Annotated in this window: 59 protein-coding genes (2 of these 59 only partly in view); 30 read left to right on the forward strand and 29 right to left on the reverse strand. The window is 59.5% G+C overall.

Features of this window, described 5'->3' with window-relative positions; genetic code table 11:
• Both AC3IT9_RS20905 and AC3IT9_RS20910 read left to right on the forward strand, forming a co-directional pair.
• Positions 1-240, forward strand: partial view of a response regulator gene (locus AC3IT9_RS20905; RefSeq protein ID WP_150726325.1) — the end only. The gene continues 420 nt to the left of window position 1, outside the view; 240 of the gene's 660 nt are visible here — the last part of the coding sequence; the start codon falls outside the window, past its left edge; the stop codon is at positions 238-240.
• A gap of 293 nt (positions 241-533) precedes the next feature.
• Positions 534-848, forward strand: a complete 315-nt coding sequence (locus tag AC3IT9_RS20910; RefSeq protein ID WP_224789162.1) for a hypothetical protein — start codon at positions 534-536, stop codon at positions 846-848.
• 64 nt (positions 849-912) lie between these two features.
• Here the strand turns inward: AC3IT9_RS20910 and AC3IT9_RS20915 are convergent, their stop codons facing one another.
• Both AC3IT9_RS20915 and moaB read right to left on the reverse strand, forming a co-directional pair.
• Positions 913-2,139 carry a molybdopterin molybdotransferase MoeA gene (locus AC3IT9_RS20915; protein ID WP_489270929.1) on the reverse strand — a complete coding sequence of 409 codons (1,227 nt, stop codon included), beginning with the start codon at positions 2,137-2,139 and terminating at the stop codon, positions 913-915.
• A complete protein-coding gene (moaB, locus tag AC3IT9_RS20920) occupies positions 2,123-2,662 on the reverse strand; it encodes a molybdenum cofactor biosynthesis protein B (RefSeq protein WP_150755993.1) in 540 nt (179 codons plus the stop codon). The genes AC3IT9_RS20915 and moaB overlap by 17 nt, the downstream gene beginning before the upstream one ends.
• Positions 2,663-2,743: 81 nt before the next feature.
• Here moaB and mobA point away from each other — a divergent pair, with 81 nt between their 5' ends.
• A complete protein-coding gene (gene mobA, locus AC3IT9_RS20925) occupies positions 2,744-3,346 on the forward strand; it encodes a molybdenum cofactor guanylyltransferase MobA (RefSeq protein WP_151215066.1) in 603 nt (200 codons plus the stop codon).
• Between the two features lie 77 nt (positions 3,347-3,423).
• A complete protein-coding gene (locus tag AC3IT9_RS20930) occupies positions 3,424-3,645 on the forward strand; it encodes a YgdI/YgdR family lipoprotein (RefSeq protein WP_007994800.1) in 222 nt (73 codons plus the stop codon).
• Between the two features lie 84 nt (positions 3,646-3,729).
• Here AC3IT9_RS20930 and AC3IT9_RS20935 read toward each other — a convergent pair whose 3' ends face one another.
• From AC3IT9_RS20935 to AC3IT9_RS20950, 4 genes are all read right to left on the reverse strand, one after another.
• Positions 3,730-4,620 carry a pseudouridine synthase gene (locus tag AC3IT9_RS20935; RefSeq protein ID WP_489270930.1) on the reverse strand — a complete coding sequence of 297 codons (891 nt, stop codon included), beginning with the start codon at positions 4,618-4,620 and terminating at the stop codon, positions 3,730-3,732.
• A 121-nt stretch (positions 4,621-4,741) separates the two neighbouring features.
• Complete coding sequence (locus AC3IT9_RS20940; RefSeq protein ID WP_008020364.1) at positions 4,742-5,059, reverse strand: hypothetical protein; 318 nt, start codon at positions 5,057-5,059, stop codon at positions 4,742-4,744.
• Positions 5,060-5,231: 172 nt separating this feature from the next.
• Positions 5,232-5,468, reverse strand: a complete 237-nt coding sequence (locus AC3IT9_RS20945) for a glutaredoxin family protein (RefSeq protein WP_150759472.1) — start codon at positions 5,466-5,468, stop codon at positions 5,232-5,234.
• A 105-nt stretch (positions 5,469-5,573) separates the two neighbouring features.
• Entirely contained in the window at positions 5,574-6,782 is a 1,209-nt protein-coding gene (locus AC3IT9_RS20950; protein ID WP_489270931.1) for an ammonium transporter, read from the reverse strand.
• Positions 6,783-7,110: 328 nt separating this feature from the next.
• Between AC3IT9_RS20950 and AC3IT9_RS20955 the strand changes: the two genes are divergently transcribed.
• The 7 genes from AC3IT9_RS20955 to AC3IT9_RS20985 all read left to right on the forward strand — a co-directional run bounded on the left by AC3IT9_RS20955 (position 7,111) and on the right by AC3IT9_RS20985 (position 14,795).
• On the forward strand, positions 7,111-7,425 hold the full coding sequence (locus AC3IT9_RS20955; protein WP_150726310.1) for an ElaB/YgaM/YqjD family protein: 315 nt from the start codon (positions 7,111-7,113) through the stop codon (positions 7,423-7,425).
• A gap of 1 nt (position 7,426) precedes the next feature.
• The gene (locus tag AC3IT9_RS20960; protein WP_489270932.1) at positions 7,427-7,816 is read left to right on the forward strand and encodes a phage holin family protein; all 390 of its coding nucleotides are present in this window, start codon (positions 7,427-7,429) and stop codon (positions 7,814-7,816) included.
• Positions 7,813-8,157: a hypothetical protein gene (locus tag AC3IT9_RS20965; RefSeq protein ID WP_151215064.1), complete on the forward strand. Its 345-nt coding sequence runs from the start codon at positions 7,813-7,815 to the stop codon at positions 8,155-8,157. Before AC3IT9_RS20960 ends, AC3IT9_RS20965 begins: the two co-directional genes overlap by 4 nt.
• Before the next feature lie 216 nt (positions 8,158-8,373).
• On the forward strand, positions 8,374-9,702 hold the full coding sequence (locus AC3IT9_RS20970) for a deoxyguanosinetriphosphate triphosphohydrolase (protein WP_489270933.1): 1,329 nt from the start codon (positions 8,374-8,376) through the stop codon (positions 9,700-9,702).
• A gap of 178 nt (positions 9,703-9,880) precedes the next feature.
• Positions 9,881-10,288, forward strand: a complete 408-nt coding sequence (locus AC3IT9_RS20975; protein WP_150726306.1) for a response regulator — start codon at positions 9,881-9,883, stop codon at positions 10,286-10,288.
• Positions 10,289-10,518: 230 nt separating this feature from the next.
• Positions 10,519-11,145, forward strand: coding sequence for a response regulator transcription factor (locus AC3IT9_RS20980; protein ID WP_008002663.1), 627 nt, complete (start codon positions 10,519-10,521; stop codon positions 11,143-11,145).
• Between the two features lie 8 nt (positions 11,146-11,153).
• The gene (locus tag AC3IT9_RS20985; protein ID WP_489270934.1) at positions 11,154-14,795 is read left to right on the forward strand and encodes a transporter substrate-binding domain-containing protein; all 3,642 of its coding nucleotides are present in this window, start codon (positions 11,154-11,156) and stop codon (positions 14,793-14,795) included.
• Positions 14,796-14,987: 192 nt separating this feature from the next.
• Here AC3IT9_RS20985 and AC3IT9_RS20990 read toward each other — a convergent pair whose 3' ends face one another.
• Complete coding sequence (locus tag AC3IT9_RS20990) at positions 14,988-15,470, reverse strand: GAF domain-containing protein (protein ID WP_008002666.1); 483 nt, start codon at positions 15,468-15,470, stop codon at positions 14,988-14,990.
• On the reverse strand, positions 15,467-16,357 hold the full coding sequence (locus AC3IT9_RS20995; RefSeq protein WP_150756002.1) for an ATP-binding protein: 891 nt from the start codon (positions 16,355-16,357) through the stop codon (positions 15,467-15,469). Before AC3IT9_RS20995 ends, AC3IT9_RS20990 begins: the two co-directional genes overlap by 4 nt.
• A gap of 123 nt (positions 16,358-16,480) precedes the next feature.
• Here AC3IT9_RS20995 and AC3IT9_RS21000 point away from each other — a divergent pair, with 123 nt between their 5' ends.
• Positions 16,481-18,841, forward strand: a complete 2,361-nt coding sequence (locus AC3IT9_RS21000) for a hybrid sensor histidine kinase/response regulator (RefSeq protein ID WP_489270935.1) — start codon at positions 16,481-16,483, stop codon at positions 18,839-18,841.
• Here AC3IT9_RS21000 and AC3IT9_RS21005 read toward each other — a convergent pair.
• From AC3IT9_RS21005 to msrB, 3 genes are all read right to left on the reverse strand, one after another.
• Positions 18,825-19,286, reverse strand: a complete 462-nt coding sequence (locus AC3IT9_RS21005; protein WP_150726301.1) for a MarR family winged helix-turn-helix transcriptional regulator — start codon at positions 19,284-19,286, stop codon at positions 18,825-18,827. The two genes, AC3IT9_RS21000 and AC3IT9_RS21005, sit on opposite strands and share 17 nt — an antisense overlap.
• Positions 19,283-19,768: a glutathione peroxidase gene (locus AC3IT9_RS21010; protein ID WP_056727098.1), complete on the reverse strand. Its 486-nt coding sequence runs from the start codon at positions 19,766-19,768 to the stop codon at positions 19,283-19,285. The genes AC3IT9_RS21005 and AC3IT9_RS21010 overlap by 4 nt, the downstream gene beginning before the upstream one ends.
• Positions 19,769-19,943: 175 nt before the next feature.
• On the reverse strand, positions 19,944-20,339 hold the full coding sequence (msrB, locus tag AC3IT9_RS21015) for a peptide-methionine (R)-S-oxide reductase MsrB (protein WP_150726300.1): 396 nt from the start codon (positions 20,337-20,339) through the stop codon (positions 19,944-19,946).
• Positions 20,340-20,565: 226 nt separating this feature from the next.
• Here msrB and AC3IT9_RS21020 point away from each other — a divergent pair, with 226 nt between their 5' ends.
• A complete protein-coding gene (locus AC3IT9_RS21020) occupies positions 20,566-21,777 on the forward strand; it encodes a pyridoxal phosphate-dependent aminotransferase (protein ID WP_489270936.1) in 1,212 nt (403 codons plus the stop codon).
• A 315-nt stretch (positions 21,778-22,092) separates the two neighbouring features.
• Positions 22,093-22,983, forward strand: a complete 891-nt coding sequence (gene htpX, locus AC3IT9_RS21025) for a protease HtpX (protein ID WP_007973520.1) — start codon at positions 22,093-22,095, stop codon at positions 22,981-22,983.
• A gap of 179 nt (positions 22,984-23,162) precedes the next feature.
• On the opposite strand, the gene AC3IT9_RS21030 is transcribed toward htpX, so the two are convergent.
• Positions 23,163-23,819: a thiopurine S-methyltransferase gene (locus AC3IT9_RS21030; protein WP_150759482.1), complete on the reverse strand. Its 657-nt coding sequence runs from the start codon at positions 23,817-23,819 to the stop codon at positions 23,163-23,165.
• A gap of 102 nt (positions 23,820-23,921) precedes the next feature.
• On the opposite strand from AC3IT9_RS21030, the gene AC3IT9_RS21035 reads away from it, so the two are divergent.
• The gene (locus tag AC3IT9_RS21035; RefSeq protein ID WP_150726298.1) at positions 23,922-24,689 is read left to right on the forward strand and encodes a DODA-type extradiol aromatic ring-opening family dioxygenase; all 768 of its coding nucleotides are present in this window, start codon (positions 23,922-23,924) and stop codon (positions 24,687-24,689) included.
• A gap of 151 nt (positions 24,690-24,840) precedes the next feature.
• On the opposite strand, the gene AC3IT9_RS21040 is transcribed toward AC3IT9_RS21035, so the two are convergent.
• Positions 24,841-26,514, reverse strand: a complete 1,674-nt coding sequence (locus AC3IT9_RS21040) for a DEAD/DEAH box helicase (RefSeq protein WP_150726297.1) — start codon at positions 26,512-26,514, stop codon at positions 24,841-24,843.
• 422 nt (positions 26,515-26,936) lie between these two features.
• On the opposite strand from AC3IT9_RS21040, the gene AC3IT9_RS21045 reads away from it, so the two are divergent.
• Positions 26,937-27,728 (forward strand): crotonase/enoyl-CoA hydratase family protein, encoded by a 792-nt coding sequence (locus tag AC3IT9_RS21045; protein ID WP_150759483.1) that lies wholly within the window; start codon positions 26,937-26,939, stop codon positions 27,726-27,728.
• A 127-nt stretch (positions 27,729-27,855) separates the two neighbouring features.
• Here the strand turns inward: AC3IT9_RS21045 and AC3IT9_RS21050 are convergent, their stop codons facing one another.
• On the reverse strand, positions 27,856-28,611 hold the full coding sequence (locus tag AC3IT9_RS21050) for a spermidine synthase (RefSeq protein WP_150726295.1): 756 nt from the start codon (positions 28,609-28,611) through the stop codon (positions 27,856-27,858).
• Between the two features lie 150 nt (positions 28,612-28,761).
• On the opposite strand from AC3IT9_RS21050, the gene AC3IT9_RS21055 reads away from it, so the two are divergent.
• Entirely contained in the window at positions 28,762-30,108 is a 1,347-nt protein-coding gene (locus tag AC3IT9_RS21055) for a class II 3-deoxy-7-phosphoheptulonate synthase (protein WP_150759484.1), read from the forward strand.
• Between the two features lie 102 nt (positions 30,109-30,210).
• Here AC3IT9_RS21055 and AC3IT9_RS21060 read toward each other — a convergent pair whose 3' ends face one another.
• Positions 30,211-31,440 (reverse strand): winged helix-turn-helix domain-containing protein, encoded by a 1,230-nt coding sequence (locus AC3IT9_RS21060; RefSeq protein ID WP_150759485.1) that lies wholly within the window; start codon positions 31,438-31,440, stop codon positions 30,211-30,213.
• 64 nt (positions 31,441-31,504) lie between these two features.
• Positions 31,505-31,720, reverse strand: coding sequence for a DUF1127 domain-containing protein (locus AC3IT9_RS21065; RefSeq protein ID WP_008049076.1), 216 nt, complete (start codon positions 31,718-31,720; stop codon positions 31,505-31,507).
• A gap of 95 nt (positions 31,721-31,815) precedes the next feature.
• On the opposite strand from AC3IT9_RS21065, the gene AC3IT9_RS21070 reads away from it, so the two are divergent.
• Entirely contained in the window at positions 31,816-32,670 is an 855-nt protein-coding gene (locus tag AC3IT9_RS21070; RefSeq protein ID WP_150726292.1) for a LysR substrate-binding domain-containing protein, read from the forward strand.
• On the opposite strand, the gene AC3IT9_RS21075 is transcribed toward AC3IT9_RS21070, so the two are convergent.
• Positions 32,660-33,409, reverse strand: coding sequence for a sulfite exporter TauE/SafE family protein (locus AC3IT9_RS21075; protein WP_150759486.1), 750 nt, complete (start codon positions 33,407-33,409; stop codon positions 32,660-32,662). The two genes, AC3IT9_RS21070 and AC3IT9_RS21075, sit on opposite strands and share 11 nt — an antisense overlap.
• 111 nt (positions 33,410-33,520) lie before the next feature.
• On the opposite strand from AC3IT9_RS21075, the gene AC3IT9_RS21080 reads away from it, so the two are divergent.
• From AC3IT9_RS21080 to AC3IT9_RS21095, 4 genes are all read left to right on the forward strand, one after another.
• The gene (locus tag AC3IT9_RS21080) at positions 33,521-34,477 is read left to right on the forward strand and encodes a LysR family transcriptional regulator (RefSeq protein ID WP_489270937.1); all 957 of its coding nucleotides are present in this window, start codon (positions 33,521-33,523) and stop codon (positions 34,475-34,477) included.
• A 67-nt stretch (positions 34,478-34,544) separates the two neighbouring features.
• Positions 34,545-35,006, forward strand: a complete 462-nt coding sequence (locus tag AC3IT9_RS21085) for a MarR family winged helix-turn-helix transcriptional regulator (protein WP_489270939.1) — start codon at positions 34,545-34,547, stop codon at positions 35,004-35,006.
• Between the two features lie 361 nt (positions 35,007-35,367).
• On the forward strand, positions 35,368-35,787 hold the full coding sequence (locus AC3IT9_RS21090; protein WP_046031808.1) for an organic hydroperoxide resistance protein: 420 nt from the start codon (positions 35,368-35,370) through the stop codon (positions 35,785-35,787).
• A 34-nt stretch (positions 35,788-35,821) separates the two neighbouring features.
• Entirely contained in the window at positions 35,822-36,835 is a 1,014-nt protein-coding gene (locus AC3IT9_RS21095) for an alpha/beta hydrolase (RefSeq protein ID WP_489270940.1), read from the forward strand.
• A gap of 174 nt (positions 36,836-37,009) precedes the next feature.
• Here AC3IT9_RS21095 and AC3IT9_RS21100 read toward each other — a convergent pair whose 3' ends face one another.
• Positions 37,010-37,579 (reverse strand): elongation factor P, encoded by a 570-nt coding sequence (locus tag AC3IT9_RS21100; protein ID WP_007943632.1) that lies wholly within the window; start codon positions 37,577-37,579, stop codon positions 37,010-37,012.
• 48 nt (positions 37,580-37,627) lie between these two features.
• Positions 37,628-38,770 (reverse strand): elongation factor P maturation arginine rhamnosyltransferase EarP, encoded by a 1,143-nt coding sequence (gene earP, locus AC3IT9_RS21105; protein WP_150726286.1) that lies wholly within the window; start codon positions 38,768-38,770, stop codon positions 37,628-37,630.
• A gap of 124 nt (positions 38,771-38,894) precedes the next feature.
• Between earP and AC3IT9_RS21110 the strand changes: the two genes are divergently transcribed.
• Together AC3IT9_RS21110 and AC3IT9_RS21115 are read left to right on the forward strand one after the other, a co-directional pair.
• Entirely contained in the window at positions 38,895-39,305 is a 411-nt protein-coding gene (locus AC3IT9_RS21110) for a hypothetical protein (RefSeq protein WP_150759490.1), read from the forward strand.
• Positions 39,306-39,307: 2 nt separating this feature from the next.
• Positions 39,308-39,790 carry a GreA/GreB family elongation factor gene (locus AC3IT9_RS21115; RefSeq protein ID WP_489270942.1) on the forward strand — a complete coding sequence of 161 codons (483 nt, stop codon included), beginning with the start codon at positions 39,308-39,310 and terminating at the stop codon, positions 39,788-39,790.
• A gap of 16 nt (positions 39,791-39,806) precedes the next feature.
• Here AC3IT9_RS21115 and cysB read toward each other — a convergent pair whose 3' ends face one another.
• The 5 genes from cysB to AC3IT9_RS21140 form a co-directional block, all read right to left on the reverse strand.
• Entirely contained in the window at positions 39,807-40,781 is a 975-nt protein-coding gene (gene cysB, locus AC3IT9_RS21120; RefSeq protein ID WP_150726283.1) for an HTH-type transcriptional regulator CysB, read from the reverse strand.
• A gap of 113 nt (positions 40,782-40,894) precedes the next feature.
• Positions 40,895-41,398 (reverse strand): universal stress protein, encoded by a 504-nt coding sequence (locus tag AC3IT9_RS21125; protein ID WP_056727114.1) that lies wholly within the window; start codon positions 41,396-41,398, stop codon positions 40,895-40,897.
• A gap of 95 nt (positions 41,399-41,493) precedes the next feature.
• On the reverse strand, positions 41,494-42,399 hold the full coding sequence (locus tag AC3IT9_RS21130; protein WP_110659447.1) for a 5'-nucleotidase: 906 nt from the start codon (positions 42,397-42,399) through the stop codon (positions 41,494-41,496).
• A 25-nt stretch (positions 42,400-42,424) separates the two neighbouring features.
• Positions 42,425-43,378 carry a putative 2-dehydropantoate 2-reductase gene (locus tag AC3IT9_RS21135; protein WP_150759492.1) on the reverse strand — a complete coding sequence of 318 codons (954 nt, stop codon included), beginning with the start codon at positions 43,376-43,378 and terminating at the stop codon, positions 42,425-42,427.
• On the reverse strand, positions 43,375-43,761 hold the full coding sequence (locus tag AC3IT9_RS21140) for a thioredoxin family protein (RefSeq protein WP_150726281.1): 387 nt from the start codon (positions 43,759-43,761) through the stop codon (positions 43,375-43,377). The genes AC3IT9_RS21135 and AC3IT9_RS21140 overlap by 4 nt, the downstream gene beginning before the upstream one ends.
• Between AC3IT9_RS21140 and AC3IT9_RS21145 the strand changes: the two genes are divergently transcribed.
• Both AC3IT9_RS21145 and AC3IT9_RS21150 read left to right on the forward strand, forming a co-directional pair.
• A complete protein-coding gene (locus tag AC3IT9_RS21145) occupies positions 43,760-44,203 on the forward strand; it encodes a PilZ domain-containing protein (RefSeq protein ID WP_150726280.1) in 444 nt (147 codons plus the stop codon). The genes AC3IT9_RS21140 and AC3IT9_RS21145 overlap by 2 nt on opposite strands.
• Positions 44,204-44,390: 187 nt before the next feature.
• On the forward strand, positions 44,391-45,467 hold the full coding sequence (locus AC3IT9_RS21150) for a 3-deoxy-7-phosphoheptulonate synthase (protein WP_007973561.1): 1,077 nt from the start codon (positions 44,391-44,393) through the stop codon (positions 45,465-45,467).
• Positions 45,468-45,552: 85 nt separating this feature from the next.
• Here the strand turns inward: AC3IT9_RS21150 and AC3IT9_RS21155 are convergent, their stop codons facing one another.
• Positions 45,553-45,840, reverse strand: coding sequence for a GNAT family N-acetyltransferase (locus AC3IT9_RS21155; RefSeq protein WP_007973562.1), 288 nt, complete (start codon positions 45,838-45,840; stop codon positions 45,553-45,555).
• A gap of 638 nt (positions 45,841-46,478) precedes the next feature.
• On the opposite strand from AC3IT9_RS21155, the gene oprI reads away from it, so the two are divergent.
• Entirely contained in the window at positions 46,479-46,730 is a 252-nt protein-coding gene (gene oprI, locus AC3IT9_RS21160; protein WP_003199355.1) for an outer membrane lipoprotei OprI, read from the forward strand.
• 798 nt (positions 46,731-47,528) lie between these two features.
• Here the strand turns inward: oprI and AC3IT9_RS21165 are convergent.
• From AC3IT9_RS21165 to AC3IT9_RS21175, 3 genes are all read right to left on the reverse strand, one after another.
• Positions 47,529-48,503, reverse strand: a complete 975-nt coding sequence (locus tag AC3IT9_RS21165) for a L,D-transpeptidase family protein (protein WP_150759493.1) — start codon at positions 48,501-48,503, stop codon at positions 47,529-47,531.
• A gap of 1,043 nt (positions 48,504-49,546) precedes the next feature.
• A complete protein-coding gene (locus AC3IT9_RS21170; protein ID WP_007991769.1) occupies positions 49,547-49,840 on the reverse strand; it encodes a hypothetical protein in 294 nt (97 codons plus the stop codon).
• A gap of 56 nt (positions 49,841-49,896) precedes the next feature.
• Complete coding sequence (locus AC3IT9_RS21175; RefSeq protein WP_008049055.1) at positions 49,897-50,502, reverse strand: arylesterase; 606 nt, start codon at positions 50,500-50,502, stop codon at positions 49,897-49,899.
• Between the two features lie 10 nt (positions 50,503-50,512).
• On the opposite strand from AC3IT9_RS21175, the gene AC3IT9_RS21180 reads away from it, so the two are divergent.
• The 3 genes from AC3IT9_RS21180 to greB are packed head-to-tail and all read left to right on the forward strand — an operon-like array spanning position 50,513 to position 54,232.
• Positions 50,513-51,196 (forward strand): ABC transporter ATP-binding protein, encoded by a 684-nt coding sequence (locus AC3IT9_RS21180; protein WP_046043370.1) that lies wholly within the window; start codon positions 50,513-50,515, stop codon positions 51,194-51,196.
• Positions 51,196-53,700 carry an ABC transporter permease gene (locus AC3IT9_RS21185; protein ID WP_489270944.1) on the forward strand — a complete coding sequence of 835 codons (2,505 nt, stop codon included), beginning with the start codon at positions 51,196-51,198 and terminating at the stop codon, positions 53,698-53,700. The genes AC3IT9_RS21180 and AC3IT9_RS21185 overlap by 1 nt, the downstream gene beginning before the upstream one ends.
• 34 nt (positions 53,701-53,734) lie before the next feature.
• Positions 53,735-54,232 carry a transcription elongation factor GreB gene (greB, locus tag AC3IT9_RS21190; protein WP_007973570.1) on the forward strand — a complete coding sequence of 166 codons (498 nt, stop codon included), beginning with the start codon at positions 53,735-53,737 and terminating at the stop codon, positions 54,230-54,232.
• Positions 54,233-54,235: 3 nt separating this feature from the next.
• On the opposite strand, the gene AC3IT9_RS21195 is transcribed toward greB, so the two are convergent.
• Positions 54,236-54,515: the 3' portion of a hypothetical protein gene (locus AC3IT9_RS21195; protein ID WP_008001428.1), read on the reverse strand. 29 nt of this gene lie beyond the right edge of the window; the window shows 280 of its 309 coding nt (coding positions 30-309); its start codon lies beyond the right edge, outside the window — the gene reads right to left on this strand; its stop codon occupies positions 54,236-54,238.

Raw genomic sequence — 54,515 nt, forward strand, 5'->3', positions numbered from 1 at the left:
CGAAACCAGAAACACCAGCCAGAACCTGCCGACTCGCACAACCTGACGGCACGTCAGCTGGAAATCCTGCGGTTGATCGTTCGCGGAAAATCCACCCGAGAGATCGCCAACGGCCTGGGGCTGAGCGTCAAGACCGTCGAAACCCACCGGTCGCAGATCATGAAGCGACTGCAGATCTACGATGTGGCCGGCCTGGTGCTGTTTGCCGTGCGTGAACAAATCATCAGCCTTGATGACTAGGCACTTCAGCGGCACGTAACAGCGGCGAATCGTCAGACAGATGCACGAGTAACGCCACTGGCCGCACCGAGAACCACAGGTTGTCCCCCTCCAGGGCAGGCGCGCACGAATAAACATGCTGTCGACGCCAGAAGCCCCCCCGTCAAAAGTCGAAAGAAATCGAATTATTTCCAGTCGGAAGGATTTGATCCCTACACAGCAGGATTTTTCTTACAAAACGTGAGGAATCGGCTCAATTGACCACAAATCTGAATTGGTAGACCTTGGGCTGCAGGACATCACAAGGACGTGCCATGCAATGCCAAAACCTTGCATCACCGGCCATTTCGGTCTTGCCGCTCACAGATAATAAAACTGCAGGCCATCGAGCTGAATGCAGCAACAGCACAAAAACCACGGGAGAAGTCGATATGGAACCTCGCGTCACCGAGCTGGAAACACACCTCAAGCACATACGCAGGGACATGGACGAAGTCCGGGGTGACGTCAAATCCATCAAACACAGGCTTGCCTATTCAGCCGGCGGAACAGCCGTAATCCTCGGCCTCCTTGGCTGGATCGCCAACAGCCGTTTCGAGCAGGTTATTTCATTGCTTCTGGCGCATTGAGTTGCCATCCACACAAGACCCGGTTCAATCAACCGGGTCTTGTGTGACTAAGCCGTTGTAGCTATCAGCTCAGGACTTCGCTCAACGGAATGAAGTAAACGCTTTCGCCCTGAACCAGCGTGCGACCTTCCAGGACTTCTACCAGTCCATCAGCCCAGGCAGCGCTGCGAAGCACACCGGAACTCTGGTTTTTGTAGATCGTCGCCCTGCCGTTTTCCAGCCGTGCGCGCAAATACTCACGCCGGTTGCCGGGCTGGAGCCAGTCAAACCCTGCCGGCACCTGCACCTTCAGCGGCTCAACTTCTTTTACACCCTGACGGCGCAAGAGATAGGGCCTGGTCAACAAGGCAAAGGTCACGAGGGTCGATGCAGGATTGCCCGGCAAGCCAATCACAGGTACACCGCGAAAATGCCCGAACGTCAGCGGTTTACCCGGCTTGATGGCGAGTTTCCACAACGTCAGTTCGCCCTCTTCGCGCAAGGCGATGCCGAGAAAATCAGCCTCCCCTACCGATACGCCACCGGTCGAGAGGATCAGGTCGACATCCTTCAACTCACCCAATCGGGAGCGAGTGGTTTGCAGATTGTCCGGCAGAATTCCCGCGTCGACGACCTCACAACCCAAACGCTGCAGCCAGCTACACAACAACACCCGGTTGCTGTTGTAGATCTGTCCCGGCCCCAGCGTCTGCCCCGGCTCAATCAATTCGTCACCGGTTGACAGCACCGCCACACGCACCTTGCGAACCACCTCCAACTCAGCGCATCCCAAGGAAGCAGCCAATCCTTGCTCGATCGGCCCCAGTTGCGTACCTGCTGGCAGAATCAACTCGCCGACGGTGGTTTCCTGGCCTTGCGGACGGATGTTCCGACCTTGGGTCAAGGCTTCAGTGAAACGTACTCGCTCATCGGCCTGAACCTCGGCGTTCTCCTGCATCTCGACGCAATCGGCACCGGCGGGAACAGGCGCCCCGGTGAAAATGCGCGCACAGGTTCCTGGCTGCAACGGATCGGGTGCCTGGCCGGCAAACACCTTCTGACTGACCACCAACGGCTCTCCCGTCCAGTCAGCCATGCGCAAGGCATAACCGTCCATGGCACTGTTGGGCCAGGGCGGCAGATCAAGCGTCGACACCAGATCTTCAGCCAGTACACGCCCCTGTACCTGCGCCAACGGCAAGCGTTCGCGCTCGACAATCCTCGAAGCCTCGGCCATTTCCAGCAAGCGCGCCAACGCCTGCTCGACAGGCATCAGACTGCCAGCCTTGCCAGGCTTACCCACGGGATTCACAAGGCGCTGCCTGTTTCAAATGAGGCACGAAATTGCACGGGCGATGCCGCGAATCCAGCTGCTCGGCCAATATGCCGTGCCAACCGGTGCGCACGGCATTGGTCGAGCCCGGCAAGCAGCAAACCAGCGTGCCATTGGCCAGACCGGCCAACGCCCGGGACTGAACGGTCGAGGTGCCGATATCGGCAACCGAGATCTGGCGGAACAGCTCACCAAATCCATCGACCTGTTTGTCCAGCAGGCAGCCGACGGCTTCCGGCGTGCTGTCACGCCCGGTAAAACCGGTGCCGCCGGTGATCAGCACCACCTGCACGACATCGTCGGCAATCCAGTTGGCGACTTGCGCGCGAATTTTGTACAGGTCATCTTTGAGCAACACCCGGGCTGCCAGGTAATGACCGGCAGCGGTCAAGCCGTCGACAAAGACCTGACCTGAGGTGTCGGTTTCCAGTGTGCGGGTATCGCTGACAGTCAGCACTGCAATATTGAGCGGTGCGAAAGGTACATCAGCCTTGGCTTTCATAGGCTCGTCCAGTTGTAGGAGAAACAGCCCGGTGTTATATCACAGCGCTCCGTTTTTTCGCCGCCCCCATGGAGGCCTGCCATGACCACGAATTCACAATTGCCACCCTGCTCCATTCTGCTCCTGGCGGGCGGCCGCGGCCAACGTATGGGTGGTCGGGACAAAGGGTTGCTGGACTGGCATGGCGAACCGCTGATTGCGCATCTGCATCGCAAGACCCGTCCGCTGAGCGATGACCTGATCATCTCCTGCAATCGCAACCTTGAGAAGTACGCACCCTACGCCGACCAGTTGGTCCACGATGATGAAGGTGACTTCCCCGGGCCGCTGGCCGGTATTCGCGCAGGCCTGAAAGCGGCTCGCCATAGCCATCTGCTGGTCTTGCCCTGTGACGTTCCGGGCATTGATGCGGCGCTGATCGACAATATGCGCGAGACCGCCAACCTGCATCCGGACAAGCCGCTGATGGTGCGGCATGATGACCACTGGGAACCTTTGTTGTGCGTGATTCCTGTGCTACACAGGGCAGCTTTTGAAAATGCCTGGAACGAAGGTGAGCGCAGCCCTGGCCGGTTGATGCGCAAGCTCGGCGCAACCGCGCTGCAATGCCCCGACAAAGACCCTCGGCTGGCCAACCTCAACACACCGGAACTTTTAAGCGGTCATGACACTGTGTCAGACTGACAATGATCAGGAACTTGCGCGGACGCTACACGTCTCAAGCTCAGCAACCAAAGAATTCTTATTCGGAGACACAACTCATGACTCAACGGACCCTCGCCACTTTCATGCTCGCACTCGGCCTCGCCACCCTCGCCGGTTGCGCATCGCCTACAGTGATCACCTTGAATGACGGTCGCGAAATCCAGGCCGTCGACACGCCACAATTCGACAAGGATTCCGGTTTCTACGAATTCGAACAGCTCGATGGCAAACAGACCCGCATCAACAAAGATCAGGTTCGTACCGTCAAAGAGCTGTAATCCTGGTGCCACCGGATACAGAAAAGCCCGCTTGATGCGGGCTTTTTCATGCCTGGAGAACAGCGCGTCAGGATCGCTTCCTGATCACCATTGCAGGGTGATTTCACTCTCGAACTCTCGCGCCTGACCTGTGACCGGATCGATAAATTTCAGCCCCTGAGCCAGCAGTTTCAAAGGATTCGCGTAGTCATCCTGCGCATCCTTGAGCACCTCGGGGTAAAACGGGTCGTTGCAGATACCTGCGCCCAACGCTGCCATATGTACCCGCAGCTGATGTTTCTTGCCCGTCACCGGGTAAAGACCATAACGCCAGAGATCCCCGTGTTTCTCCCTGACTTCGACCGCAGTCTCCGTGTTGCTGGCTCCCGGGCCCTCCTGCATGCGAAAGAACGGTTCGCCATCGACCAGTCGGCTTTTATGCACCAACGGGAAAGCCAGGCCGGGTAACGCCTTTGCGATGGCCTCGTAGCGCTTTTCGATCTGCCGGGTTGGAAACAACGACTGATAAGCCGAACGGGTCTGCGGATTGGCGGAAAACAGCACCAGCCCCGCGGTGTGCCGGTCTATGCGATGCAATGGCACCAGGTGCGGATTGTCCAGGCGCCGGATCAAGCGCCTGAGCAGCGTCTGTTCGACGTATTCGCCAGCCGGCGTCACCGGCAGGAAATGCGGTTTGTCGGCCACCACCAGATGCTCGTCCGCGTACAGGATCGACTCGATCACCGGGATCGGCTTTTCATCCGGCACTTCGCGAAAATAATGAATCCGCAAACCTTCCCGGTAGACCAGATCGAGGGCAATCGGCATGCCCTGCCCATCGAGGACCCGGCCACGGGCGATTCTGTCCAGCCATTGTTCACGACCGATAGCGCTGAAATGCTCACACAGGCAATCGACAACGGTCTGCCACGGGCCAGGTGGCAAGTAGAGCGTACTGGCCTGGCTGTGTGCCGCGGAAAAAGAAGAAGTGGACATACGAAAGCTCTAACCTCAGTGCAGAGCGGCATTATCCAACAGCAAGGGGAATGAACCTAGGGGGCGTTCTCAATTAGTTTTCCCGGCGTGAAAACTAATTGAAAACGCCCCCTAAGATTCCTCAAGCCGGGATCTGCGTGCGCGCCGCCGCTTCGGTGTACTCCTTGAGCCAGCGCAGTACATCGACCGCCTCCCAGCGAGCGGGGTCGTACAGGGCGTACAACAATCCCTGATAACCCACGACATCGAGTTGCCGGTGATAACCCGCGCGTTGAAACAAGGCTTCGATTTCTGCGAAACAGGTATTGAAATGCGTTTTGTTGAAGGGCGTTTTCCCCTCGGTCACCAGACCATCCAGACGCAACTCAAGGACAGCCTCGCGCACGACGTCTGCGGACATCCGGTTCACGCTGTTCTTCAACTGTTCGACATTGACCACGATTCATCCCTCTCACGCCCGGGCTTGCCTGCTCACTCCCGAAAATCAGGACCGGCAAGGCAGGCACCGCGAATAACTGTATACGCATACAGTATCCGATCAACACCGAATAAGCCAAGGGGATCAATCGCAAAGTTCGACAGGCGGGAGATACCGCCAGCGCAAAAACTGTTTAACCCAGGAACGCCACCACCTGATCAGCACTGAACGGCCAGCCCAGTTCAGCACCGGTATCGACTCGCCGCAACACCGGAATACGCAGGCTGTAAGCGGCGAACCACGTTTCATCGTCGGCGATATCCACCAATTCCACCAGCAGGCCGCGCTCGACGAACTCCATCAACATGGCTTCGGCTACTTCACAGAGATGGCATCCAAGGGTGCCGAACAGCTGACATTCGGGAGGCATGAGCGCTCAACCAGAAAATTAAGTGACCATTCTAGGCCTGCCCCGAAAAACCGTCGAGCCATTGCGGCCCCTGCCCTGATGCCACCGACGACAAGGAGACCCGAGTCAGTCCTGGCTCACGGCGCCAATCTTGTGGATCGACAGGTCCGCGCCGTAATACTCCTCTTCCTGGCTCAGGCGCAATCCATGCAACGCCTTGATCACGCCATACACCACAAACCCGCCAGCCAGAGCCACAGCGATACCCAGCGCAGTGCCGATCAACTGGCTGATCAGGCTGACCCCGCCCAACCCGCCCAAAGCGGTCTGGCCGAAAATGCCGCAGGCGATGCCGCCCCACACGCCGCACAGGCCATGCAACGGCCACACACCCAACACATCGTCGATGCGCCATTTGCCTTGGGCCGCGGTAAAGCACCAGACAAACAGCGCCCCCGCGACGGCTCCGGTGACCAGCGCCCCCACAGGATGCATCAGGTCGGATCCGGCACAGATTGCCACGAGCCCCGCCAAAGGGCCGTTATGCAGAAAGCCGGGGTCGTTGCGCCCGACAATCAGCGCCGCCACCGTACCGCCAACCATGGCCATCAACGAGTTCACCGCCACCAGTCCGCTGACACCTTGCAGGGTTTGTGCGCTCATGACGTTGAAGCCGAACCAGCCGACAATCAGAATCCACGAGCCCAACGCCAGAAACGGGATGCTCGATGGCGCGAACGCGACCAGCCGACCGTCGCGATAGCGGCCATTACGCGGCCCGAGCAACAGCACCGCCGCCAGTGCCAGCCAACCGCCCATGGCATGCACCACCACGGAGCCGGCGAAATCATGGAAACCGGCGCCAAAGCGCTCCAGCAACCAAGCTTGCAAACCCAGGTTGCCGTTCCAGACAATGCCTTCGAAGAACGGATAGATGAACGCGACGATCAACGCGGTTGCACATAGCTGGGGGACAAACCGGGCGCGCTCGGCGATCCCTCCGGAAATGATCGCCGGGATCGCCGCGGCAAAGGTCAGCAGGAAGAAAAACTTCACCAGTCCATAGCCATGGTCGGCATTGAGCACGGCCGCTGGCTGCATGAACGTCACGCCATACGAAATCCAATAGCCTATAAAGAAGTAGGCCAGTGTCGAAACAGCGAAGTCGCTGAGGATTTTCGACAACGCATTGACCTGGTTTTTCTGTCGCACGGTTCCGACTTCGAGAAAGGCAAAACCGGCGTGCATGGCCAGAACCATGACGGCGCCGATCAGAATGAACAGCGTGTTGGAGCTATGGACCAGGGTGTCCACAGCGCTTTGCAGATTTTCCATGGAATGGGCAGACCTTATGGCAGAAAAAAGCACCAAAGCAGTTCGCGATGACTGCCCATGCACCAAGTTGCAGCTTCAAGGCATCAGCGCACTGATCCCGTTGAACCACTTTGGCGCACGGACGCCGCCCAGGAAAAACGCGCCCCGGACGTTTACGCGAGTTTTTGATTGTTGGTCCTACGGTTTTACTGAAATCATGCCCGGCAATAGCGCAATGGTGCGGACCGGCGCACCACGACTCAGCAAAAGTTGTACCAGTCATTTGTACTGAACCTTCGCCGAAGGCTCATACTCGAACGCATCAGAACGCCACTTAAGGAGATCCACCATGGCCCGCCCCCAGGCAAAGACTGCTCAAGAAATCCTGATGAACGACTTTCAGACACTGGTCAATGACACCGAACGCTTGCTGGAGCACACCGCGACCCTGGCCGGCGATCAGGCCGACGAGTTGCGCGAACAGATTCACGACAGTCTCTTGCGTGCCCGTGAAACCCTGAAACTGACCGAAGACTCCCTGCGCGAACACGGCAAGGCTGCTGTCACCGCCACGGAAGACTATGTCCAGGCCAACCCTTGGCAATCCGTCGGGATCGCGGCCGGCGTGGGCTTCCTGATCGGCCTGCTGGCCAGCCGGCGCTGATATGTCGATTGGCGAATCCGGCCCGTCTGAAACGGGAACCAGCTCCTCATCGCGGCGCCTGGGTGCTGCCTTCATTGGGTTGCTGCACAGCCATGTCGAACTGTTCGGCATCGAATTGCAGGAACAAAAAGCCCGCACCGTCAGCCTGTTGCTGTTTGCCGGCCTGGCCCTGGTGTTTGCGTTGCTGCTGTTGGTGGGGTTGTCGACGCTGGTGCTTATCGTGTTCTGGGACACGTATCGCCTGACCGCCATCATCGGGCTCTGTGTGTTCTACTCCCTCGCCGCCATATTCTGTGGAATGCGCTTGAGAGCGGCGATTTTCGATGAGTCCTCGCCCTTCCATGGCACCCTGGAAGAGCTGGCCAACGATCGGGAGCGCCTGCTGCCATGAGCCTGCCTGAACTGCCACAAAACAGCTCGCGCGCGGAAATGCGCAAGGCCCTGATCCGCCTGCGCATGGAAATGCATCGTCAGGAAATCCGCCACGAATCCGCGCAACTGCTGCAACCCTTGCAACGGGTGCGCGGGATAACGCGAAACCTGCAGGACGGTTTCGGCATCAAGCACGCTCCACTCTGGGGCGTGGCCGCCGTCACCTTGCTGGGCTTTCTGACCGGCAAGGGTGCAAAAAACGGGGATGGCCTCAGCAGCCTGACCCGGTTGATCCGCCTTGGCACCACACTGGGACCGCTGATCAAACTGATCATGCAGGGCTCTTCGCGCAAAGACTGATCCGTTTCTTTCTGGCTGCATTCATGCAATGTCGACGGGATGCGCCCCTCTATCGAGGGGCGCATCCTGTGCGCCTACCCGGTCGACAGGCACCCTCCAAAAAAAGTTCTTGCAAGGAGGCCTCGATATCGACGCCGCCGGGATTGCAGTTCCGCTTGCAGGTCATGGCGCGAAACGGGAAGCTAGGCCATCAGTCACCTGACGGAGAGACCCGCCTTGGATTGGCACACCCTGCTTACCCGCGAACGCCTCGGAAAACCTCTGCACAGCCCTGAAGAACTCGGCCGCAGCCCTTTTCACAAAGACCACGACCGCATCATTTTCTCGGGGGCTTTTCGTCGCCTCGGGCGCAAGACCCAGGTCCATCCGGTGTCCAGCAATGATCACATTCATACGCGCCTGACCCATTCACTGGAAGTCAGTTGCGTGGGTCGCTCACTGGGCATGCGGGTCGGCGAAACCATCCGCAGCACCCTGCCCGACTGGTGCGAACCCAGCGACTTGGGGATGGTGGTGCAATCGGCTTGCCTGGCACACGACATCGGCAACCCGCCTTTCGGCCATTCCGGTGAAGACGCGATCCGTCACTGGTTCCAGCAAGCCGCCGGCCGTGGCTGGCTGGATGCAATGAGTGAAGCCGAGCGCAATGACTTCCTGAATTTCGAAGGCAATGCCCAAGGCTTTCGGGTACTCACTCAACTGGAGTATCACCAGTTCGACGGCGGCACCCGACTGACGTATGCAACGCTGGGCACGTACCTGAAGTATCCATGGACGGCCAGGCACGCCGACTCGCTGGGATACAAGAAACACAAGTTCGGGTGTTATCAGAGCGAGCTGCCGCTGCTGGAACAGATCGCCCATAAACTCGGCCTGCCACAACTGGAGGACCAACGCTGGGCGCGGCATCCGCTGGTGTACCTGATGGAGGCCGCCGACGACATCTGCTATGCGCTGATCGACCTGGAAGACGGCCTGGAAATGGAGTTGCTGGAATACGCCGAAGTCGAGTCCCTGCTGCTGGGACTGGTGGGCGATGACTTGCCGGAGACCTACCGCCAGCTCGGTCCCGGCGATTCGCGCCGACGCAAACTGGCGATCCTGCGCGGCAAAGCCATCGAGCACTTGACCAATGCCGCGGCCCGCGCCTTCGTCGAGCAACAGGAGGCGCTGCTGGCCGGTACACTACCCGGCGATCTGGTGGAACACATGCACGGTCCCGCCAAGCGTTGCGTGCTGAATGCCAAGGACATGGCCCGCAAGAAGATCTTCCAGGACAAGCGCAAGACCCTGCACGAGATCGGCGCCTACACCACGCTGGAAATCCTGCTCAACGCCTTTTGCGGTGCAGCACTGGAGCAGCACAACGGTCGGACCCCGTCATTCAAGAGCCGCCGCATCCTTGACCTGCTGGGTAACAATGCACCCGATCCTCACGGCCCGTTGCACACTTCGTTTTTGCGCATGATTGATTTCATCGCCGGCATGACCGACAGCTATGCCAGTGACATGGCCTTGGAAATGACCGGCCGCACCAGCCACTGAGGTGTATCGATTGATCAGCCATTACGGCATTCGTTATGGCTGATCCCCCCTTCAACATCCAACAGCACTCAAGTTTCGTCGAATCGCCCTACAGCACATGGCGAGCAAACTGATCGCTTGCCCGGTACTCTCGCGAAACAATCGCCCTCCCTTCTGTTCGACAGATGAAGTGCTCCCCATGGCCGAAAACGATCTATGCATCCTCGTGGTGGAAGACCACCCCTTCCAACTAATAGCCACTCAATACCTGCTGGAAAGTTATGGCTTCACCCGACTGACTACCACCGACAGCGCCAAAGGCGCCATGCAGCAAATGCTCGAGGCCGATCAACCGTTCGACATCCTTTTATGCGATCAATGCCTGCCCGATCTGACGGGACTCGATCTGGTCCGGTTCGCCAGCCAGCGAGGGCTGATCAGACAGGCAATCATTCTGAGTAGCCTGACGACGTCTGAACTGGATGAACTTGAAAAAACGGCCATTGAACACGGGCTTCCGTTATTGGGTTACTTGATAAAACCATTGAAACAATTTGAATTTAGAGGCTTATTGACCTCGGCATCACTATCGAAAAAACACATATGAAATCCGACAAATACACAGCGAAAAACTTACAAGAAATTTCCTTTTAAAGTACACCAAAACATTAGACCTTTTCAGCTTTCCTAATAAGAAACCTAGTTAACACGTAGTCCCATTCTTCTTTATCTGTAGGATTTCTCCTATATTGCCGCTACAGCTCGGTCAGTTCATGCGTCCGTTCAAGTATCTGAGCTATGGTGCGCGCTTTATTTGAGCTCGCATGGGACTTGATTATGAACTCCGTTTTTATTGTCGACGATCACCCGGTTATCCGCCTTGCCGTTCGAATGTTACTGGAACATGAAGGTTACAAAGTCGTCGGCGAAACTGACAATGGGGTCGACGCCATGCAAATGGTTCGCGAATGCATGCCGGACCTGGTCATTCTCGACATCAGCATTCCAAAACTGGATGGCCTGGAAGTGCTATCCCGATTCAACGCAATGAGTACCCCCCTTAAAACGCTGGTACTGACAGCACAATGCCCGACACTTTTCGGTATTCGTTGCATGCAATCCGGTGCATCGGGCTATGTCTGCAAACAAGAGGACATCAGTGAACTGGTCAGCGCCATAAAAGCGGTATTTGCAGGTTACAACTATTTCCCGAGCGAGGCCTTGAACCCCGTCCGCGGAGATGAAACACGCTGTATCGAACTGGAACTGTTCAAATCGGTAAACGACCGGGAACTGATGGTCTTGCAACTTTTTGCCCAAGGTCGCACAAACAAGGAAATCGCCAAGGGCATGTTTCTGAGCAACAAGACCGTGAGCACCTACAAAAAGCGCCTCATGCAGAAACTCAAAGCCAAATCCCTGGTTGAACTGATCGAGATGGCAAAACGTAACGCGCTAGTGTGAGAACCTCGATGCCCAGCCGTTTGAAGGTCTATCTGATTCAAGTGACCGCAGGTCTATGCGTGAGCACTTCGTTGTTCGGGGCACCGGGCAATGAACACTACACGCTGCTCAGCCGCTCGAAGGCCGGGTCACTGGAGGTTCGGCTGGATGAATCCCAGCGACAATGGCTAAAACATAAAAACCAACTAAGGCTCGGTACGTCGGCCCCGGACTATCCCCCTTTCGACCTGACCACCAGTGGTCAGGACTATGAAGGGTTTACCGCCGACTACGCGGGTCTTCTGGGAAAAGTAACCGGTTTGCCCGTCACGGTTCAGCGTTTCGATTCCCGAGGGGCCGCGATCGCTGCGTTGAAGAACGGCGAAGTCGATCTGCTTGGCACCGCCAATGGATTCGAAGCTGACAATGCCGACATTGCACTGTCCATACCCTATGCCGTCGATCAACCCGTATTGGTGACCCGCGAAGGGGAAACCCGATCCCTCACCAATGGCCTGGCCGGATTGCGCCTGAGCATGGTGTATCACTACTTGCCGCTGGCGGAAGTCAGGGCGTTGTACCCGAAGGCGATCATCACGTCCTATCCGTCCTACCAGAATGCGATCAATGCCGTGGCTTTCGATCAGGCGGACGTGTTTCTCGGTGACACCATTTCAACTCACTACATGATCAACAAGGGGTACTTGAACAACATCCGCATGGCCAACTTCGGCAAACATGAAGCCTATGGTTTCAGCTTCGCCGTTAACAGGAACAACTCCGAGCTGCTCGGCATCATCAACGCGATGATCACGGCCATCCCCTCCAGTGAACGAGAAAACATCGCCAAACGCTGGAGTGCCGGTAGCGACATTCTGCTGACCGATCAAAAGCTGCAACTCACTGACCGGGAAGAACGCTGGCTGACACACCACCCGATTGTGCGCGTCGTCGTCAACGAAGCCTTCGCGCCACTGACGTTTTTCGATAGCAATGGCAACTTTCGCGGGGTCACCGCGGATTTGCTTGAGCTGATCAGACTGCGCACCGGCTTGCGCTTTGACATCCGGCGCAGTCGAAGCGACGACGAAATGATCAAACAGATCAAGGACAACAAGGCCGATGTGATCGCCGCGTTGCTTCCCAGCGCCCAACGTCAAACCCAGCTGAACTTTACCCGCCCCTTTCTGGAAAATTCCTACGTCCTGCTGACCCGCAAAGCCGCCGACAGCCCGACCAACCTCGCGCAGTTACAGGACAAGCGTCTGGCCATTGCCCGCGGCAATCCACTCATGGATTACCTGCGCAAAGAGTTTCCCCGAATCAAGTTGATCGAAACCCCGGACACATTCAGCGCCGTAGAGTCACTCGCCGAAGGCCAGGCCGAGGGCGCGGTGAACTCACTGGTCATTGCCAATTACTTCATTTCCTCGCGGCTGTTCGAGCACACATTGCAAATCAGCACCACCATCGGCACCGAGCAGGCGGCGTTTTCCCTTGCCACCGCTCGGGGCGCCAAAGAGCTGAACGCAATTCTCGACAAGGCTTTATTGAGCATCTCGCCGGAAGAGCTGGGCATCATCAACAGTCGCTGGCGCGGCTATTCGGCGTCCTCGCAAAGTACCTGGCGCAACTATCAAAGGCTGTTCTACCAAATTGTGATCGGTGCCGGTGTGCTATTGCTGATTTCCATTGCGTGGAACGACTACATGCGACGCCAGATCAAGCAGCGCAAGGCCGCCGAGCGTGCGCTGAACGATCAGTTCGAGTTCATGCGATCGCTGGTCAATGGCACGCCCCATCCGATCTACGTACGTGATCGCCAGGGGCTGCTGCAAAGTTGCAACGACAGTTACCTGCAAGCGTTCTGCGCCAGGCGTGAAGATGTCATTGGCAAAAGCGTCATGCAGGGATCGATGAGCAATGTGTTCGAAGCCCGGGAGTACCAGGCTGACTACCAGCGTGTGGTGGCCGAGGGCAGACCGTTGATCGTCGATCGCGAGCTGCACATTGGTGGCCGGCGGCTGACGATCTATCACTGGATTCTTCCCTATCGGGATTCCAGCGCAAAAGTGCAAGGCATTATCGGTGGCTGGATCGATATCAGCGAACGGCGGCAACTGCTCGATGATCTGCGTTGCGCGAAAGAGCACGCCGATAATGCCAACCGGGCCAAAAGCACGTTTCTGGCCACGATGAGCCATGAGATCCGCACACCGATGAATGCAATCATTGGCATGCTTGAACTGGCACTCAAGCGTCTTGATCATCAGCACCCGGAGCGTCCGGCCATCGATGTCGCGTACAACTCGGCGAAAGGGTTGCTGGAACTGATTGGCGACATTCTCGACATTGCCAGAATCGAATCAGGACGCTTGAGCCTGAGCCCGGAGCGCGTTAATCCGGGTGAACTTGTGGCCTCGGTCGTGCGGATTTTCGAAGGCCTGGCCCGACAGAAAGAACTCGAGATGGTGCTGGAGTTTTCATCGGCCAACCCGACTTTCGATGTGCTGCTGGACCCATTGCGCTTCAAGCAAGTGCTGTCCAATCTGATCAGCAATGCCATCAAGTTTACCGAGCAAGGCCAGGTCCGGGTCATTGTCGACCTGCACCCGGCAACGCAGCCTGAGCGTGTGCAAATGCGGGTGCAGGTTCACGACAGTGGCATAGGGATCAGTGAACAGGATCAACAGCGCCTGTTCGAACCCTTCGCTCAGGCCGACAACGCCATCCAATCGGCCAGGGGGGGCGCAGGGCTGGGGCTGGTGATCAGCCGCAACCTCTGCGAGATGATGGGCGGCAGTCTGCAATTGCGCAGCGAGCCGGGCGTCGGCACTCAGGTGGAGGTGTTGCTGCAGCTGGAAACGTTGCCGCTGCAACAGTCAGCCCAGGTGGCCGAGACGCAAATCGTCGTCGCCACAACCCCATTGAATGTTCTGGTAGTCGACGATCACTCGGCCAATCGTTTGCTCACGTGCCAGCAACTGGAGTTTCTTGGACATCGATTTACCGTCGCGGCCGATGGGCAGGAGGGGTTGGCGGCATGGAAAGACCAACCGTTTGATCTGGTGATCGCCGATTGCAACATGCCGGTCATGAACGGTTACGAGCTGGCCCGTGCCATTCGCCAGCATGAACGACAAACCCATCGTCCTCCCTGCACCGTTTTCGGCTTTACCGCCAACGCCCAACCGGAAGAAATACAACGCTGCAAACAGGCCGGAATGGACGACTGCCTATTCAAACCCCTCAGCCTTGGTGCCTTGAGTCAATGGGTGGAAGGCATTGAACCCGCCCATGCAACCCCGGCGTTCAGCCTGCACGGATTGAAACTGATGACCGGAGGCAACCCGATGTTGAACCGGCGATTGCTCAACGAGTTGGTGAGTAGCAACCGCCAGGATCTGCAAACACTGCTGCCACTATCCAGCTCCGGGGATACGCAGGCGTTGCAGGACATTGCCCACAAGATCAAGGGCGCAGCCCGGATAGTGCAGGCCTCCCGCTTGATCGACTGCTGCGAGGCGCTCGAAGCAGCCTGCCATGAGGATTCCGATCGCGAAAAAGTGGCTGGATGCTGCAAATCCATGGAGCGCGCCATACTTGAGCTGGAGGACGCGTTACTACGTCAGATCGAGCATTACGACGAAGGCAAAGTGAAAGAGCCTTAACTTTGCCTGCCCCCTCAGCAGTGTGTTGACCGTCATGGAGAAACCCGCAAGCGCGATGTCTGGATCAGCTACTGGCAGGCCATTGCCCTGGGCGGTGACGTGTCTAGTCCTGAAATAGGTTTACACCTGTTTCACCCTAACGCCCGATGCACCACATCGGGCTTGCTGGCCAACGCCGGCCTGGCGTCTTGATCAGCAGTCGGTCAGGCGCAGGAAAATCGCCGCCAGCTGTTCGATTCCGGCCTGGTCCTGTGCAGTGAAACGGGCGAGCTTCGGACTGTCGAGGTCGAGCACTCCGATCAATCGGCCGTCCTTGACCAGCGGCACCACCAGTTCGCTGTTCGAGGCGCTGTCACAGGCAATGTGACCAGGGAACGCGTGCACATCTTCGACTAGCTGGGTCTGCAAGGTGGCTGCCGCCGTCCCGCATACGCCGCGGCCGAACGGAATTCGCACGCAAGCGATCTGCCCCTGAAACGGGCCCAGCACCAGTTCTTCATTACGGTTGAGGTAGAAACCGGCCCAATTCAAGTCATCGAGTTGATTGAACAGAAACGCCGAGAACTGTGCGGCATTGGCGATGAAATCCCGCTCGTCCGCCAGCAATGATTCCAGCTGCGCGTGCAGCATGCCGTAGCCTTCGAGGCCCTGGCCGCTCTTTTGTAAATCGATCATGCCTTGTGCTCCAACAGTTTCAGCCCGACCCAATAACGAGCAAATTGATAGGCGCAACGCCCATTGCGATTGCCTCGGCCGGTGGCCCAGCGTACCGCCAGAATGTCCAGCTCCTCGGTGCGCTGCCACGCCAATCCGGCCTTGCCGGCCAACTGGCCGATCCAGTGCTCGACGACGTCGAGGAAATGTTCCTGGGTAAACGGATAGAACGACAGCCACAGGCCGAAGCGGTCCGACAGCGCGATCTTGTCTTCCACCGCCTCGCTCGGATGCAGTTCGCCGTCGACCCGTTTCCAGTTTTCGTTGTCGCTTTCCTTTTCCGGCACCAGGTGGCGACGGTTGGACGTGGCGTACAGCAAAACGTTGTCCGGCGCCTGTTCCAGCGAGCCATCAAGGACGCTTTTGAGCACTCGGTAATCACCCTCGCCCGACTCGAACGAGAGGTCGTCGCAAAACAGCACGAAACGCTGGGGCAGTTTGCCGATCTGTTCGACCACTCGCGGCAGGTCTGCCAGGTGATCACGCTCAATCTCGATCAGGCGCAAACCGGCTTGAGCGTGCTCGGCCAACAAGGCGCGAACCAGCGATGACTTGCCGGTGCCGCGCGAGCCCCAGAGCAAGGCGTGGTTGGCCGGCATGCCGTCGAGGAACTGCCGGGTATTGCGCCCAAGCTGCTCGACTTGCCGGTCGACGCCGATCAGGTCCGACAAACGCATGTCGAGGCTGACCTCCAGCGGCATCAGATAACCGCCGCGCGACTCACGCTGCCAACGCGCGGCCAGGCATTGCGTCCAGTCTATGGCTGGCCGCGGTGCCGGCAGCAACGGCTCGATGCGGGCCAGAACGGCATCGGCGCGTTCAAGAAAAGCATTCAATCGGGAATCCACGACTTCTCCTTGGGCACGTTCACAGTAATGATGGTGATACAGCGACGAAACACAGCGTCACACAAGCGGCTGCCCCCGCAGTACAGGCCTCGCGAGAACATCAGTAGGCAGGCATGATCAACTATGCTTGAGCAGCGAAAGGAAACAGAAGTGGTTCACCCCCCCATGGATATCAAATTCACCAACCGGCTGTCATTCAAGCAAGCCCGGCTTACCGTGCTGGTTGGTTTCATTCTGGGCACGCTGCTCAGCCTGCTGCAAATAGGCATCGATTATGCCAGTGAAGACGCCTCCATCAATCGTGAAATCCTTTCATTACTGGAAATCAGCCACAACCCGGCCTCGCGAATCGCCTACAACATCGACGCCGAACTCGCCAAGGAACTGACCCTGGGCCTGCTGCGCTCGCCAGCGATCATTGGCGCGAAACTGACCGACAACAACGGCATTGTGCTGGCCAACGTCAAGCGACCCGGTGTGGAAAACGGTTACCGGATGCTCAGTGACTTCCTGTTCGGCGCCAATCGACAGTTCGAAGACCGGCTTTACCTGGATCAGTTACCCAACGAATCCCTGGGCACGCTGCGGCTTAACGTCGACACTTACGCCTTCGGCGACCGGTTCCTGCGCCGGGCCGAAGTGACCCTGTTCAATGGGTTCGCCCGCAGCCTGCTGCTGTCCGGCATCCTGCTGGCACTGTTCTATGTGATGCTGACCAAACCCCTGGTGCGGGTCATCCGTGAACTCAGCGGTCGCGACCCGAGCAGCACCGAGCCGACCTCACTGGAGTGTCCCGCCGGGCACGCCAACGATGAGATCGGCGTGCTGGTCAAGGTTGCCAACCAGCAATTCAAGAACACCACCACCGAAATCCAGCAGCGGCGCAACGCGGAAAACCGCCTGACCGAGTACCTCGGCCAACTGGAAAACATCGTCTCGGCCCGCACTGCCGAACTCAAGGCGATCAACGCCCGGCTGAGCCAATCCAACGAGGAACTGGAAGTCGCTCGCAGCACAGCACTGGACATGGCCGAAGCCCGTTCGGTGTTCCTCGCCAACATGAGCCATGAAATCCGCACACCCCTCAATGGCTTGCTCGGGATGATCGCGCTGTCCCTCGACGGGCCGCTGAATGCCGAACAACAGCAACAACTGTCGATCGCCCATGACTCGGGCAAAGTGCTGGTGGAACTGCTCAACGATATTCTCGACTTGTCGAAGTTCGATGCCGGCCAGCTCGAACTCGAACACATCCCCTTCGACCTCGGCTCGCTGATCGAAGACACCGCCAACCTGTTGTCGCAGAACGCCGCCCCCAGCGTAGAACTGACCTGTCTGATCGATCCGCATTTCCCGGCACTGGTGCTCGGCGATCCGACCCGGGTGCGGCAGATCGTCAGTAATCTGCTGTCCAACGCCCTCAAGTTCACCCGTTTCGGGCGGGTCGACGTGCGCCTGTCGACGTTCGGCGATGGCGTCAGAATCGAAGTGTGCGACACCGGCATCGGCATCCCTCAGGATGCCCAGGTCAAAATCTTGCAGCCCTTCACCCAGGCCGGTGTCGGTATTACCCGCCAGTTTGGCGGCACCGGGCTGGGCCTGGCCCTGACCTACAACCTTTGCGAAGCCATGCAGGGGCGCCTGACAATCAGCTCCGAGCCGGGTTTTGGCAGCCAGTTCTGCGCGGATTTGCCATTGCCCAGCCATACCCGTGCAACGGCTGTTTCGCTCAAGGGCAAAGTCATTGCCATCACGGCCGCCAGCAGCGGACTGGGCGAACTGCTCAACAGTCTGTTGCCTGGCTGGGGGCTGGACTATGAACGGCGTTCCATGGATGACCCACTGCTTGGCCTGGCAGCCGACGTGCTCATCACCGACTGCCCCGAATGCCTGTTCAGTTTGCGCCCCACCCTCAGCGCGCCGATCCTGCTGATCACCGCTTATGGCAATTTCATGCCCAGCGAAGAGGTCAACGCCCTCGCCCCCTTGCAACAACAGGCCCGCCCCTTGGCCCGCAATTCGCTGCTTCAGACGTTGCGGCGGATCCTGCAACCGCAAACCCACCCGATCAACGAGTCCCGACTCGACACGCAATGCCCGCAACGTCGTGGGCGCGTGTTGCTGGTGGAAGATAATCCGGTCAACCAGTTGGTGGCCAAGGGCATGCTCGGCAAACTCGGTTGCGAGGTCACCACCGCGGCTCATGGTGGAGAGGCCCTGGATCAACTCGAGCAACGGGATTTCGACCTGGTGCTGATGGACTGCAACATGCCGGTGATGGACGGCTATGAAGCCAGCCGGCAAATCCGCCACAGCGGACGCTGGCCCCAACTGCCCATCGTCGCCCTGACGGCCAACGCCATGTCGGAGGAGCGCGAACGCTGTCGTGCCGCGGGCATGAGCGACTACCTGGCCAAACCCTTCCGGCGCGAAGAACTGGCCGCCCTGCTGGACTTGTGGATCCCCGTTACGACAGTGCCTTGATCTGTCCCAACAGATGATCGAGGCCATCGCGCAAGTCGTTGAGACGATTCAGATCGACCCCGCTGTCGCACAACAGGCGCGCCTTGAGTGGCCCGACCTGATCGCGCAAGGCCGTGCCGGCTGGCGACAGGCTCAGGTGCACTTCACGCTCATCACGCGCTGAACGCTGACGCTGCACCAGTTGCAGTTGTTCCAGGCGCTTGAGCAAGGGTGTCAGCGTGCCGGAATCCAGGGCCAAACGCTCGCCCAATGCCTTGACGGTCGGTTGCTCCGGGGTCGCTTCCTGCCACTCCCACAACACCAGCATCGCCAGGTATTGAGGGTAAGTCAGGCCCAACTGATCGAGCATTGGCTTGTAGGCACGAATCACCGCACGGGAAGCCGCGTACAGCTTGAAACACAGCTGACTGTCGAGCTTCAGGGAATCGATTGACAAAGTGTTCATTTGAGCAGGGCTTCGATCTCGCGGGTCAGGTCCTGCGGCTTGGTCGCCGGGGCGAAGCGCTTGACCAGTTGCCCGTCCTTGCCGATCAGGAACTTGGTGAAGTTCCACTTGATGCCCTGGGAACCCAGCACCCCCGGTGCGCGCTTTTTCAATTGCACGAACAGCGGATGGGCATCGGCACCATTGACGTCGATCTTTTTGAACAGCGGGAAGCTGACACCGAAGTTCAGCTCGCAGAATTCGGAGATCGCCCCTTCGTTGCCCGGCTCTTGCTTGCCGAACTGGTTGCAGGGAAAACCGAGCACCACCAGGCCCTGGTCCTTGTAGGTCTGCCACAGCTCTTCCAGGCCTTTGTACTGCGGAGTGAAACCGCATTTGCTGGCCGTATTGACCACCAGCACGGCTTTGCCGGCGAAATCCGCCAGGGTCTTTTGCTCACCCTTGATCGTGGTGCAAGGAATGCTCAGCAGGTTGTCGCTCATGTTTGAGGCTCCAAGTGAATGGCAGAGACAACAAAATAGCGAGCAATTGAATTGTGTGCAATTTAATTAATCAAACCGCTGACCAACCGTAGGAGCTGCCGAAGGCTGCGATCTTTTGATCCGGCCTTTTAAGGTCAGAAGATCGCAGCCTTCGGCAGCTCCTACAGGGCTCGCATTACCCGCGGGGTACCAGGTCCAGGCACACCGAATTGATGCAGTAACGCAAACCCGTCGGCGGCGGACCATCAGGGAATACATGCCCCAGGTGCGCGTCGCATTTGGCGCAAACCACTTCGGTGCGGATCATGCCGTGGCTGACATCACGGATTTCGGTCATGGCGCTGTCGCCGATCGGCGCATAGAAACTCGGCCAGCCGCAGCCGGAATCGAACTTGGTCCTGGAGTCGAACAGCGGCTCGTTACAGCAGATGCAGTGGTAGACACCGTCGGTCTTGGTGGCGTTGTATTTGCCGGAAAACGGACGTTCGGTGCCTTTGAGGCGGCACACGTTGTACTGCTCTGGATCGAGCATCGCCTTCCATTCTTCCAGGGTTTTTTCCAACTTTTCCATGATCACACCTCAGCGGCTGAAAAAGCCCGATCTGTACCTTTTCCACGGATCGGGCGGCACGTATGATTGCGCCTCGTCAAACGCCAGTCTGGCAGCCAGACCACGCGCATTCAAACGGAAATATGGGTGCTGCATCTCAAGGCGTCAGGCCTGTGTGAATACGCAGGATTCCCAGCACGGTTGCCCAAACGCCGTCTGGATCTTTCATTTTCGGGAACACATCGCCATGCAGGTCAGCAAATCGAACAAGCTCGCCAACGTCTGCTACGACATTCGCGGCCCGGTGCTCAAGCACGCCAAGCGCCTGGAAGAGGAAGGCCATCGCATCCTCAAGCTGAACATCGGCAACCCGGCGCCCTTTGGTTTCGAAGCACCGGATGAAATCCTCCAGGACGTGATCCGCAACCTGCCGACCGCCCAGGGCTACAGCGATTCCAAGGGCCTGTTCAGTGCGCGCAAGGCCGTCATGCAGTACTACCAGCAAAAGCAGGTGGAAGGCGTCGGCATTGAAGACATCTACCTGGGCAACGGCGTTTCCGAACTGATCGTGATGTCGATGCAGGCCCTGCTCAACAATGGCGACGAAGTGCTGGTGCCAGCGCCGGACTATCCATTGTGGACCGCTGCCGTGAGCCTGTCCGGCGGCAATCCGGTGCATTACCTGTGCGACGAGCAAGCCAACTGGTGGCCGGACCTGGCCGACATCAAGGCCAAGATCACCCCGAACACCAAGGCCCTGGTGATCATCAACCCGAACAATCCAACCGGCGCGGTGTATTCGAAGGAAGTGCTGCTGGGCATGCTGGAACTGGCCCGCCAGCACAACCTGGTGGTGTTCTCCGACGAGATCTACGACAAGATCCTCTACGACGATGCCGTGCACATCTGCACCGCCTCCCTGGCGCCGGACCTGCTGTGCCTGACCTTCAACGGTCTGTCCAAATCCTATCGCGTCGCCGGTTTCCGTTCCGGCTGGATCGCCATTTCCGGCCCGAAACACCACGCCCAGAGCTACATCGAAGGCATCGACATGCTGGCGAACATGCGCCTGTGCGCCAACGTGCCGAGCCAGCACGCGATCCAGACCGCCCTGGGTGGCTATCAGAGCATCAATGACCTGGTGCTGCCGCAGGGCCGTCTGCTGGAGCAACGCAACCGCACCTGGGAGTTGCTCAACGACATTCCGGGCGTGAGCTGCGTCAAGCCTATGGGCGCGCTGTATGCATTCCCGCGGATCGACCCCAAGGTCTGCCCGATCCATAACGACGAAAAATTCGTCCTCGACCTGCTGCTCTCCGAGAAGCTGCTGGTGGTTCAAGGCACCGCATTCAACTGGCCATGGCCAGACCACTTCCGCGTCGTGACCCTGCCCCGTATCGATGACCTGGAGATGGCCATCGGACGCATCGGCGGCTTCCTCAAGTCCTACCGCCAGTAAGCGATCTGTCACCGTGCGACCTTCCCGCAGGTCGCACGGTGATTCATCCGGCAACATTTGTTTGCATTACGCCGCTGGCAGTCGCTTTGTCGCTGCCGGACAGCGCCTTGCCTGCTCGCGCCTAACAAAGGCGGGGCCTTCGACACGAATTGACTGACAAACACTTCCCGCATACTTGTCGGAAATGCCCTGCAAGCAGCTAGACTGTTGCCGTAGGACACAGTTTGAAATAGTCACCCGGTTGAATACCCCGGTGCAGCACCTTATATACCCCGCAGTACGCTACATCTTTAGCTTGAGGAGATTTCTACAACCATGATGCGCATCCTGCTGTTCTTGGCCACTAACCTGGCGGTCGTGCTGATTGCCAGCATCACCCTGAGCCTTTTCGGCTTCAACGGGTTCATGGCGGCCAATGGGGTTGATCTCAACCTCAATCAGCTGCTGATTTTCTGTGCGGTCTTTGGTTTCGCAGGTTCCTTGTTCTCGCTGTTCATCTCCAAGTGGATGGCGAAGATGAGCACCAGCACCCAGATCATCACCCAGCCACGCACCCGTCACGAGCAATGGCTGCTGCAAACCGTCGAGCAACTGTCCCGCGAAGCCGGGATCAAGATGCCCGAAGTCGGTATCTTCCCGGCCTACGAGGCGAACGCCTTCGCCACCGGCTGGAACAAGAACGACGCATTGGTCGCGGTCAGCCAGGGTTTGCTCGAGCGCTTCTCGCCGGATGAAGTGAAAGCCGTCCTGGCCCACGAAATCGGCCACGTAGCCAATGGCGACATGGTTACCCTGGCGTTGATCCAGGGCGTGGTGAACACCTTCGTGATGTTCTTCGCACGGATCATCGGCAATTTCGTCGACAAGGTGATCTTCAAGAACGAAGAAGGCCAGGGCATTGCCTACTACGTGGCAACCATCTTCGCCGAACTGGTTCTGGGCATCCTGGCCAGCGCCATCGTCATGTGGTTCTCGCGCAAGCGCGAATTCCGTGCCGACGAAGCCGGTGCAAACCTGGCCGGCACCGCCGCGATGATTGGCGCCCTGCAACGCCTGCGGGCGGAACAAGGGCTGCCGGTGCACATGCCTGACACTCTGAACGCCTTCGGCATCAACGGTGGGATCAAGCAAGGGTTCGCTCGCATGTTCATGAGCCACCCGCCGCTGGAAGAGCGTATCGACGCTCTGGCTCGTCGTCGGGGCTAAGAGACTTCACAGCAAAAATGAAAAGGCCCGCAGCGATGCGGGCCTTTTTTTGCCTGTTCAAATGCTTCAGTGCTTTTCAGGGCCTCTTCGCGGGCAAGCCCGCTCCCACAGGATCTGCGAACGCCACAGATCATTGTGGGAGCGGGCTTGCCCGCGAAGAGGCCGGGACCAACAACTAATTACCGACTGGAAACCCGATACACCCGCTCCTCCAGCCGCGTGACACCTGCCTCCAGAAACTTCCCGCTCTCGCTCAAAACATCCTGATCCTCCAGGATCTTCAGCGCCCATGAGTCCCCGAACAGCCGCCGCACCTCATCATCGAGCACAGCAAACGGCGGACCGGGCATTTGCGCCTGGTCATAGTCCAGGGTAATCACCAGGCCATGGGACTCCTTCGGCAGTATCCGCTTCAAATGGACGGCATAGCGCTCTCGCATTTCCGCCGGCAACGCGATCAACGCCGCGCGATCATAAAGTGCGGAGCAATCAGCCACATCGCCGGCCGTCAGCTCGAAGAAATCGCCGCACCACAGCTCAATGGAACCTGCCCGATAAACCTTGAACGGCCCCTGCTCGCTGACGGCCGGATCAAAGCCATGTTCGCTGAAAAACTCCTCGACGGCTTTTTCCGACAGTTCGACTCCCAAGACCTCATGGCCTTGATGGGCGAGCCATAGCAAATCCAGGCTTTTTCCACATAACGGCACCAACACGCGTGCGCCTTCTTCAAGGCTTAACGCTGGCCAGAACCGCTTTAGATGAGGGTTCACCTGCGGCAGGTGAAAGCCGATCTGGTTCGCCGCCCATTTCTTGTGCCAAAACTCAGGCTGCATAATTAACCCCGAAAATTCGATCAAAACACCCTAAAACTTATATTAGATTTAGATTAATGATCTGACTGAAGATGTTGCATCTTAACTCTCAGGAGCTCATTCATGTTCCCCAGCCTGTACATATCCCACGGCTCCCCCATGCTCGCCCTGGAACCCGGCGCCAGCGGGCCGGCACTTGCCCGCCTGGCCGCCGAAATACCGAAGCCCAAGGCCATTGTGATTGTTTCCGCGCACTGGGAAAGCAATGAGCTGCTGGTCAGTGGCAACCCGCAACCGGAAACCTGGCATGACTTCGGTGGCTTTCCCAAAGCCCTGTTCGAAGTCCAGTACCCGGCTCCCGGCGCCCCATCACTCGCCGCAGAGGTTGCCGAGTTATTGAAAACCGCTGGCTTTGCTGCACGTATCGACAGCAATCGGCCTTTCGACCATGGCGTCTGGGTGCCTTTATCGCTGATGTACCCGCAGGCAGACATCCCGATTGTCCAGGTTTCATTGCCCACCCGTGGCGGCCCCGCCCTGCAGACCCGTGTTGGCCACGCGCTGGCCAGCCTGCGCGAACATGGCGTCCTGCTGATCGGCTCCGGCAGCATCACTCACAACCTGCGGGAACTGGACTGGCATGCCGGCCCCGAGAGCGTTGAGCCCTGGGCCCAAGCATTTCGCGACTGGATGATCGAGAAACTCGCAGCGAATGACGAAGCCGCGTTGCACGACTATCGCGCGCAGGCGCCAAACGCTGTACGCAATCATCCGAGTGATGAGCACTTGTTGCCGTTGTACTTTGCCCGCGCTGCCGGGGGGCAGTTCAGTGTTGCTCACCAAGGGTTCACCATGGGTGCGCTGGGCATGGACATTTACCGCTTCGGCTGACAGACAGACCGCGTCGCGGCCTTCGTCGGAACGCCGCCCGGAGCAAGCCCGCTCCCACAGAGCTCAAGTGTCGACCACAAAACAGCAGGCATAAAAAATCCCCGAACCAGTCGGGGATTTTTCATGTTCGATCAATCAGCCCGAGAGCGGATCAATCTTCGCGGTAGCGACGCAGCTTCAACTGCTTACCGGCAACGCGAGTGTCCTTCAGCTTGGTCAGCAACTTCTCAAGACCATCTTCCGGCAGCTCGACGAGGCTGAAGCTGTCACGCACCTGGATGCGACCGATCGCTTCACGCGCCAGACCACCTTCGTTGAGGATGGCGCCCAGCAGGTTCTTGGCAGCGATACCGTCACGCGCGCCCAGCGCGGTACGGCAACGTGCACGGCCTTCGCCCAGTGGCATCGGAGCACGACGCTCGCGGTCGCCACGCTCAGGACGATCACCGGAACGCTCTGGACGATCGCCACGCGGTGCATTGTTCGGCACCAGTGGACGTTCTTTCTCGATAGCGGCCAGGGTCAGCGCTTGAGCGTTGGTAGCCTTGCGCAGCAGAGCAGCGGCCAGGGCACGCGGGGTGCAACCGATGTCGGCGGTCAGACGATCCAGCAGATCGCCATGAGTCGATTCGGCATCAGCAACCAGCGGCGACAGGCTGTTGGTCAGTTTCTTGATGCGCGCATCCAGAACGGCTTGAGCGTCCGGCAGGCGAACTTCAGCAACCTTTTGACCGGTTACACGCTCGATCACTTGCAGCATGCGGCGCTCACGCGGAGTCACCAGCAGCAGTGCACGACCTTCGCGACCGGCACGGCCGGTACGGCCGATACGGTGAACGTAGGACTCTGGGTCGTACGGCATGTCAACGTTGAACACGTGAGTGATGCGTGGAACGTCCAGGCCACGAGCGGCAACGTCGGTCGCCACAACGATGTCCAGACGGCCATCCTTGAGGGAGTCGATCACGCGCTCACGCTGGTTCTGGGCGATGTCACCGTTCAGCGCAGCGGCTTTGTAGCCTTTGGCTTCCAGGGCACTGGCCAGATCCAGGGTCGCCTGCTTGGTGCGCACGAACATGATCAGGGCGTCGAAATCTTCCACTTCCAGCAAGCTGAGAACGGCCGAAGTCTTCTGGTCAGCGTGAACCAGCAGGTGAGCCTGCTCGATCGCGGTAACGGTCTGGGTCTTGGTCTGGATCTTCACGTGTTGCGGATCGCGCAGGTGGCGTTCAGCAATGGCACGGATCGACTGCGGCAGGGTGGCCGAGAACAATACGGTCTGACGGGTGACAGGCAAGGCCTTGAAGATAACTTCCAGGTCGTCCATGAAGCCCAGTTTGAGCATTTCGTCGGCTTCGTCGAGAACCAGGTGGTTCACGGTCGCCAGTACTTTTTCGTCGCGACGCAGGTGGTCGCACAGACGGCCCGGAGTGGCAACAACGATCTGTGCGCCATTACGGATTGCTTTCAGCTGTGGGCCCATCGGCGCGCCGCCGTAGACAGCCACAACAGTTACGCCCGGCATTTGCTTGGCGTAGGTTTCGAAAGCGGTTGCAACTTGTAGCGCCAACTCACGAGTTGGGGCCAGGATCAGGGCTTGCGGTTCGCGCTTTGCAGGATCGATGCGATGCAGGATCGGCAGGGCGAACGCAGCGGTTTTACCCGTACCGGTTTGCGCCTGACCAATCATGTCGTGACCGGCCATGATGATCGGGATCGATTGCTGCTGAATAGCCGATGGTTCTTCGTAGCCAGTCGCGGTGACGGCTGCAAGAATATTCGGATTAAGATTAAAAGCGGCGAAGCCGCCGGTTTCCTGGGTCATGGGTCTGCCTCTAAGTGCATCCGCAAAGACCCATGCTCCAAAGCTGCGCGTGCCGTGTTGAGACTCAAGAGTCGCCCTGGCAGCTTTGTCGGCGGGGATTTGCGAAAACGAATGAATGAAAAGAATCGTCAAGGGAGAGTCCGCAGTACGGACGTGCAGCCGAAGCTGACTTCGGGGAATTGCTCTACCTAAACGCGGCCCGGCTAAAGGCCGGCGCGCACTATACCGGAATTTGCCCAAAAAGGGAGCTTTTTTTATCGAAAAAACACCGAATACGCCGTTGTGTCACAAGCTTTGCGAATAATCGATCGGCCGTCTATTTTTCAAAGGCCCGGCCTTGCGGGTGATGGCGCTAAAACGGTTCACCCTTTGCCGTGCAGACCGCCGGTCCGGCACGCCCTTCCCACCCCGAGGATCGCTCCATGAATCAGCCCAGCTCCAGTCGAGTCAGCCGCGAACGGCATGGTCATGTGTTCATGATCGGTCTGGATCGGGTAACCAAGCGTAACGCCTTCGATCTCGACCTGCTCAACGCGTTGAGCCTGGCCTATGGCGAGTTCGAAGCCGACAGCGAGGCGCGTGTGGCGGTGGTGTTCGCTCATGGCGAGCACTTCACCGCCGGGCTCGACCTGGTCAATGCCGGCACCACGTTCGCTGACGGCTGGCAGGTTCCGCCCGGCGGCTGTGATCCGTGGGGGGTGTTCGCAGGTCCCCGGGTCAGCAAACCGGTGATTGTCGCCGCCCAAGGGTATTGCCTGACCATCGGTATCGAATTGATGCTGGCCGCCGACATCAACCTGTGCGCCAGCAACACCCGGTTCGCGCAGATGGAAGTGCAACGCGGACTCTTCCCGTTCGGCGGCGCCACCCTGCGTCTGCATCAAGTCTCCGGTTGGGGAAATGCCATGCGCTGGTTATTGACCGGTGATGAATTCGACGCCCGTGATGCTTTGCACCTGGGTCTGGTGCAGGAGGTCATGGCCAGTGAGGACTTGCTACCCCGGGCGATTGAACTGGCCGAGCGGATCGCCCGCCAGGCACCGCTTGGGGTGCAGGCGACGCTGATGTCTGCGCGACAGGCCCGGTATGAAGGGGAAACAGCGGCGGCACAGGCGTTGCCGCTGCTGGTCAAGAAGTTGATGGCCAGCGAGGACGTCAAGGAAGGGGTGCGGTCGATGGTGGAGCGGCGGCCTGGGGTCTTCAAAGGGCTTTGATTTTTATACTGGCTTTGATGGCCCTTTCGCGGGCAAGCCCGCTCCCACAGGGTCCGGTCAGCTCCGAAGATCCATAGATGTGGGAGCGGGCTTGCCCGCGAAGGGGCCCGTCCAGACGATCAATTAATCAAGTAGCCGGACGAATGCACTTGATCAACGACTGCAACGAATACCCCAACCGCGGCGCCAGCGCTTCGGCGCGGGCAATCAAGCCGTCCATGTCCAGTTCCTGATCCAGCTCCGACGGCACGATCAGAATCACGTTGCCCTCCTTCACCGGCAGCTCCCAGTAATGTCGGTGGTACAAACCGCGTAACAAGGCGGCGCCCAAGGGTTTGCCATCGTCGGTAGCCCACTGATTGATGACCAGCCAGCCGCCCGGATTCAATCGCTTCTGGCAGTTTTCCAGAAAGCTCCAGGCCAGATGTCCGACACCCGGACCGACGTCGGTATAAAGGTCGACGAAAATCAGATCGGCCGATTCGGCGGTGTCCAGCAGCTCCAGCGCATCGCCAACGCGGATGTACAGGCGCGGATCGTCATCCAGCCCCAGATATTCAATGGCCAGGCGCGGTACGTCCGGACGTAGTTCGATGGCTTCGACATCTTCCAGCGGCAGGAACTTGAGGCAGGCTTGGGTCAGCGTTCCGGCGCCAAGACCAAGAAACAGCGCACTTTCCGGTTGCTCGTGGCACAGCGCACCGATCAGCATCGCCCGGGTGTAGTCGTACTCGAGCCAGCTCGGGTCGGCCGTGAACACGCAGCTTTGCTCGATGGCATCACCGAACTCGAGAAAACGGTAATCGGCCACTTCCAGCACGCGAATCACGCCGAACTCGTCCTGTACCTCGGCGAGCAGATGCTCGACGCGCTCCTCAGTCATTTCATCTCCTGATCGTCACCGGGACCGGCAACGCAATAACACCGCCTGTAGAGAGCGGCAAAGGCGAGATTGTCGGCGAAGCGACGGGAACAGGTCACGCACTAATTTGCTGATAACATGGACGTCCGAGCGAAAACACTAGAGACCGTGATGAGCCAACCCTGGAGCCCTGACAGCTGGCGCGCCCTGCCGATCCAGCAACAACCCCGATACCCTGACGCCGCGCATTTGCAGCAGGTCGAGCAGACCCTGGCCAGCTATCCGCCACTGGTGTTTGCCGGTGAAGCCCGGGAGTTGCGCCGTCAGTTTGCCGAAGTGACCCAGGGCCGCGCGTTTCTGTTGCAGGGCGGTGATTGCGCCGAAAGCTTCGCCGAGTTCTCCGCGGCGAAAATCCGCGACACCTTCAAGGTGTTGTTGCAGATGGCGATTGTAATGACCTTTGCCGCCGGCTGCCCGGTGGTCAAGGTCGGGCGCATGGCCGGGCAATTCGCCAAACCGCGTTCGGCCAACGACGAAACCATCGATGGCGTGACCCTGCCCGCCTACCGTGGCGACATCGTCAACGGCATCGGTTTCGACGAAAAAAGCCGCGTGCCGGACCCGGAACGCCTGCTGCAGTCCTATCACCAGTCCACCGCCACCCTGAACCTGTTGCGCGCGTTCGCCCAGGGCGGGTTTGCCGATCTGCATCAGGTGCACAAGTGGAACCTGGACTTCATTGCCAACTCGGCGCTGGCGGAAAAGTACAGCCACCTGGCCGACCGCATCGATGAAACCCTGGCGTTCATGCGCGCCTGCGGCATGGACAGTTCGCCGCAGTTGCGCGAAACCAGTTTCTTCACCGCCCACGAAGCGCTGCTGCTGAACTACGAAGAAGCCTTCGTACGTCGCGACAGCCTGACCAACGACTACTACGACTGCTCGGCCCACATGCTGTGGATCGGCGACCGCACCCGCCAGCTCGACGGCGCCCACGTCGAATTCCTGCGCGGGGTGAACAACCCGATCGGGGTCAAGGTCGGCCCGAGCATGAACCCCGACGACCTGATTCGCTTGATCGACGTGCTCAACCCGCAGAACGATCCGGGCCGCCTGAACCTGATCGCGCGGATGGGCGCGAACAAGGTCGGCGATCACTTGCCGCAGCTGATCCGCGCCGTCCAGCGTGAAGGCAAGCAGGTGCTGTGGAGTTCCGACCCGATGCACGGCAACACCATCAAGGCCAGCAGCGGCTACAAGACCCGCGACTTCGCGCAGATCCTTGGCGAGGTGAAGCAGTTCTTCCAGGTGCACGAAGCCGAAGGCAGTTATGCCGGGGGTATCCACATCGAAATGACCGGGCAGAACGTGACCGAGTGCATCGGTGGTGCGCGGCCGATTACCGAGGATGGCTTGTCGGATCGCTACCACACCCATTGCGACCCGCGGATGAATGCCGATCAGTCGCTGGAGCTGGCGTTTTTGATTGCCGAGACACTGAAGCAGGTTCGGCGCTAAATCCCGGCGTCTTCATCGCGAGCAGGTCGGATCGCCGCACCGTCGCTCCCACATTGGACAGCGTTCCCCTGTGGGAGCGAGCCTGCTCGCGAAGAGGCCAGCTCAGCCACCCTCAATCTGTGCCAACGCCACCCGCAACCTTGCCGCACTCGCCCGCGGGCAATTCAGCTGAACCTGCGCCAGCCCCAGCCAATCCGCCATCTGCCGCAGATTGGCCGCCAACGCCAGCATCCCCTCCTCATCCAGCCCCGCGTCCTCTTCATGCACCGCATGCACGGCCAAACGGCCCGCCGCCCGTTCGGCGCGCAGGTCCACCCGTGCAGCAATCCGCTCGTTGTGCAAAAACGGCAGGACGTAATAGCCGTACACCCGCTTGTCTTGCGGCGTGTAGATCTCCAGTCGATAGCGGAAATCAAACAGCCGCTCGGTCCGGCTGCGCTCCCAGACCAGCGAATCGAACGGCGAGAGCAATGCACTGGCGACGACTTTGCGCGGCACTTTTGGCTCGGCCAGACAATAGGCCGGTTGCCGCCAGCCCTGAACTTCGCAAGCCAGCAATTCCCCGGCCTCGACCAACTCGGCCAAACGTGAGCGGCTGTCCGCAAGGTTCAAGCGGAAATAATCACGCAAGTCCTTCTCCGTACCGACCCCCAAGGCCGTTGCCGCATGCCGCAACAGGCCGCGCTGGGCGTCTTCTTCACTCAGGGCGGGGTGCGCAAGCACCGCCCGGGGAATCACCCGCTCCGGCAGATCGTAGAGCCTTTCGAATCCGCGCCGTCCGGCAACGGTCACTTCACCGGCAGCGAACAACCATTCCAGCGCATGCTTTTCCGCGCTCCAGTCCCACCAGGGACCGGCCCGTTCCTGACGGGTCGACAGACTTCCGGCACCCAACGCGCCCTGCTCCTCGACCGAAGCCAGCACCCGACGAATCGTGTCCTGCTGCTCACGGCCAAAGCGCGCCAATTGTTGATAAATGTCTTCGCCACGGCTCGCACGCTGCATGCGCCAACGCATCAGGGGGTACATGGAAAGTGGCAATAACGAGGCTTCATGACCCCAATACTCGAACAACGTACGGCGCCGGCCCTGACTCCAGGCCGCCTGGTCGAGCAAATCGGAGGAATAATTGCCTAGGCGGGAAAACAGCGGAAGGTAGTGCGAACGCACCAGTGCATTGACCGAATCGATCTGCAGAATGCCCAGCCGTTCGATCAGGCGATTGAGCGCAACAGCCTTGATCGCCGCTGGCGGCGACCGCCCGTTGAACCCTTGGGCGGCCAGCGCCAGACGCCGAGCCTGTTTGAGGGTAAAGGACAATGTTGCGGGCATGGGTGCCTCCTTGTCTGCTCGCAACCTACCTCACCGGTAAGGGGTTTGTGTAGCGTGGCATTCATCATTTATGCATCGGGTCATTCCAGAACGGTTTGATCGACTCGTTCTCCACATCCGCACGGCTCATGCCGATGTCCTTGAGCGCTTCGTCGCTCAAGCTCGCCAGCAGTTCGCGCTCGCGGTGCAGTTCGTACCAGCGGCCGACCTTGTGCAGCAGATCGGATATCACGTGAATCGAGTGTTTTTCTGATCCCTGGAACTCGTGTTGACCTTTCATCTTGTTGCCCTCCGTTTGGATGGCTCCAGTCTCGCGCCGGGTCTAAGATCAATCCAACGAATGTTTCTGATGTCACATATCTCGGAGATTGATGGATGTCCGCCTACCCGAGTATCGATACCGAAGTGTTGCGCACCTTCGTCGCCATCGCCGACCAAGGCGGCTTTACCCGAGCCGGCGAAATCGTCAACCGCACCCAGTCAGCCGTTAGCATGCAGATGAAACGACTGGAAGAAGATGTACTGCAGCGCCAGTTGTTCCAGCGTGACGGGCGGCAGGTGCGGCTGACGGCCGAGGGCCAGGTGTTGCTCGGCTATGCGCGACGCATCCTCAAGCTGCACAGCGAAGTGTTCAACACCTTGCGTGAACCCGACATGGTCGGCACCGTGCGCATCGGCACGCCGGACGATTATGTGATGCGATTCCTCCCGGGGATTCTGCGCCGGTTTGCCCAGTCTTACCCGCTGATTCAGATAGAAGTGCACTGCGAATCATCAAAACAACTGTTGATGCGCCAGGACCTCGACCTGTCTATCGTCACCCGCGAACCGGGCAGCGAAATCGGCCAGTTGTTGCGCAAGGAACGTTTTGTCTGGGCCGAAGCGCAATGCTACAGCGCTCATGAGCAGACGCCGCTGCCACTGGCGATGTTCAACAGTGATTGCTTCTGCCGTCTGTGGGCCTGCAATGCCCTGGATGCCCGGGGGCGCGATTACCGGGTGGCGTACAACAGCGACAGCCTGTCGGCGATCATGGCGGTGGTCAGCGCCGGCCTGGCCGTCACGGCGCAACTTGAAAGCCTGATCACCGCGGACATGCGCATCCTCGGTGAGGCCGAGGACCTGCCGCTGCTGCCCGAAGCCAGCATCATGCTCGTGCGCAACCTGCATAACCCGTCACCCATCACCGAGTGCCTGGCCGAGCACATCGTCGAAGGCTTCAAACTTTAAAGGCGAGCATCACCGCACAGAACACCAGGAACCCGCAAAACAACCCGCGCAGCAGCCGCTCCGGCAATGCGTGGGCAACCTTCACGCCCCAACTGATGCTCATCAACCCACCGACCGCCAAGGGTAAGCCGATCACCCAGCTGACCTGATGGTGCACGGCGTAAGTCACCAGCGTCACCCCGGTACTCGGCAAGGCCAGCGCCAACGACAACCCCTGCGCAACCACCTGGCTGGTGCCGAACAGACTGGTCAGCACCGGCGTCGCCACCACCGCGCCCCCCACGCCGAACAACCCGCCCATCGTGCCGGATGCAGCGCCAAGCACGCCCAGCCAGGGCCATGAGTAGTTCATCTGCGAAGCCGCCGGGGTGCTGGCGGCGAACATGCGAACGAGGTTGTACGCCGACAGCGCGATCAGAAAGGCGACAAAGCCTATGCGCATGGTTTGTGCATCAATGCCCACCGCCCAGATCGATCCGAGCCAGGCGAAGCAGAACCCCATGATGGCCAGCGGTAACGCGTGGCGCAGTTCGATCCGGTTGCGCTGATGATAGCGCCACAGCGCCAGCATCACGTTCGGTACCACCATCACCAGCGCCGTGCCTTGGGCAATCTGCTGATCGAGTCCGAACAGCACGCCCAGCAGCGGAATGGCGATCAGGCCGCCGCCGATGCCAAACAACCCGCCGAGCGTGCCCAACGCAGCGCCGAACACCAGATATATCAAGAACTCAATCACAGCATTTTCCCCGTTGCCGTCAGGCCTTTGATCCTACGCAGTTGCTTCTGGCGCGGAAACGCACAGCAACGCACAATGGCTGTGCCAAATTCGCACAGGCGCAAACCTGCCATGAACCCCAATCAACTGACCGACCAACTGGCCTTGTTCCTCGACGTGCTGGAAACCGGCAGTTTTTCCGCCGCCTCGCGCCGTCATCCGCTGACCCCTTCGGCCGTGGCACGACGTATCGACAGCCTGGAAAATGCAGTCGGCAGTCAGCTGTTCCTGCGCAGCACTCATGCGGTACGCGCCACCCCGGCGGGATTGGCCTTTGCCGAGCGCGCACGGCGGATCGTCGCCGAGTTGCGCCTGGCCCGGGCCGAGGCTGTGTCCCTGAGCAGCGCGCCGGAAGGCCTGATTCGTATCGATGCGCCGGCAGCCTTTGGGCGCCGGCACCTGGCACCGGTGATCGCCGACTTCCTGATGCTCTACCCCGGGCTCGATGTGCAACTGCACTTGATCGACAGCTTCGTCGACATGCAGGGCCTGAACCTCGGCAAGGTCGATCTGGTGTTGCGCGCCGGGCAATTGGCCGACACCCGGCTGGTGGCCACGCCACTGGCGAGCATGGTGCGTATCGCCTGCGCCAGCCCTGATTATTTGCGGCGTCGCGGCGTGCCGACCGAGCCGTCACAACTGATTGAACACGATGGACTCGACTGGGATGGCCTGGCCCCGCCCTTCGCCTGGCGTTTCGAGCGCGACGGGCAAATGCAGTTGCACCGGCCGGCGCGGATCCGCATGAGCGCCAACAATGCCGAGGCACTGGTGTGCGGCGCATTGGCCGGACTGGGTATCGCGCATCTGCCGACCTGGCTGGCCAGCGAGTACCTGTTGCGGGGAGAGTTGCTGCTGCTGTTCTGCGACAGCGGCCTGCCGAAACCGGAAAGCGCCGGCATCTATGCCTTGCGCCTGGAACAGCAGCCCAACTCCCGCAGTCGCTTGTTGCTGGAGTACCTGAAAACCCGCTTCAGCCCGGTTCCGCCTTGGGATCTGGTGTTGCAAACCCATTTGCAACGGCTCTGAGCAAAATTATCTGGCGCATTAAAGATTCGCCCGCTAGATTCTTGAGATCACAGATCAAGGCTTCGACATGACCACCGAGCGCAACACCCCGGACAACTGCGACAACCTGCTGCTGGACAATCAGGCCTGCTTCGCCCTGCATTCCACTTCGCTGATGATGACCAAGGTCTACAAACCCTTGCTGCAAGCGCTGGGTCTGACCTACCCGCAATACCTGGCGATGATGGTGCTGTGGGAAAGGGACGGTTTGACCGTAGGTGAAATCAGCACGCGGTTGCTGACCGATCCTGGCTCGTTGACGCCACTGCTCAAGCGCCTGGAAGCCGAAGGCCTGCTCAGCCGGACCCGCAGCCGGGAGGATGAGCGGGTGGTGATCGTCGAACTCACCGAACAGGGCCGAGCGTTGCGCGACAAGGCCCGCGATATTCCCCAGTGCATCCTCGGCGCCAGCGGGATGACCGTGGAGCGCCTGCAAAACCTGCAAGCGGAGCTGCAGGAGCTGCGTCGTCACCTGCAAGACAGCCTGTAATTTCAAGGCCAACACAAATCCCCTGTGGGAGCGGGCTTGCTCGCGAATGCAGAGTGTCAGTCGACTAGTATTTGACTGATACGCCGCATTCGCGAGCAAGCCCGCTCCCACATTCGTTTTGCGGAATACCAGAAATCGGGCTCGCACCTTCCTCCTGAAAAATTCTGCTGGAAAATCCCCATTCAACAGCTCTAACTCAACGCTTTCGACCAAGACGATCCCTCCCGCCCTGTGGTTTTTTCGGATTTCTTCAAAAAATTATATTGCGCACTAAACATTAGCGCGATACATTCACTTCGCACTTACTTAGCGCGCAAACATTTAGCGCAAAACAAACCAAACCCTGAACGAGGCTTTCACCATGCAAACTCTCTACACCGCAATCGCAACTTCCACCGGTGGCCGTGACGGTCGTGCGGTTTCCAGCGACAACATCCTCGACGTCAAGCTCGCCACGCCGAAAGAACTCGGCGGTGCCGGCGGTGCAGCCACCAACCCTGAGCAATTGTTCGCCGCCGGCTACTCCGCCTGCTTCATCGGTGCCCTGAAATTCGTGGCCAGCCAGACCAAGCGCAGCATCCCCAACGACGCTTCGATCACCGCCCACGTCGGCATCGGCCAGATCCCGGGCGGCTTCGGTCTGGACATCGACCTGCACATCAGCCTGCCGGGTCTTGAACAAGCCGATGCACAGGCACTGGTCGACGCAGCCCACCAGGTCTGCCCGTACTCCAACGCCACCCGTGGCAACGTCGATGTGCGTCTGCACGTAACCGTCTAAGCGCTGACTACCCAGGCCCGAACAGGAAACGAACATGAACACTTTCAGCAAAGTCTTGACCGGTACCCTTCTCGCCTTGTCCATCAGCAACGCGTTCGCAGGTACCGGGGTTGAACACAACACCCAGGCATTCCTCGATGTGCTGAACGCCGGAACCGGCAAACCGATGGAGCAGATGACGCCCACCGAGGCCCGCGCCGTTCTGGTAGGCGCGCAGTCCGGGGTGAAGCTGACGCTGCCAAAAGCCGATGTCAGCCAGAAGACCATTCAAGTCGACGGCCAACCGATCAGCCTGACCATCGTCCGGCCGGCCGGGGTCAAGGGTGAGCTGCCGGTGTTCATGTTCTTCCACGGCGGTGGTTGGGTACTGGGGGACTTCCCGACCCACGAGCGGCTGGTGCGTGACCTGGTGACGGGTTCGGGTGCAGCGGCGGTGTTCGTGAACTACACGCCGTCGCCGGAAGCGCATTACCCGGTGGCGATCAACCAGGCTTACGCCGCGACCCGATGGGTGGCCGAGCACGGTAAAGAGATCAACGTCGATGGGCAACGCCTGGCGGTAGCCGGCAACAGTGTCGGCGGCAACATGGCGGCGGTAGTTGCGCTGATGGCCAAGGACAAGGGCACACCGGCGATCAGGTTCCAGGTGCTGTTGTGGCCGGTGACTGATGCCAACTTCGAAACGGCGTCCTACAACCAGTTCGCCGAAGGGCACTTCCTCACCAGGAACATGATGAAGTGGTTCTGGGACAACTACACCACCGACGCCAATCAGCGGAACGAGATCTACGCCTCGCCACTGCGCGCGACCACCGCCCAGTTGAAAGGACTGCCTCCAGCGCTGGTGCAGACCGCCGGTGCCGACGTGTTACGTGACGAAGGCGAAGCCTACGCCCGCAAACTGGACGAGGCCGGTGTGCCGGTGACCTCGGTGCGCTATAACGGCCTGATCCACGACTACGGTTTGCTCAACGTGGTGAGCCAGGTGCCAGCGGTGCGTTCGGCGATGCTGCAGGCTTCGCAAGAGCTCAAGGAACACCTGAAATAAAAACTGTGGGAGCGAGCTTGCTCGCGATAGCGGACTGTCAGGCAACATCTTTGTTGAATGGTCGGACGCCATCGCGAGCAAGCTCGCTCCCACAAGGTTTCTGGTTGAACCAGAAATCGCAGGTACAAAAAAGCCCGACTCAATGGTCGGGCTTTTTCATTCCTGAAGCTGTGCTTATTTGGCACGGCCTTTGTAGGAACCGCCTTCGCGGGTATCGATCTCGATCATGTCGCCGATTTCGATGAAGTCAGCAACCGACAGTTCGGTACCGTTCTTCAGTTTGGCAGGCTTCATTACCTTGCCGGAAGTGTCGCCGCGAGCGGAACCTTCGGTGTAGTCAACCTGACGCACGATGGTGGTCGGCAGCTCTACGGAAACCAGACGCTCTTCGAAGAAGATCGCTTCGCAAACATCGGTCATGCCTTCTTCAACGAAAGGCAGAACGGCTTCGATGTCTTCAGCGTTCAGCTCGTACATGGTGTAGTCGGTGGTGTCCATGAACGTGTAGGTGTCGCCGCTGATGAAGGACAGGGTCGCTTCTTTGCGGTCGAGGATTACGTCGTCCAGTTTGTCGTCGGCGCTGTAAACGATCTCGGTCTTGTAACCGGTCAGCAGGTTCTTCAGCTTGGTCTTCATGATCGCGCTGTTACGACCGGACTTGGTGAATTCAGCTTTCTGAACCAGCCAAGGATCGTTTTCGAGACGAATCACGGTCCCGGGTTTCAGTTCTTTACCAGTTTTCATTGCGAATATCCGAATTTGGATGGGATTTACAAAAATCTAGGCCGCGTATCATATCCAATTTCCATAAAACTGTACCAGCGCCGTGGCAAGATCGGCCTGCAAGGCCTGTTCCAGACACCACGTCTCGGCGTGTTTTTCCAGCTCTGGCCAGTGTTTACGGGTGAGTTGCCAGTGGTCGGCTATTTTTTCACCAGCGTTCCACGCCCGCCAAAGACCGCTGATCGCCTCCCGCGCAGGCGCAGATAACCCCTTTACATAGAGTTCGAGGAAGGCTTCGAGCTTGTCCAGGTGGATGTCTTCTTCCTGCCGGTAAATGTGCCAGAGAAATGGCCGGCCAGCCCATTGAGCGCGCACGAAGGAATCTTCGCCGCGCACGGCATTAAAATCGCAGCACCACAGCAACCCGTCGTATTGATCCTGGCGGACGAATGGCAGCACCTGCACGGTCAAGGCATCCCGCACATGCACGGCACCGGCCGCCAAACCCTGCACACCGAGCCAACGCTCGACGTCGCCGAGAATCCGCCCTTCCGGCACCAGCAGATGAGTGGTCGTCGAATCGCCTGCCATCCCATCGAGCCAACTGGCCAAACCGGTGTTTTCGTAGGCAAACAATGAGATCAGCTGTGCGCCGGGCGCAGGATCAATCCCCATACCTTGCAGGAATTCTCTTTGAGCCTGCGGGTTTTGCTGAAATTGCCGACGCCGTTCCAGCAACCCTCGCTCACGCAGCAGTCCGCCGGTGCCCTTCTGGAACCCCGGGAAGAAAAAGAACTTCTGTACGCTTTTGTACTTCACCGAGGGCAAGCCGTGGCAGCCGATCACCCATTCCTCGGCGCTCAGATAGTCGAGGTTCATCCACAGCGGCGGCTTTTCCCGTTCGACCATGGCGTCCATATAGGCGCTCGGCAATTGGCAGGCAAAGGCAGCAATCACCACATCGGCGGCTTCGGTCGGCTGCCACTCGGCGGGCCATTGGCGCACTTCGACGTCGTGCTGCCACTGCTGCACAGCGTGGATGTCGATTTCCGGGCACAGGCGCTCGAACGCTCGCAGGTCATCGACCCATAGACGCACTGCCAGCCCATGTTCGGCCACCAGTTGCCGGGCCAGTCGCCAGGTCACGCCGATGTCGCCGAAGTTGTCGACCACGGTGCAAAAAATATCCCAGCGGGTTTTCATTTCAGGCATTCCAGGCTCCCGTTGGCAAAGGCGCCGATTGTCCGCATAAATTACCCCGTGCAGAAGAGCCGACGGCGATTATTCTTCATGCGACAATCGCCACTCGCCAGTGACCATTCGCCAAGAGGCAATCATGCCCCACCGCCCCACTCCACGCCGATCCTTCCCGATCAGCCTCAACGCCCTGCAACTGACCGGCAGCATCGCCCTCGGCATGTGGTTGGGATTCATTGCCATCGTGCTGACCTGCTGGCTCGCTTCGCGCCTTCTGTTCAGCGAACAATTGGCACCTGTGGCGGCAGCTGTGGAACAACTGGCCAAACCACCGGTGGTGGCTCAACCGATGCCGAACATTCCGCCACAGAGCCCGCTGTTCGAGCAATATGAAGAAAACCTGCGCAAGAACGAGCAGCAGCAACGGCTCGATCAGGCACGCGGCAGCAGTCGCAACCTGGCCAACCCGAACTGTCAGTTCTGGCTGCAACAGGACCGGACTGCACCCAGCGAAAAAAGCCGCGCCAACGTCCTGCAATTCTGCGATTGATCATGAATAAGCATACCGTCCACCAACTGATTCTCGACAAGCTGCGGATCGATCTCGACATCGCCGAACGGGCCGCGCAAACCGCCTACGAAACGGCGACCCATGAAGAAAACATCGCCGAGAACAAGTACGACACCCTGGGGCTGGAAGCGTCCTATCTCGCAGCCGGGCAAGCCAGGCGGGTCGAAGAGATTCGCCATTCACTGAGCCTCTGCCAGAACCTCGCCCTGCGCCCGTATGACGATCAGCGGGGCATCGAAGTGGGCGCGCTGCTCGGGCTCGAGGACGAAAAGGGGCGCGAACAATGGCTGTTTCTCGCCCCCGATGCAGCCGGGCTGAAGGTCGATCTGGTGGGGCAACTGATAACCGTCATCACCCCCCGCTCACCGCTGGGTAGAAGCCTGCTGGGCAAGTTCGAGGGCGATGAGGTGGAGATTCTGGTGGCGGGCGCTCGGCAACAGTTCGCTGTCACCGAGGTGGTTTGACCGGCAGCAAACGCTATTAGTGAACGGGCAGTTCGACGCCGTCGAACAGCTCTTCCAGTTCCTGTTTGTTGTGGCATTGAATGGCCTTGGCCATGACTTCGCGGGTCAGGTGCGGCGCGAACTTCTCGATGAAGTCGCACATGAAGCCCCGCAGGAAGGTGCCGCGACGGAAGCCGATCTTGGTCACGCTGGACTCGAACAGTTCGCTGGCGTCGAGTACCACCAGGTCGCTGTCGAGTTTGCTGTCAACGGCCATTTTCGCCACGATGCCCACCCCCAGACCCAGGCGAACATAGGTCTTGATCACGTCGGCGTCGGCAGCGGTGAACACCACTTTCGGCGTCAGGCCGCGATGGCTGAAGGCTTCGTCGAGTTTCGAACGGCCGGTAAAACCGAACACGTACGTCACGATCGGGTATTCGGCCAGCGCTTCGAGGGTCAGTTTCGACAGCTTGGTCAGCGGGTGGCCCTGAGGCACGACCACGCAACGGTTCCAGCGGTAGCACGGCATCATCACCAGGTCGCCGAACAGTTCGAGCGCTTCGGTGGCAATAGCGAAATCCACGGTGCCGTCAGCGGCCATTTCGGCGATTTGCATCGGCGATCCCTGGTGCATGTGCAGGGCCACATCGGGGTATTGCTTGATAAAACTGCTGATCACCGGCGGCAACGCATAACGCGCCTGGGTGTGAGTGGTGGCAATCGACAGGGTGCCTTTCTTCTCGTTGGAGAACTCCTGGGCGATCTGCTTGATGCTTTCAACCTTGCGCAGAATTTCGCCGGCGGTGGTGATGATGCGCTCGCCGGCCGGGGTAACGCGGGTCAGGTGCTTGCCGCTGCGGGCAAAAACCTCGACGCCCAGTTCGTCTTCCAGCAGACGGATCTGCTTGCTGATGCCGGGTTGAGAGGTGTAAAGGCTTTGGGCTGTAGCGGAAACGTTGAGGTCGTGGTGCGCCACTTCCCAGATGTAGCGCAATTGTTGAAGCTTCATATGAATCCCTCAAAGCAGGTAGACGCCACGGGCATCAGCGACGGTATATAACTATATTAATGGCTCGAAGAATAAATCTAGAACTTTTTTATCAGATTGCCATTATTCGTGTCCTAGCGGTCCCCTTGACGACGACGTTGCACCAGCGGCACCAGATAGACCGGCACCTTGGACAGTTGCAACACGCGGGCGGCGGTTCGCCCCAAAGGCGTTTCCGCACCGGCACCGTGGCTGTGACTACCTACGATCAACAAATCCACGGAGAGTTTCTGCGCCTGGTCCAGAATCACCTGCGATGGGTCGCCTTGCAGCACCCGCACCGCCTGAATCCGCTCCAGGTCGTGCTCGCCTTCATCCCCCAACTCTTCACGAAAACTGTCGAGCACCCGCTGCTCGATACTGGCAATCACCGTATTCAGGCCCTGGCTGTGAAACTCGTTCAGCGCCTGTTCATCGAGATAACTTTGCAGCACCGATTCGGCAAACAACCCCATGGGTTCAACCGCATGCACGACATACAAACTGGCATTGAAGGTCCTGGCCAGTTCCAGGGCATGCTGCATCACCACGGGCGCGTACAGGCCAAGGTCAGTGGCATACAGCATCGAACGAATCATATGACCTCCTCGACTGCCAACATGGCGGAGATTTGATTCAGCTTAGCAGTGCCTTGGCGACTACGGCGTCCGGCGCAACGCATTGAACGGTGGGCTTAAACCTTTTGCTCGTTGCTTATGCCATGGGGTACATGACCGGTGGCGACGACTTCACGGGCCAATTCGCAGTGGCCGGCCTGATCGTCGAAAAACACGTCGGCCGCGAAGGCTTCGAGAAAGGCCGATTTGGTCAGGCCGCCGAGGAATAGCGACTCGTCGAGACGGATGTCCCATTCGCGCAACGTGCGAATGACCCGCTCATGGGCCGGCGCCGATCGCGCCGTGACCAGCGCAGTACGGATCGGGCAGGCGTCCTCCGGGAACTCACGCTGCAACAGGTTGAGGGCCGCGAGAAACCCTTTGAACGGCCCACCGCGCAACGGCTCGCGGGCGGCCTCACGCTCGCTGGCCTGGAACGCTTCCAGACCACCGGCCTGATAAATGCGCTCCGACTCATCGGAAAACAGCACCGCGTCTCCATCGAAGGCAATGCGCAACTCGTCGCTGGCCGCACGGCTGGCGCCGCCCGACAGAATGGTCGCGGCCGCGAACCCGGCGTCCAGTGCATTGCGTACGTCTTCGGCGTGGGTCGAGAGAAACAGGTCGCAGCCAAAGGCCTTGAGGTAGGGATACGGACTGCGCCCGCCGACAAAGGCTGCACGGGAAATCGCCAGTCCGTAGTGGTCAATCGAGTTGAACACCCGCAGCCCGGTGTCGGCGCTGTTGCGCGACACCAGAATCACCTCGACCCGGGCGCGGCCGAGGCTGTTGTTGAGGTTCAGGAGTTTCTGCACCAACGGGAAGGCATCGCCGGGTTCGAGGATTTCGTCTTCATGTTCGATCTGATATTGCCGGTAGGCTTCGACCCCACTCGACAGGTAGACCTTGTGGCTTTCGCTCAGGTCGAACAGCGCCCGCGAAGAAATCGCCAGCACCAGCTTGTCGTCAATTGCCTTTGGCATGCCCTTCCCCCTCAGGTCGGTCTACTCAGGTGTTGCGTCGATCAATGAAACTCAAGCTGCGATACAAGGCCTCGATGCGTGGCATCTCACACCCGGCTGCCTTCGCCGCCGCCAAAGGCCGGGCGTAGATCGCGGCCAGTTCCAGCGGTCGCTTGTGCAAGTAATCGTGGTACATGCTCGGCCAGTAGTCGGGCATTTTCTCGGTCACCATGAACAAATGCTCGGCATACCCTGCCGGTACGTCGTGCCCGCAGGCGATTGCCCCTTGCACCACTTCAGCCATCAGCGCCTTGATCAGCTCGCGACTGTCGGCATCGGCCATCAACGGCGTGGTGCTCGCCCCCAGCAAAACCGAGAGACCGTTGTAAGGGATATTCCAGACCAGTTTTTGCCAACGCGCCTGATGTAAATTCGCCATGGCCTGTGAATCGAGGCCGGCGCTGCGAAACAGTCCGACGCCCTCCTCGACAATCGCGCTGCGTGCCGGCCCATCAGCGGGACCGCTGTGATAACCCACATGCACCGCGCCCAGCGCCTGATGGGTAATGACGCCCGGCGCCTCGCGATGGACGCAGATGTAGCAGAGCCCTCCGAGCACATGCAGCGAATCGGGGAGCAACTCGCGCAGGCTGTCTTCGACGTCCAGGCCATTTTGCAACAGCAGTACCTTGGCGTTAGGTGCCGCCGCCTGCAGGATGGCGGGTGCCAGGTCGGCGTTGCTGGTAGTTTTCGCGCCCACCAGCAGCCAGTTGCAGGGCGGCATGTCTTCAGCGTTGGAATAAGCCTGCACCGGATTCAGTTTCAGCGCGCCGTGGGGCGCGCTGTCGACTTGCAACCCGTGCTCGGTTACGGCGGAAAACTCGCTGCGCAGCAGAAAATGCACATCAAAACCGGCACGCGCCAGCATCACCCCGTAGAAACCACCGATTGCGCCGGTCCCGATAATGCCGATCGTCGGCCTGGCAACTGTTCCCATCATGGCAACTCCTCTGCTGTTCGACTCAGCGCCTGGCGCACGGCCCGATTGAGCTCGGTGTCGGTCAGGCGCGATTTCAGTGCTCCAAAGAATTCGCCGTCGCGAACGACAAACAGCGCCGGCAAGTGAAAGACCTGATAACGCTCGACCACCCCGCCGTTGTTGCCGGCATCGATCCAGCACAGTCGATCGACTGCCAGGTCGAGTGTCGGCAATTGCTCGCGGGCAAAACGGCAACTGGCGCAGCCGACACTGGTGAAAATGACCAGCGATACACCGCTCATCGCCAGCAGCCGTTGGTCGACGTCAAAATCGGTCAGTTCCAATTCGACCACTATACTGGAGGGAACAATGTCAGATGGCCGACACATGGAGTCTGTGTTCATGGGACGATTCATTCCTCACCCTGACGATGTGCCCGTCGAGTTAACGTTGCTGAAACCTGAGTGTCTTTCGCGACGACAGTTGCACACTATCAGTCTCGGGGGCATGGCTTGCAATTATCACCGCGCGTGGCGCCACGGCACGGCGCTGGAGGTACGCATGCCGACCGTGAACCCGGACATGCGCTACCTGGGCTATGTGGCCTGGTGCCTGCGGCGCAAACGCGGTTATCTGGTGGGCATCGCCTTCGTCGACGAACAAACGCTGTTCAGCGCCCGAATGGGCGAGCAGGTGTGCCAGATCGAACGCTACTGCCGCCTGCATGACGCCCACGAAGACCTGCAGGATATCCAGGCCCTGGCCCTCGAATGGGTCCAGGAGCATGCCGACGAGTTCTCTCACGATTCGGTGCGCAAGGCTTTTGCGCAACCGGTGCTGGAATAGAGGCGTTCTTGATCGGTTTGCCCCTCATGGCAGGGAAACTGACTGCGAAACCCCACCAAACCGGCGTCTGCCCATTGTCGAGCCACGGTGTAACGCGCTAAGGTTCGGCTCCCCGACGCGCTTAATTTGCTGTGCTCCGCCGCGCGGGTTCGCTGGCGGCCGGCACCCGTGACCTGACGAGTAAACGATGGCTGATTTACCGATCAACGACCTAAACGTCGCCTCCAACGAGACACTGATCACTCCCGATCAGCTCAAGCGCGATATTCCCCTGAGCGACGCCGCACTGCGCACCGTCACCAAGGGCCGCGAAGTCATTCGCAACATTCTGGATGGCACCGACCATCGCCTGTTCGTCGTCATCGGGCCTTGCTCGATCCACGACATCAAGGCCGCCCACGAATATGCCGAGCGCCTGAAGGTTCTCGCTGCCGAAGTGTCCGATACCCTGTATCTGGTCATGCGCGTGTATTTCGAGAAGCCACGTACCACCGTCGGCTGGAAAGGCTTGATCAACGACCCGTACCTGGACGACTCGTTCAAGATCCAGGACGGCTTGCACATCGGTCGCCAGTTGCTGCTCGACCTGGCCGAAAAAGGCCTGCCGACCGCCACCGAAGCCCTCGACCCGATCTCCCCGCAGTATTTGCAGGACCTGATCAGCTGGTCGGCCATCGGCGCGCGCACCACCGAATCCCAGACTCACCGTGAAATGGCCTCCGGCCTGTCCTCGGCCGTTGGCTTCAAGAACGGCACCGATGGTGGCCTGACCGTGGCGATCAACGCCCTGCAGTCGGTTTCAAGCCCGCACCGCTTCCTGGGCATCAACCAGGAAGGTGGCGTGTCGATCGTGACCACCAAGGGCAATGCCTACGGTCACGTGGTGCTGCGCGGCGGCAACGGCAAGCCGAACTACGATTCGGTCAGCGTTGCGCTCTGCGAGCAGGCGCTGAACAAGGCGAAGATCAAGCCGAACATCATGGTCGATTGCAGCCACGCCAACTCCAACAAGGATCCGGCCCTGCAACCGCTGGTGATGGAGAACGTCGCCAACCAGATCCTCGAAGGCAACAAGTCGATCATTGGCCTGATGGTAGAAAGCCACCTGAACTGGGGCGCCCAGGCGATCCCGAAAGACCTCGCCGACCTGCAGTACGGCGTGTCGATCACCGACGCCTGCATCGACTGGACCGCGACCGAAAACACCTTGCGCAGCATGCATGCCAAGCTCAAGGATGTGCTGCCTAAACGCGATCGCAGCTGATCTGCCTGAGTGGTTGCTTAAAAAGCGCACAAAAAAAACGCCGGGCTGAACCCGGCGTTTTTTTATGCGTTCGTTTTGTTGAAGGTCACTGGCTCAGCTTGGCCGCATGCCGCTGGTGACGCTCCATGTAGCGCTCGACGTAGGAGCACGATGGAATGACGGTGTAGCCCATTTCGTCAGCGTACTCCAGCGCCTTCTCGGTCAAGGCTGCCGCAATACCGCGACCACGCAATGCGTTGGGCACGAAGGTGCGATAGATATCCAGGGTCTGTTTCCCCAGATCCATATAGGTCAGATAGGCACGATGACCGTCCACATTGGTCTCGAACTGATGACCAGCCTGGTCATGGTGGATGGACAACGCCTCGCTCATCACTACTCCTCGCGGGTCTGGAATTCCGACCCCTACCTTACCGATGTTTTTCCGGCGAAGGAACATCTACGCCACCCCGTGCCTGTATGGACACCGAGAAGAGCTGCACCGATCTCGCGCTACCGAGCACGTACAAATAGTAGGCACCATTGGCAGAAATGCTCAAGGTGCGCTCGTCATCGTGCGGGTTGGCGGGTGCTGCTCCGGATCACGCAGGATTGGCTCGACCGAAGATCACTCGGGGTCGATAGCCTGTACATTGCCGGATGTTGAGACTTAAGACGAGCGCCCGTTGTTAAAGTCACCTGAACATCGAGAAAGATATTGAGAGGCGCCACACAAAAGCCGAACAAAAGTGTAGACGAATCCATGTAGGCGGACTTTAGCCAGACTGAAAAACAGCGCCGTGCCACAGGAACTTTTTCTCATCGGCTCGCTCAGCCACGGGCCTTGCAGCTGGATATTTTTTAAACAATTCAGTTAAAAGTTGCTCGAAAAAGAATCAACGCCTACAATTTTTTTTGCTTCTTGCGTCACGTCAGTTTTACTTACTACAAGTAATGGGTAGTATGTACGCCGGCTATTTCCTCAATCGGAGGAGATAGCTACTTAATAGAAAGTCCTTGAAGGGGAACACGATGAACAACGTTCTGAAATTCTCTGCTCTGGCTCTGGCCGCAGTTCTGGCTACCGGTTGCAGCAGCGCATCGAAAGAAACCGAAGCACGTCTGACCGCTACTGAAGACGCAGCTGCTCGCTCCCAGGCTCGTGCAGACGAAGCTTACCGTAAAGCTGATGAAGCTCTGGCTGCTGCTCAAAAAGCACAACAGACTGCTGACGAAGCTAACGAGCGTGCTCTGCGCATGCTGGACAAAGCTAGCCGCAAGTAATAATCCTTCGGGATTGTTATCAAGCCGACCCATTTTTTGGGTCGGCTTTTTTATTGCCCGGCGTTTCTCCAGGATCGAGTAGGAGGCGGGGTTGCCCCCGCCGTCCTCTCACACCACCGTACGTACGGTTCCGTATACGGCGGTTCCTGCCTACTGACAAACAACGTCAGCGAGCTTGGTTCCGTTGATGTGTCGCCTGCGGTATCTAAGCGCCCAGACCGGCCCTCGGAGCTTCCGGCTCCTACCTCCTAATGGTCTTGACCTCCGCTACGCGGAGTTTCTGCTTTACGCTCCAACAGAGATCACACCCGACTATCCACTCATGGCAGGTTCAGCCCTTCATTACTCCGGTTTCGAGCAACTACTACGGCCTCTGCTGACTTCTGTCGCCCATCCCGTCATCTCGCGACGCCGGTAGCACATGGCAGGCTAAACAGATCTCCCAGGGTAATTCGCGCGACCTTCCTGCTTATGCCTGTCGGATCTACGTCACAGCGTTCCGTGCAAGTATTGGGCTTTGAAGATATTGGCCTTCTTACCCCGCTGCGCCGCCTCTATCCGCTTCCTGTTCGTCAGGCCAGCATTTTGCCTCGGGCTTCCTTCAGATTCGCAGTCGCCCGCGACACCCTTGCCTCTGGCTAACACTTCCCCTTGCCGGGTGTGTAGAGGACTTACACCTCCAAGTCACCAGCGAGGCCACCACAGCCAAGCTGGTTGCGCTTCGCGCAACGCGCCATGCCTGGCGCACCAATAAAAAACCCGTCGACGCGGTCCGCGCCGACGGGTTCTTTGCCAGCGTTACTGCATCGGGTCGATCGGCGTGCTCGACACCATCGGTACGACGCCGTTGCCCGGCACAGCGATCTCTACCGGCAGGCCGTCTTCAGCGGCGACCACATCACGCACCACATCCCAGTTCATGCGCAGGTTGTTGGTGATGTCTTCACGCTTGAGCATCGCATTGATGACTGCGGTGTGCTTGTCGACCACCGACGGATTGCCCTTGTCGTCCAGCGGCGTATGCGCCTCCAGATAGACCTTGCCGCCACTCAAACCAAACTTGTACGGGTCGTTGATGATCCGCACGGACGTACCGACCGGCACCATGCCCGCCATTTCCAGCACGTTGTTGTTGAACATGCGGAAGCAACCGTGACTGGTGCGCATGCCGATACCGAACTTCTTGTTCGAACCGTGGATCAGGTAGCCCGGTGTGCCCAGGGTGAACTTGAACGGCCCCAGCGGGTTGTCAGGGCCGGCCGGCACGACGTTGGGTAGCGGATCACCGTCGGCTGCGTGCTCGGCCTTGATCGAAGCTGGAGGCGTCCAGGTCGGATTAGGTGTCTTGGCGGTAATGTTGGTGTGGGCAATCGGCGAGCCCCAGCCTTCACGACCGATACCCAGCGGGAACGTGTACACCACGTTCTTGCCTTTCGGGTAGTAGTAGAGGCGGTACTCGGCCAGGTTGATCACAATGCCTTCACGCGGGCCTGGCGGCAGGATGAAGCGGGTCGGCAGAATGATTTCCGTGCCAGCGCCTGGCAACCAGGCATCGACTCCCGGGTTGGCCGCGAGCATTTCCGTGTAGCCCAGATCGTAGGCGGTACCAAGGTCGGCGAAGGTGTCTTCGTACTTGGCCTTGATCACCTGCACCTGGCCGATGATGTCCTCACCGGGCGGTGGCAGGGGAAACTCCAATGCTGCGACTGGACCGGCCATAAAGAGGGCGGCAAGAGTCAGGCAGCGGGTGACGGCAGGAAAGCGCGGCAACATCCGGAAAATCCTTCGCATGATCAACAGAGATATAAGAGCGCGATTGTACACCGCTGTCCGTTATTTCGGGGAGATGGCCCGATTGCAGGCAGTGCTAGGCGATTTTGAGATTGTCCTCGATCCCGTGTGGGGGCGAGCTTGCTTGTGATGGCTGTGTGGCGGGCGGCGTGGATTTTTGAGGGTGCACATATCCGTTTCTGCGGTAACGGCTGCTTTTGGTTCCGCCCTTACGGCGGGTTACTTGGAAGAGCCCCAAGTAACCAAGGGCTCTTGCCCCTGACGTTCGGTGCCTCGCCTAGGCTCGGCATGCCCTCGCTCCGGTCCTGCTCCGTGGGCCCGCCGCCATCGGCCATCCATGGCCGGCGGCGGCTAACCCGGCATCCATGCCGGGTTGCCCACTACGCAGAACCTCCACTCGGCCTCTCGAGGGGGCGTGTACCGCAAAAGCAAAAGCGAGGCGGCCTACCGGCCGGCCTGATCGCGGGGTTCGTTCGCCTGTGATGCTCTTGGTTGGCCGGTAGGCCGCCATCGCGAGCAGGCTCGCTCCTACAGTTGGGCTGGGTACATTCGAAAGAAATTGGTCGGCTGTCAGGCCGCCTTCGCGGGCAAGTCGGATCGCCGCACCGCCGCCCCAAAGAAGAGTAAAGGCAGAGCGGCGTACACCCACGCTCCTCACCACTCATCAGGCCGAGCGTTAGCTCGCCTGCAGCTCTTGATCTTGATTCACCCGCCCCCTCGGCAGGCTGAGTGGAGGTGTTCATCCGGGGGGTAGGCGCGCAGCGCCGTTCGGCGCAGCCGAACACATCGAGAGGAGGTCGCGCGAAGCCGACCGGAGGCGATGCCCCCCGGATGAATGCCGGAGCGAAGGAACCCCGAGCCCAGGCGAGGGGCCGTACGTTTGGGGCGAGCGTTTTTTTGCTTACTTTTTTTAGGCGCTTGTAAAAAAAGTGAGTCGCCGTAAGGGCGAAACCATAAGCCGCCGTTACCCGAACAACGGATATGTACGCAATCAACAAATAACAGGGCTAGCACGCAACTACGGATCAAAGCTCGAACCGCAACTCCGGCCAGATCGGCGACGTACCACGCTTCTGCGACTCAAGAATGGCCCGGCACAACGAACACAGTCGCTGGTCCTGAAACACCCGGCGATCAACACTCGACCAGCGAGGCGAAGCCGGCAACAGACTGCCACACAAGGTCCGGTCCGCCGAGCCACCCAACTCCAGCTGACGGGTCACCAGATGCACCCGCACTTCCTGGCAGGCGAACAGATCCAGCTGCTCGTCAGGCTCGATCAGTTGATAGGCAAATAGTGACCAGGCGGGACGCGGCATCGGGGGCTCCAAATCGGGGGCGCCACCTTAGCCGAAAGCCTGCGTCTAGAAAAGTGTCATAACAGCGGTTTTAGAGTAGGCCAGACATTTTCCAGCAACTTGTCCTGGGCCCCGGCCGCCGGGTGTATGCCGTCAGCCTGCATCAAGTCCGGATGGCCGCCCACGCCGTCGAGGAAAAACGGCACCAACGGGATCTTTTTCTCATCGGCCAGGTTGCTATAGACCTCGGCGAACGCCTTGGTGTAACGCGCACCATAATTGGGTGGCAATTGCATGCCGAGCAGCAACACCTTGGCCCCGCTGGCCCGGGAGCTGTCGATCATCGAAGCAAGATTTTGTTGCAATTGAGTTGGCAGCATCCCGCGCAGGCCGTCATTGCCGCCCAACTCGAGGATCACCAGTTCCGGTTTATGCTCTGCAAGCAGCGCGGGCAGGCGCGCCTGGCCTCCGGCACTGGTATCGCCACTGATGGACGCATTGATCACTTTATCGTCGAAACCTTCGCGCCTGAGCCGTTGCTCAAGCAGCGACACCCAGCCCAGCCGGGTATCCAGCCCGAAACCGGCGCTGATACTATCGCCAACGATCAGGACTGTACCCGCCGCTGCGTTTTGGGCCATGCACATCAAGGCCAGGCCAGCACTCAAAAACCAGACACGCATCGGACTCTCCATGGGCGCAAGCATTCTCATCGCGAAGGACCTTAGCAAAGTGGTTCCCAGCGCGGAAGGTGAACTGACCATCCTGCACCAACTCAGCCTGGAACTGAACAAGGGCGATAGCCTGGCCATCGTCGGCGCTTCCGGTTCCGGCAAGTCCACCCTGCTGGGCCTGCTCGCCGGCCTCGACCTGCCGAGCAGCGGCGAAGTCACTCTCGCCGGGCAAGGCCTGAGCAATCTCGATGAAGACCAGCGTGCGCGCATCCGCGCCGAGCACGTGGGTTTTGTCTTTCAATCGTTTCAGCTGCTCGACAGTCTCAATGCCCTGGAAAACGTCATGCTGCCACTGGAACTCGATGGCCGCAAAGACGCCCGCGAACGCGCCACCCAATTGCTGCAACGGGTGGGACTGGGCCAACGCCTGACGCACTCGCCGCGCCAGCTCTCCGGAGGCGAGCAGCAACGCGTGGCGATTGCCCGCGCGTTTGCCGCCGAGCCCGATGTGCTGTTCGCCGACGAACCGACCGGCAACCTCGACAGCCACACCGGCGAGCGCATCAGCGACTTGCTGTTCGAGCTCAACCAGGAGCGAGGCACGACCCTGGTGCTGGTGACTCACGATGAACGCCTGGCCCATCGCTGCCGGCGCCTGATCCGTCTTGAAGCCGGCCTGCTGGTCGCCCCTCTGGAGCCTTGATGGCACGTCTGCCGCTGTTGCGCCTGTTCAGCCTCGCCATCCGCCAATTACTGCGCGATGCTCGCGCCGGTGAATTGCGCGTGTTGTTTTTCGCCTTGCTGGTGGCCGTGGCCGCCAGCACCGCCATCGGTTACTTTGGCGCACGCCTGAACGGCGCCATGATGCTGCGCGCTACCGAATTCCTCGGTGCCGACTTGCTGCTCGAAGGCAGTTCACCTGCGCGCTCCGAACAGATAAGAAACGGCACCGAACTGGGTCTGGAACACGCTCAAGTGGTGGAGTTCTCCAGCGTCATCGCCACCGACAACGGCATCCAGTTGTCCAGTATCAAGGCGGCCGACGGCACCTACCCGCTACGCGGCGAATTGAAAAGCGCGCCCTCACCCTATGCCACGGAAATAGTCGGTGGCGGACCGCAACCCGGTGAAGCCTGGGTCGAGGCACGCCTGTTGACCGCCCTGGACCTGAAGATCGGCGACAGCATCGATGTCGGCATGAAAACCCTGAAACTGGCGCGGGTGTTGACTTACGAGCCCGACCGCGCCGGCAATTTCTACAGCCTGACGCCGCGAGTGCTGATCAACCTCGACGACCTTGCGGCCACTGGCGTGGTGCAGCCCGGCAGCCGGGTCAGCTATCGCGAATTATGGCGAGGCAATGCTCAGGCACTCGAAACGTATCGGCAACAGATCAAACCGGGTCTTGCCGCCAACCAGCGCTTGCAAGACGCCCGCGACGGCAATCGGCAGATCGGCGGCGCCCTGGGCAAAGCCGAACGCTACCTGAACATGGCCAGCCTGGTGGCGGTATTGCTGTCCGGCGTGGCGGTGGCGCTGTCGGCAACCCGCTTCGCCACCCGCCGATTCGATGCCAGTGCCTTGCTGCGCTGCCTCGGGCTGTCGCGCCGGGAAACCATGGTGTTGTTCAGCCTGCAACTGACCGTGCTCGGACTGCTGGCCAGTATCAGCGGCGCCCTCCTTGGCTGGCTCGCACAGCTGGGGTTGTTTGCCCTGCTGCATGACTTGTTGCCGACCGACGTGCCTCCGGGCGGGCTGTTTCCAGCCATTGCCGGGATCGGCACCGGACTGGTGGCGCTGGCCGGTTTCGCCTTGCCGCCACTGGCGGCTCTGGGCCGGGTTCCGCCATTGCGTGTGCTGCGACGGGACATGCTGCCGATCCCTTCCAGCACCTGGATGGTCTACGGCGCAGCGCTGGGCGCCCTCGCCCTGATCATGTGGCGCCTGAGCCTGGACCTGGTGCTGACCTTTGCCCTGCTCGGCGGCGGCGTGATTGCAGCGCTGGTGCTGGGCGGCTTGTTGTTACTGCTGTTGAAGAGTCTGCGGCGCATGCTGGCTCGTGCGTCCTTGCCCTGGCGCCTGGGACTGGGCCAACTGCTGCGTCATCCGCTCGCTGCCGCGGGCCAGTCCCTGGCGTTCGGCCTGATTCTGCTGTCGATGACGCTGATTGCGCTGCTGCGCGGCGAGTTGCTGGACACCTGGCAGAACCAGCTGCCGAAAAACGCTCCAAACTACTTCGCGCTGAACATCCTGCCAGCGGACAAACAGGCCTTCACCGATCACCTGATTGCCGTGTCGGCGCAATCGGCTCCGCTGTACCCGGTGGTGCCGGGGCGCTTGATCAGCATCAACGGCGAACCGGTGCAGCAAATCGTCACCAAGGAATCGGCCGGCGACCGGGCGATCCAGCGCGACCTGAGCCTGACCTGGGCCGCGGACCTGCCGTCGGGCAACAAACTCACGGCCGGCAATTGGTGGAACGAACAGACGCCGGACGATGTTCCCGGCGTATCGGTAGAAGGCAAGGTCGCCGAAAGCCTGAAAATCAAGCTCGACGACCATCTGGTTTTCAGTGTTGGCGGGGTCAATCGCGAAGCGAAAGTCACCAGCCTGCGGGAGATCAACTGGGACAACTTCCAGCCGAACTTCTTCATGATCTTCCAGCCCGGCACCCTCAAGGATCTGCCGGCGACCTACCTGACCAGTTTCTATCTGGCATCGGGTCATGACCAACAGATTGTCGACCTGTCCCGCGCCTTCCCGGCGGTGACGATCCTGCAGGTCGAAGCCTTGCTGGAGCAATTGCGCAGCATCCTCGCCCAGGTGACCCTGGCGGTGGAGTACGTGTTGTTGTTCGTGTTGGCGGCGGGGATGGCGGTGCTGTTCTCCGGCCTGCAAGCGACGCTGGATGAACGCATTCGCCAGGGCGCGCTGTTGCGAGCACTGGGGGCAGAGCGACAATTGCTGGTCAAGGCTCGACGTATCGAGTTCGGTTTGCTGGGCGCAGTCAGTGGCTTGCTGGCGGCGCTGGGTTCGGAAGTGGTGAGTTGGGTGCTCTACCGCTACGCCTTTGACCTGCCGTGGCATCCGCATCCATGGCTGTTGGTGCTGCCACTGGTGGGCGCCGTGCTCATTGGTGGTGCCGGCGTGTTCGGCACCCGTCGGGCATTGAACGCCAGCCCGCTGACAGTCCTGCGCGAGGGTTGATAGACTCCAGCCATCCTCACCACAAGAAGCTGTCATGAGCCGTTACCGCCCTCCCCGCACCGCTGGCACCGCGCTGATCACCCCCGAGGGTGAAGCGCGGATGCGCGCCGAGTTCCATGAGTTGTGGCATGTACGTCGGCCCCAGGTTACCCAGGCTGTCAGCGAAGCCGCGGCCCAGGGTGATCGCTCGGAGAACGCTGAATACACCTATGGCAAAAAGATGCTGCGAGAGATCGACAGCCGCGTGCGTTTTCTCACCAAACGCCTGGAAGCGCTCAAAGTTGTCAGCGAAAAACCCAGCGATCCGAACAAGGTCTATTTCGGCGCCTGGGTCACGATCGAGGACGAGGATGGCAAAGAGTCGCGCTACCGCATTGTCGGGCCCGATGAACTGGACCTCAAACAGGGTCTGATCAGCATTGACTCGCCGTTGGCCCGCGCCCTGATCGGCAAGGCACTGGACGCCGAAGTCCGGGTCCAGACACCCACCGGTGAGCAGTGTGTCTACATCGTTGCGATCGACTACCCGTGAGCTTTAACGCCGGGTAATCAGCCCTTGCCGGGCAACGCGGGTCAGTTGCCGGATCACTTCAGGCGCATCTTCTAGGCTGGGGGATTGAATCACCGCCAAATCAAAACTGTCGTCGGCGAAACGAGCGAGCGACTCACCGTCTTCGACAAACTGGATCAGGAAGGCAGCGGGACCGCCGGTACGACGAGGCCAGCCATCGAGATAACGCAAGAGCGTCGGCTGATGTTTGCCGCCAAGCAGGATTTTTGGATTGCGCTGGGTCAGGTGTGCCGTGATCGGCGCG

This window comes from Pseudomonas sp. KH_046_1 (assembly GCF_057839025.1).

Bases quoted from the DNA above. Each gene is read 5' to 3' on its own strand.
- AC3IT9_RS21050 (WP_150726295.1), bottom strand. From the start codon at position 28,611: ATGACTGAGGAGCGCGTCGAGCATCTGCTCGCCGAGGTACAGGACGAG.
- msrB (WP_150726300.1), bottom strand. From the start codon at position 20,339: ATGGAAAAGTTGGAAAAAACCCTGGAAGAATGGAAGGCGATGCTCGAT.
- oprI (WP_003199355.1), top strand. From the start codon at position 46,479: ATGAACAACGTTCTGAAATTCTCTGCTCTGGCTCTGGCCGCAGTTCTG.
- AC3IT9_RS21010 (WP_056727098.1), bottom strand. From the start codon at position 19,768: ATGAGCGACAACCTGCTGAGCATTCCTTGCACCACGATCAAGGGTGAG.
- AC3IT9_RS21095 (WP_489270940.1), top strand. From the start codon at position 35,822: ATGAACACTTTCAGCAAAGTCTTGACCGGTACCCTTCTCGCCTTGTCC.
- AC3IT9_RS21180 (WP_046043370.1), top strand. From the start codon at position 50,513: ATGGGCGCAAGCATTCTCATCGCGAAGGACCTTAGCAAAGTGGTTCCC.
- AC3IT9_RS21155 (WP_007973562.1), bottom strand. From the start codon at position 45,840: ATGAGCGAGGCGTTGTCCATCCACCATGACCAGGCTGGTCATCAGTTC.
- AC3IT9_RS21040 (WP_150726297.1), bottom strand. From the start codon at position 26,514: ATGACCCAGGAAACCGGCGGCTTCGCCGCTTTTAATCTTAATCCGAAT.
- AC3IT9_RS20910 (WP_224789162.1), top strand. From the start codon at position 534: ATGCAATGCCAAAACCTTGCATCACCGGCCATTTCGGTCTTGCCGCTC.
- AC3IT9_RS21065 (WP_008049076.1), bottom strand. From the start codon at position 31,720: ATGAAAGGTCAACACGAGTTCCAGGGATCAGAAAAACACTCGATTCAC.
- AC3IT9_RS20985 (WP_489270934.1), top strand. From the start codon at position 11,154: ATGCCCAGCCGTTTGAAGGTCTATCTGATTCAAGTGACCGCAGGTCTA.
- AC3IT9_RS21005 (WP_150726301.1), bottom strand. From the start codon at position 19,286: ATGAACACTTTGTCAATCGATTCCCTGAAGCTCGACAGTCAGCTGTGT.
- earP (WP_150726286.1), bottom strand. From the start codon at position 38,770: ATGCCTGAAATGAAAACCCGCTGGGATATTTTTTGCACCGTGGTCGAC.
- AC3IT9_RS21070 (WP_150726292.1), top strand. From the start codon at position 31,816: ATGTCCGCCTACCCGAGTATCGATACCGAAGTGTTGCGCACCTTCGTC.
- AC3IT9_RS21045 (WP_150759483.1), top strand. From the start codon at position 26,937: ATGAATCAGCCCAGCTCCAGTCGAGTCAGCCGCGAACGGCATGGTCAT.
- AC3IT9_RS21175 (WP_008049055.1), bottom strand. From the start codon at position 50,502: ATGCGTGTCTGGTTTTTGAGTGCTGGCCTGGCCTTGATGTGCATGGCC.
- AC3IT9_RS21030 (WP_150759482.1), bottom strand. From the start codon at position 23,819: ATGCAGCCTGAGTTTTGGCACAAGAAATGGGCGGCGAACCAGATCGGC.
- AC3IT9_RS21115 (WP_489270942.1), top strand. From the start codon at position 39,308: ATGAATAAGCATACCGTCCACCAACTGATTCTCGACAAGCTGCGGATC.
- AC3IT9_RS21085 (WP_489270939.1), top strand. From the start codon at position 34,545: ATGACCACCGAGCGCAACACCCCGGACAACTGCGACAACCTGCTGCTG.
- AC3IT9_RS20975 (WP_150726306.1), top strand. From the start codon at position 9,881: ATGGCCGAAAACGATCTATGCATCCTCGTGGTGGAAGACCACCCCTTC.
- AC3IT9_RS21145 (WP_150726280.1), top strand. From the start codon at position 43,760: ATGGGACGATTCATTCCTCACCCTGACGATGTGCCCGTCGAGTTAACG.
- AC3IT9_RS21060 (WP_150759485.1), bottom strand. From the start codon at position 31,440: ATGCCCGCAACATTGTCCTTTACCCTCAAACAGGCTCGGCGTCTGGCG.
- AC3IT9_RS21110 (WP_150759490.1), top strand. From the start codon at position 38,895: ATGCCCCACCGCCCCACTCCACGCCGATCCTTCCCGATCAGCCTCAAC.
- AC3IT9_RS20960 (WP_489270932.1), top strand. From the start codon at position 7,427: ATGTCGATTGGCGAATCCGGCCCGTCTGAAACGGGAACCAGCTCCTCA.
- AC3IT9_RS21150 (WP_007973561.1), top strand. From the start codon at position 44,391: ATGGCTGATTTACCGATCAACGACCTAAACGTCGCCTCCAACGAGACA.
- AC3IT9_RS21000 (WP_489270935.1), top strand. From the start codon at position 16,481: ATGCTTGAGCAGCGAAAGGAAACAGAAGTGGTTCACCCCCCCATGGAT.
- AC3IT9_RS21165 (WP_150759493.1), bottom strand. From the start codon at position 48,503: ATGTTGCCGCGCTTTCCTGCCGTCACCCGCTGCCTGACTCTTGCCGCC.
- moaB (WP_150755993.1), bottom strand. From the start codon at position 2,662: ATGAAAGCCAAGGCTGATGTACCTTTCGCACCGCTCAATATTGCAGTG.
- AC3IT9_RS21020 (WP_489270936.1), top strand. From the start codon at position 20,566: ATGCAGGTCAGCAAATCGAACAAGCTCGCCAACGTCTGCTACGACATT.
- mobA (WP_151215066.1), top strand. From the start codon at position 2,744: ATGACCACGAATTCACAATTGCCACCCTGCTCCATTCTGCTCCTGGCG.
- AC3IT9_RS20955 (WP_150726310.1), top strand. From the start codon at position 7,111: ATGGCCCGCCCCCAGGCAAAGACTGCTCAAGAAATCCTGATGAACGAC.
- AC3IT9_RS21125 (WP_056727114.1), bottom strand. From the start codon at position 41,398: ATGATTCGTTCGATGCTGTATGCCACTGACCTTGGCCTGTACGCGCCC.
- greB (WP_007973570.1), top strand. From the start codon at position 53,735: ATGAGCCGTTACCGCCCTCCCCGCACCGCTGGCACCGCGCTGATCACC.
- AC3IT9_RS21055 (WP_150759484.1), top strand. From the start codon at position 28,762: ATGAGCCAACCCTGGAGCCCTGACAGCTGGCGCGCCCTGCCGATCCAG.
- htpX (WP_007973520.1), top strand. From the start codon at position 22,093: ATGATGCGCATCCTGCTGTTCTTGGCCACTAACCTGGCGGTCGTGCTG.
- AC3IT9_RS21080 (WP_489270937.1), top strand. From the start codon at position 33,521: ATGAACCCCAATCAACTGACCGACCAACTGGCCTTGTTCCTCGACGTG.
- AC3IT9_RS21130 (WP_110659447.1), bottom strand. From the start codon at position 42,399: ATGCCAAAGGCAATTGACGACAAGCTGGTGCTGGCGATTTCTTCGCGG.
- cysB (WP_150726283.1), bottom strand. From the start codon at position 40,781: ATGAAGCTTCAACAATTGCGCTACATCTGGGAAGTGGCGCACCACGAC.
- AC3IT9_RS20950 (WP_489270931.1), bottom strand. From the start codon at position 6,782: ATGGAAAATCTGCAAAGCGCTGTGGACACCCTGGTCCATAGCTCCAAC.
- AC3IT9_RS20965 (WP_151215064.1), top strand. From the start codon at position 7,813: ATGAGCCTGCCTGAACTGCCACAAAACAGCTCGCGCGCGGAAATGCGC.
- AC3IT9_RS20980 (WP_008002663.1), top strand. From the start codon at position 10,519: ATGAACTCCGTTTTTATTGTCGACGATCACCCGGTTATCCGCCTTGCC.
- AC3IT9_RS21185 (WP_489270944.1), top strand. From the start codon at position 51,196: ATGGCACGTCTGCCGCTGTTGCGCCTGTTCAGCCTCGCCATCCGCCAA.
- AC3IT9_RS20945 (WP_150759472.1), bottom strand. From the start codon at position 5,468: ATGCCTCCCGAATGTCAGCTGTTCGGCACCCTTGGATGCCATCTCTGT.
- AC3IT9_RS20930 (WP_007994800.1), top strand. From the start codon at position 3,424: ATGACTCAACGGACCCTCGCCACTTTCATGCTCGCACTCGGCCTCGCC.
- AC3IT9_RS21090 (WP_046031808.1), top strand. From the start codon at position 35,368: ATGCAAACTCTCTACACCGCAATCGCAACTTCCACCGGTGGCCGTGAC.
- AC3IT9_RS21170 (WP_007991769.1), bottom strand. From the start codon at position 49,840: ATGCCGCGTCCCGCCTGGTCACTATTTGCCTATCAACTGATCGAGCCT.
- AC3IT9_RS21135 (WP_150759492.1), bottom strand. From the start codon at position 43,378: ATGATGGGAACAGTTGCCAGGCCGACGATCGGCATTATCGGGACCGGC.
- AC3IT9_RS20990 (WP_008002666.1), bottom strand. From the start codon at position 15,470: ATGATCGATTTACAAAAGAGCGGCCAGGGCCTCGAAGGCTACGGCATG.
- AC3IT9_RS21140 (WP_150726281.1), bottom strand. From the start codon at position 43,761: ATGAACACAGACTCCATGTGTCGGCCATCTGACATTGTTCCCTCCAGT.
- AC3IT9_RS21035 (WP_150726298.1), top strand. From the start codon at position 23,922: ATGTTCCCCAGCCTGTACATATCCCACGGCTCCCCCATGCTCGCCCTG.
- AC3IT9_RS21100 (WP_007943632.1), bottom strand. From the start codon at position 37,579: ATGAAAACTGGTAAAGAACTGAAACCCGGGACCGTGATTCGTCTCGAA.
- AC3IT9_RS20935 (WP_489270930.1), bottom strand. From the start codon at position 4,620: ATGTCCACTTCTTCTTTTTCCGCGGCACACAGCCAGGCCAGTACGCTC.